The sequence below is a fragment of the Enterococcus sp. DIV0574 genome, from assembly GCF_051711125.1.
Taxonomy (GTDB): domain Bacteria; phylum Bacillota; class Bacilli; order Lactobacillales; family Enterococcaceae; genus Enterococcus_D; species Enterococcus_D gallinarum.
In genome coordinates this window covers 1041544-1097545 of sequence record NZ_JBIOMA010000001.1, presented here as the reverse complement: position 1 = coordinate 1097545, position 56002 = coordinate 1041544, and the positions used below count along the sequence as shown (strand labels likewise).

68 protein-coding genes (2 of these 68 running past the window's edge) are annotated in these 56002 nt (G+C 38.5%); 20 read left to right on the top strand and 48 right to left on the bottom strand.

Going from position 1 to position 56002, the window contains the following annotated elements:
- From IGJ45_RS05405 to IGJ45_RS05390, 4 genes are all read left to right on the top strand, one after another.
- Window positions 1-159 carry the 3' end of a threonine/serine exporter family protein gene (locus IGJ45_RS05405; protein ID WP_103301305.1) on the top strand. Its footprint begins 600 nt before the window's first position, so the window shows 159 of its 759 coding nt (coding positions 601-759); its start codon lies off the left edge, out of view; it ends in the stop codon at window positions 157-159.
- A complete protein-coding gene (locus IGJ45_RS05400) occupies window positions 156-629 on the top strand; it encodes a threonine/serine exporter family protein (RefSeq protein WP_003127845.1) in 474 nt (157 codons plus the stop codon). Before IGJ45_RS05405 ends, IGJ45_RS05400 begins: the two co-directional genes overlap by 4 nt.
- 249 nt (window positions 630-878) lie before the next feature.
- Window positions 879-1478: a TVP38/TMEM64 family protein gene (locus IGJ45_RS05395; RefSeq protein WP_003127844.1), complete on the top strand. Its 600-nt coding sequence runs from the start codon at window positions 879-881 to the stop codon at window positions 1476-1478.
- A gap of 126 nt (window positions 1479-1604) precedes the next feature.
- Complete coding sequence (locus IGJ45_RS05390; RefSeq protein ID WP_103301304.1) at window positions 1605-3407, top strand: glycerophosphoryl diester phosphodiesterase membrane domain-containing protein; 1803 nt, start codon at window positions 1605-1607, stop codon at window positions 3405-3407.
- A gap of 118 nt (window positions 3408-3525) precedes the next feature.
- Here IGJ45_RS05390 and IGJ45_RS05385 read toward each other — a convergent pair whose 3' ends face one another.
- Window positions 3526-3732: a hypothetical protein gene (locus IGJ45_RS05385; RefSeq protein WP_060815276.1), complete on the bottom strand. Its 207-nt coding sequence runs from the start codon at window positions 3730-3732 to the stop codon at window positions 3526-3528.
- A 745-nt stretch (window positions 3733-4477) separates the two neighbouring features.
- Between IGJ45_RS05385 and IGJ45_RS05380 the strand changes: the two genes are divergently transcribed.
- Together IGJ45_RS05380 and IGJ45_RS05375 are read left to right on the top strand one after the other, a co-directional pair.
- Window positions 4478-4837, top strand: a complete 360-nt coding sequence (locus IGJ45_RS05380) for a hypothetical protein (RefSeq protein WP_131732135.1) — start codon at window positions 4478-4480, stop codon at window positions 4835-4837.
- A 183-nt stretch (window positions 4838-5020) separates the two neighbouring features.
- Entirely contained in the window at window positions 5021-5290 is a 270-nt protein-coding gene (locus IGJ45_RS05375; RefSeq protein ID WP_423121682.1) for a hypothetical protein, read from the top strand.
- 118 nt (window positions 5291-5408) lie between these two features.
- Here the strand turns inward: IGJ45_RS05375 and IGJ45_RS05370 are convergent, their stop codons facing one another.
- Together IGJ45_RS05370 and IGJ45_RS05365 are read right to left on the bottom strand one after the other, a co-directional pair.
- The gene (locus tag IGJ45_RS05370) at window positions 5409-5831 is read right to left on the bottom strand and encodes a hypothetical protein (protein ID WP_219645571.1); all 423 of its coding nucleotides are present in this window, start codon (window positions 5829-5831) and stop codon (window positions 5409-5411) included.
- Window positions 5824-6471 carry a hypothetical protein gene (locus tag IGJ45_RS05365; protein WP_208787982.1) on the bottom strand — a complete coding sequence of 216 codons (648 nt, stop codon included), beginning with the start codon at window positions 6469-6471 and terminating at the stop codon, window positions 5824-5826. The genes IGJ45_RS05370 and IGJ45_RS05365 overlap by 8 nt, the downstream gene beginning before the upstream one ends.
- 581 nt (window positions 6472-7052) lie before the next feature.
- Here IGJ45_RS05365 and IGJ45_RS05360 point away from each other — a divergent pair.
- A complete protein-coding gene (locus IGJ45_RS05360) occupies window positions 7053-7370 on the top strand; it encodes a MazG nucleotide pyrophosphohydrolase domain-containing protein (RefSeq protein ID WP_219645570.1) in 318 nt (105 codons plus the stop codon).
- A gap of 374 nt (window positions 7371-7744) precedes the next feature.
- Here IGJ45_RS05360 and IGJ45_RS05355 read toward each other — a convergent pair whose 3' ends face one another.
- On the bottom strand, window positions 7745-8548 hold the full coding sequence (locus tag IGJ45_RS05355) for a peptidoglycan amidohydrolase family protein (RefSeq protein ID WP_219645569.1): 804 nt from the start codon (window positions 8546-8548) through the stop codon (window positions 7745-7747).
- A gap of 88 nt (window positions 8549-8636) precedes the next feature.
- Here IGJ45_RS05355 and IGJ45_RS05350 point away from each other — a divergent pair, with 88 nt between their 5' ends.
- Window positions 8637-9047 (top strand): hypothetical protein, encoded by a 411-nt coding sequence (locus IGJ45_RS05350; RefSeq protein ID WP_423121681.1) that lies wholly within the window; start codon window positions 8637-8639, stop codon window positions 9045-9047.
- Here IGJ45_RS05350 and IGJ45_RS05345 read toward each other — a convergent pair.
- The 24 genes from IGJ45_RS05345 to IGJ45_RS05230 form a co-directional block, all read right to left on the bottom strand.
- Window positions 8966-9250, bottom strand: coding sequence for a hypothetical protein (locus IGJ45_RS05345; RefSeq protein WP_219645577.1), 285 nt, complete (start codon window positions 9248-9250; stop codon window positions 8966-8968). The genes IGJ45_RS05350 and IGJ45_RS05345 overlap by 82 nt on opposite strands.
- Window positions 9251-9290: 40 nt before the next feature.
- Window positions 9291-9734 (bottom strand): phage holin family protein, encoded by a 444-nt coding sequence (locus IGJ45_RS05340; RefSeq protein ID WP_219645567.1) that lies wholly within the window; start codon window positions 9732-9734, stop codon window positions 9291-9293.
- Between the two features lie 72 nt (window positions 9735-9806).
- Window positions 9807-9947 (bottom strand): CD1375 family protein, encoded by a 141-nt coding sequence (locus IGJ45_RS05335; RefSeq protein ID WP_219645566.1) that lies wholly within the window; start codon window positions 9945-9947, stop codon window positions 9807-9809.
- A gap of 11 nt (window positions 9948-9958) precedes the next feature.
- Window positions 9959-10243: a hypothetical protein gene (locus tag IGJ45_RS05330; RefSeq protein ID WP_005472074.1), complete on the bottom strand. Its 285-nt coding sequence runs from the start codon at window positions 10241-10243 to the stop codon at window positions 9959-9961.
- Between the two features lie 10 nt (window positions 10244-10253).
- The gene (locus IGJ45_RS05325; RefSeq protein WP_409531921.1) at window positions 10254-13775 is read right to left on the bottom strand and encodes a phage tail spike protein; all 3522 of its coding nucleotides are present in this window, start codon (window positions 13773-13775) and stop codon (window positions 10254-10256) included.
- Window positions 13775-15835 carry a distal tail protein Dit gene (locus IGJ45_RS05320; RefSeq protein WP_438768660.1) on the bottom strand — a complete coding sequence of 687 codons (2061 nt, stop codon included), beginning with the start codon at window positions 15833-15835 and terminating at the stop codon, window positions 13775-13777. The genes IGJ45_RS05325 and IGJ45_RS05320 overlap by 1 nt, the downstream gene beginning before the upstream one ends.
- The gene (locus IGJ45_RS05315) at window positions 15832-19020 is read right to left on the bottom strand and encodes a phage tail protein (RefSeq protein ID WP_423121616.1); all 3189 of its coding nucleotides are present in this window, start codon (window positions 19018-19020) and stop codon (window positions 15832-15834) included. Before IGJ45_RS05315 ends, IGJ45_RS05320 begins: the two co-directional genes overlap by 4 nt.
- Window positions 19013-19708: a Gp15 family bacteriophage protein gene (locus tag IGJ45_RS05310; protein WP_005472069.1), complete on the bottom strand. Its 696-nt coding sequence runs from the start codon at window positions 19706-19708 to the stop codon at window positions 19013-19015. Before IGJ45_RS05310 ends, IGJ45_RS05315 begins: the two co-directional genes overlap by 8 nt.
- A gap of 12 nt (window positions 19709-19720) precedes the next feature.
- Window positions 19721-20122: a hypothetical protein gene (locus tag IGJ45_RS05305; RefSeq protein ID WP_423121617.1), complete on the bottom strand. Its 402-nt coding sequence runs from the start codon at window positions 20120-20122 to the stop codon at window positions 19721-19723.
- Between the two features lie 46 nt (window positions 20123-20168).
- The gene (locus IGJ45_RS05300; RefSeq protein WP_005472064.1) at window positions 20169-20657 is read right to left on the bottom strand and encodes a phage tail tube protein; all 489 of its coding nucleotides are present in this window, start codon (window positions 20655-20657) and stop codon (window positions 20169-20171) included.
- Window positions 20658-20668: 11 nt separating this feature from the next.
- Window positions 20669-21103 carry a phage tail terminator protein gene (locus tag IGJ45_RS05295; RefSeq protein WP_005472062.1) on the bottom strand — a complete coding sequence of 145 codons (435 nt, stop codon included), beginning with the start codon at window positions 21101-21103 and terminating at the stop codon, window positions 20669-20671.
- Window positions 21103-21432 carry a hypothetical protein gene (locus tag IGJ45_RS05290; RefSeq protein WP_005472060.1) on the bottom strand — a complete coding sequence of 110 codons (330 nt, stop codon included), beginning with the start codon at window positions 21430-21432 and terminating at the stop codon, window positions 21103-21105. Before IGJ45_RS05290 ends, IGJ45_RS05295 begins: the two co-directional genes overlap by 1 nt.
- On the bottom strand, window positions 21429-21773 hold the full coding sequence (locus tag IGJ45_RS05285; protein WP_005472059.1) for a putative minor capsid protein: 345 nt from the start codon (window positions 21771-21773) through the stop codon (window positions 21429-21431). Before IGJ45_RS05285 ends, IGJ45_RS05290 begins: the two co-directional genes overlap by 4 nt.
- Entirely contained in the window at window positions 21763-22170 is a 408-nt protein-coding gene (locus IGJ45_RS05280; protein ID WP_423121618.1) for a hypothetical protein, read from the bottom strand. The genes IGJ45_RS05285 and IGJ45_RS05280 overlap by 11 nt, the downstream gene beginning before the upstream one ends.
- Window positions 22171-22179: 9 nt before the next feature.
- Window positions 22180-22386 (bottom strand): hypothetical protein, encoded by a 207-nt coding sequence (locus IGJ45_RS05275; RefSeq protein WP_086332162.1) that lies wholly within the window; start codon window positions 22384-22386, stop codon window positions 22180-22182.
- A gap of 20 nt (window positions 22387-22406) precedes the next feature.
- Entirely contained in the window at window positions 22407-23345 is a 939-nt protein-coding gene (locus IGJ45_RS05270; RefSeq protein WP_275850318.1) for a phage capsid protein, read from the bottom strand.
- A gap of 14 nt (window positions 23346-23359) precedes the next feature.
- Window positions 23360-24409, bottom strand: a complete 1050-nt coding sequence (locus IGJ45_RS05265) for an XkdF-like putative serine protease domain-containing protein (RefSeq protein WP_121261435.1) — start codon at window positions 24407-24409, stop codon at window positions 23360-23362.
- A gap of 19 nt (window positions 24410-24428) precedes the next feature.
- Window positions 24429-25247, bottom strand: coding sequence for a phage minor head protein (locus IGJ45_RS05260; protein WP_423121619.1), 819 nt, complete (start codon window positions 25245-25247; stop codon window positions 24429-24431).
- The gene (locus IGJ45_RS05255; protein ID WP_423121620.1) at window positions 25240-26772 is read right to left on the bottom strand and encodes a phage portal protein; all 1533 of its coding nucleotides are present in this window, start codon (window positions 26770-26772) and stop codon (window positions 25240-25242) included. Before IGJ45_RS05255 ends, IGJ45_RS05260 begins: the two co-directional genes overlap by 8 nt.
- 11 nt (window positions 26773-26783) lie before the next feature.
- Window positions 26784-28079: a PBSX family phage terminase large subunit gene (locus IGJ45_RS05250; RefSeq protein WP_423121621.1), complete on the bottom strand. Its 1296-nt coding sequence runs from the start codon at window positions 28077-28079 to the stop codon at window positions 26784-26786.
- Window positions 28042-28494: a terminase small subunit gene (locus IGJ45_RS05245; RefSeq protein WP_148394756.1), complete on the bottom strand. Its 453-nt coding sequence runs from the start codon at window positions 28492-28494 to the stop codon at window positions 28042-28044. Before IGJ45_RS05245 ends, IGJ45_RS05250 begins: the two co-directional genes overlap by 38 nt.
- A 448-nt stretch (window positions 28495-28942) precedes the next feature.
- The gene (locus IGJ45_RS05240) at window positions 28943-29356 is read right to left on the bottom strand and encodes an ArpU family phage packaging/lysis transcriptional regulator (RefSeq protein WP_040013712.1); all 414 of its coding nucleotides are present in this window, start codon (window positions 29354-29356) and stop codon (window positions 28943-28945) included.
- Between the two features lie 192 nt (window positions 29357-29548).
- Window positions 29549-29740: a hypothetical protein gene (locus IGJ45_RS05235; protein ID WP_423121622.1), complete on the bottom strand. Its 192-nt coding sequence runs from the start codon at window positions 29738-29740 to the stop codon at window positions 29549-29551.
- Window positions 29730-30170 (bottom strand): YopX family protein, encoded by a 441-nt coding sequence (locus IGJ45_RS05230; protein WP_423121623.1) that lies wholly within the window; start codon window positions 30168-30170, stop codon window positions 29730-29732. Before IGJ45_RS05230 ends, IGJ45_RS05235 begins: the two co-directional genes overlap by 11 nt.
- A 67-nt stretch (window positions 30171-30237) precedes the next feature.
- On the opposite strand from IGJ45_RS05230, the gene IGJ45_RS05225 reads away from it, so the two are divergent.
- Window positions 30238-31113 (top strand): DUF4238 domain-containing protein, encoded by an 876-nt coding sequence (locus IGJ45_RS05225; RefSeq protein WP_155852677.1) that lies wholly within the window; start codon window positions 30238-30240, stop codon window positions 31111-31113.
- Window positions 31114-31242: 129 nt separating this feature from the next.
- Here the strand turns inward: IGJ45_RS05225 and IGJ45_RS05220 are convergent, their stop codons facing one another.
- The 11 genes from IGJ45_RS05220 to IGJ45_RS05170 form a co-directional block, all read right to left on the bottom strand.
- A complete protein-coding gene (locus IGJ45_RS05220; protein ID WP_423121624.1) occupies window positions 31243-32031 on the bottom strand; it encodes a DNA adenine methylase in 789 nt (262 codons plus the stop codon).
- Complete coding sequence (locus tag IGJ45_RS05215; protein WP_423121646.1) at window positions 32028-32780, bottom strand: DNA cytosine methyltransferase; 753 nt, start codon at window positions 32778-32780, stop codon at window positions 32028-32030. The genes IGJ45_RS05220 and IGJ45_RS05215 overlap by 4 nt, the downstream gene beginning before the upstream one ends.
- Before the next feature lie 310 nt (window positions 32781-33090).
- Window positions 33091-33369 (bottom strand): hypothetical protein, encoded by a 279-nt coding sequence (locus IGJ45_RS05210; RefSeq protein ID WP_270790862.1) that lies wholly within the window; start codon window positions 33367-33369, stop codon window positions 33091-33093.
- 11 nt (window positions 33370-33380) lie between these two features.
- On the bottom strand, window positions 33381-33788 hold the full coding sequence (locus IGJ45_RS05205; RefSeq protein WP_311831540.1) for a RusA family crossover junction endodeoxyribonuclease: 408 nt from the start codon (window positions 33786-33788) through the stop codon (window positions 33381-33383).
- On the bottom strand, window positions 33788-34708 hold the full coding sequence (locus tag IGJ45_RS05200; RefSeq protein ID WP_349706394.1) for a Lin1244/Lin1753 domain-containing protein: 921 nt from the start codon (window positions 34706-34708) through the stop codon (window positions 33788-33790). Before IGJ45_RS05200 ends, IGJ45_RS05205 begins: the two co-directional genes overlap by 1 nt.
- Window positions 34709-34746: 38 nt before the next feature.
- Entirely contained in the window at window positions 34747-35586 is an 840-nt protein-coding gene (locus tag IGJ45_RS05195) for a recombinase RecT (RefSeq protein ID WP_005472032.1), read from the bottom strand.
- 1 nt (window position 35587) lies between these two features.
- Complete coding sequence (locus IGJ45_RS05190; RefSeq protein WP_423121625.1) at window positions 35588-36529, bottom strand: YqaJ viral recombinase family protein; 942 nt, start codon at window positions 36527-36529, stop codon at window positions 35588-35590.
- A 152-nt stretch (window positions 36530-36681) separates the two neighbouring features.
- Entirely contained in the window at window positions 36682-36873 is a 192-nt protein-coding gene (locus IGJ45_RS05185) for a hypothetical protein (RefSeq protein WP_123836367.1), read from the bottom strand.
- 3 nt (window positions 36874-36876) lie between these two features.
- Window positions 36877-37125: a helix-turn-helix domain-containing protein gene (locus tag IGJ45_RS05180; protein WP_021149555.1), complete on the bottom strand. Its 249-nt coding sequence runs from the start codon at window positions 37123-37125 to the stop codon at window positions 36877-36879.
- A 6-nt stretch (window positions 37126-37131) separates the two neighbouring features.
- Window positions 37132-37680 (bottom strand): hypothetical protein, encoded by a 549-nt coding sequence (locus IGJ45_RS05175; RefSeq protein WP_123836368.1) that lies wholly within the window; start codon window positions 37678-37680, stop codon window positions 37132-37134.
- A gap of 64 nt (window positions 37681-37744) precedes the next feature.
- Window positions 37745-37999, bottom strand: a complete 255-nt coding sequence (locus IGJ45_RS05170) for a hypothetical protein (protein ID WP_123836369.1) — start codon at window positions 37997-37999, stop codon at window positions 37745-37747.
- A gap of 93 nt (window positions 38000-38092) precedes the next feature.
- On the opposite strand from IGJ45_RS05170, the gene IGJ45_RS05165 reads away from it, so the two are divergent.
- Window positions 38093-38299, top strand: a complete 207-nt coding sequence (locus IGJ45_RS05165; RefSeq protein ID WP_423121626.1) for a hypothetical protein — start codon at window positions 38093-38095, stop codon at window positions 38297-38299.
- A gap of 147 nt (window positions 38300-38446) precedes the next feature.
- On the opposite strand, the gene IGJ45_RS05160 is transcribed toward IGJ45_RS05165, so the two are convergent.
- Window positions 38447-38764, bottom strand: coding sequence for a hypothetical protein (locus IGJ45_RS05160; protein ID WP_423121627.1), 318 nt, complete (start codon window positions 38762-38764; stop codon window positions 38447-38449).
- Window positions 38758-38994 (bottom strand): helix-turn-helix transcriptional regulator, encoded by a 237-nt coding sequence (locus IGJ45_RS05155; RefSeq protein WP_123836372.1) that lies wholly within the window; start codon window positions 38992-38994, stop codon window positions 38758-38760. The genes IGJ45_RS05160 and IGJ45_RS05155 overlap by 7 nt, the downstream gene beginning before the upstream one ends.
- Before the next feature lie 153 nt (window positions 38995-39147).
- Between IGJ45_RS05155 and IGJ45_RS05150 the strand changes: the two genes are divergently transcribed.
- From IGJ45_RS05150 to IGJ45_RS05130, 5 genes are all read left to right on the top strand, one after another.
- Complete coding sequence (locus tag IGJ45_RS05150; protein ID WP_123836373.1) at window positions 39148-39465, top strand: helix-turn-helix domain-containing protein; 318 nt, start codon at window positions 39148-39150, stop codon at window positions 39463-39465.
- 31 nt (window positions 39466-39496) lie between these two features.
- Window positions 39497-39949 carry an ImmA/IrrE family metallo-endopeptidase gene (locus tag IGJ45_RS05145; protein ID WP_375360564.1) on the top strand — a complete coding sequence of 151 codons (453 nt, stop codon included), beginning with the start codon at window positions 39497-39499 and terminating at the stop codon, window positions 39947-39949.
- 11 nt (window positions 39950-39960) lie between these two features.
- On the top strand, window positions 39961-40575 hold the full coding sequence (locus IGJ45_RS05140; protein ID WP_423121628.1) for a DUF5067 domain-containing protein: 615 nt from the start codon (window positions 39961-39963) through the stop codon (window positions 40573-40575).
- 52 nt (window positions 40576-40627) lie between these two features.
- Window positions 40628-40828 (top strand): XRE family transcriptional regulator, encoded by a 201-nt coding sequence (locus tag IGJ45_RS05135; RefSeq protein ID WP_231437957.1) that lies wholly within the window; start codon window positions 40628-40630, stop codon window positions 40826-40828.
- 150 nt (window positions 40829-40978) lie between these two features.
- On the top strand, window positions 40979-42202 hold the full coding sequence (locus IGJ45_RS05130) for a tyrosine-type recombinase/integrase (protein ID WP_423121629.1): 1224 nt from the start codon (window positions 40979-40981) through the stop codon (window positions 42200-42202).
- Window positions 42203-42304: 102 nt separating this feature from the next.
- Here IGJ45_RS05130 and IGJ45_RS05125 read toward each other — a convergent pair whose 3' ends face one another.
- Window positions 42305-43651 (bottom strand): glucose-6-phosphate isomerase, encoded by a 1347-nt coding sequence (locus tag IGJ45_RS05125; RefSeq protein ID WP_156248124.1) that lies wholly within the window; start codon window positions 43649-43651, stop codon window positions 42305-42307.
- 104 nt (window positions 43652-43755) lie between these two features.
- Window positions 43756-45105 carry an NADP-specific glutamate dehydrogenase gene (gene gdhA, locus IGJ45_RS05120; protein WP_005472006.1) on the bottom strand — a complete coding sequence of 450 codons (1350 nt, stop codon included), beginning with the start codon at window positions 45103-45105 and terminating at the stop codon, window positions 43756-43758.
- A 162-nt stretch (window positions 45106-45267) separates the two neighbouring features.
- Here gdhA and IGJ45_RS05115 point away from each other — a divergent pair, with 162 nt between their 5' ends.
- Complete coding sequence (locus IGJ45_RS05115) at window positions 45268-46530, top strand: NAD(P)/FAD-dependent oxidoreductase (protein ID WP_103301302.1); 1263 nt, start codon at window positions 45268-45270, stop codon at window positions 46528-46530.
- Between the two features lie 222 nt (window positions 46531-46752).
- Window positions 46753-47790 carry a tagatose 1,6-diphosphate aldolase gene (locus tag IGJ45_RS05110; protein ID WP_003127836.1) on the top strand — a complete coding sequence of 346 codons (1038 nt, stop codon included), beginning with the start codon at window positions 46753-46755 and terminating at the stop codon, window positions 47788-47790.
- Between the two features lie 83 nt (window positions 47791-47873).
- Here IGJ45_RS05110 and ybaK read toward each other — a convergent pair whose 3' ends face one another.
- The 3 genes from ybaK to IGJ45_RS05095 all read right to left on the bottom strand — a co-directional run bounded on the left by ybaK (window position 47874) and on the right by IGJ45_RS05095 (window position 50431).
- On the bottom strand, window positions 47874-48365 hold the full coding sequence (gene ybaK / locus IGJ45_RS05105) for a Cys-tRNA(Pro) deacylase (protein ID WP_423121630.1): 492 nt from the start codon (window positions 48363-48365) through the stop codon (window positions 47874-47876).
- Window positions 48366-48494: 129 nt separating this feature from the next.
- Window positions 48495-49256 carry a type I 3-dehydroquinate dehydratase gene (aroD, locus tag IGJ45_RS05100; protein ID WP_086269429.1) on the bottom strand — a complete coding sequence of 254 codons (762 nt, stop codon included), beginning with the start codon at window positions 49254-49256 and terminating at the stop codon, window positions 48495-48497.
- Window positions 49257-49261: 5 nt separating this feature from the next.
- The gene (locus tag IGJ45_RS05095) at window positions 49262-50431 is read right to left on the bottom strand and encodes a class I SAM-dependent rRNA methyltransferase (RefSeq protein WP_423121631.1); all 1170 of its coding nucleotides are present in this window, start codon (window positions 50429-50431) and stop codon (window positions 49262-49264) included.
- A gap of 239 nt (window positions 50432-50670) precedes the next feature.
- On the opposite strand from IGJ45_RS05095, the gene IGJ45_RS05090 reads away from it, so the two are divergent.
- The 3 genes from IGJ45_RS05090 to IGJ45_RS05080 all read left to right on the top strand — a co-directional run bounded on the left by IGJ45_RS05090 (window position 50671) and on the right by IGJ45_RS05080 (window position 54098).
- Window positions 50671-52752 carry an LTA synthase family protein gene (locus tag IGJ45_RS05090; protein WP_081131302.1) on the top strand — a complete coding sequence of 694 codons (2082 nt, stop codon included), beginning with the start codon at window positions 50671-50673 and terminating at the stop codon, window positions 52750-52752.
- A gap of 156 nt (window positions 52753-52908) precedes the next feature.
- Window positions 52909-53649 carry a hypothetical protein gene (locus IGJ45_RS05085; protein WP_423121632.1) on the top strand — a complete coding sequence of 247 codons (741 nt, stop codon included), beginning with the start codon at window positions 52909-52911 and terminating at the stop codon, window positions 53647-53649.
- On the top strand, window positions 53625-54098 hold the full coding sequence (locus IGJ45_RS05080; protein WP_021149538.1) for a hypothetical protein: 474 nt from the start codon (window positions 53625-53627) through the stop codon (window positions 54096-54098). Before IGJ45_RS05085 ends, IGJ45_RS05080 begins: the two co-directional genes overlap by 25 nt.
- A gap of 98 nt (window positions 54099-54196) precedes the next feature.
- Here IGJ45_RS05080 and IGJ45_RS05075 read toward each other — a convergent pair whose 3' ends face one another.
- Both IGJ45_RS05075 and IGJ45_RS05070 read right to left on the bottom strand, forming a co-directional pair.
- Window positions 54197-55657 carry a sensor histidine kinase gene (locus tag IGJ45_RS05075; RefSeq protein ID WP_060815285.1) on the bottom strand — a complete coding sequence of 487 codons (1461 nt, stop codon included), beginning with the start codon at window positions 55655-55657 and terminating at the stop codon, window positions 54197-54199.
- On the bottom strand, window positions 55657-56002 hold the final stretch of the coding sequence (locus tag IGJ45_RS05070; protein WP_003127824.1) for a response regulator transcription factor. 368 nt of this gene lie beyond the right edge of the window; only the last 346 of its 714 coding nucleotides appear in the window; its start codon lies off the right edge, out of view; its stop codon occupies window positions 55657-55659. The genes IGJ45_RS05075 and IGJ45_RS05070 overlap by 1 nt, the downstream gene beginning before the upstream one ends.

Genomic DNA, 56002 nt, shown 5'->3' with positions numbered 1-56002 from the left:
CCGTTAGTTCCTGGAGTGGCCATCACAAATTCATTTCGTGATATTCTAGCTGGCCATCTGATCAGTGGAACTGCGCGAGGAACTGAAGCTATCTTTACTGCAGCCGCAATCGGCGTAGGAATCGCTACAGTCTTCACCTTGTTTGGGGGGTTATCATGACCATTTTGATTCATGTCTGTTTTAGTTTTTTAAGTACCGTCACCTTTGGCATATTAACAAATATACCGAAACGTGCATTGATTGCAACCGGGATCGCTGGAACTGTTGGATGGATGATTTATTGGCAGCTGCATGAAATGGGTCATGGCATTGGTAGTGCCAATTTTTATGCTGCCTTTGCGGTTGGCTGTGTCAGCATCTTTTTTTCACGACGCAAGAAAATGCCCATGATCATCTTCAATATTCCTAGTTTAGTTCCCTTGGTCCCCGGTGGTCCGGCTTATAAAGCTGTTCGTGAATTTGCCTTGGGAGATAACCTTTTGGGATTAGAGAACCTCATGATTGTTTTGATCACTGCAGGAGCAATCGCGGGCGGGTTTATGATGACGAGTGTCGTTGAAAAGACCATCGCAAGTTGGCAAAACAAACGAAGAGCACGACTTGATAAAGAGGAGACAACTAGGAAATAAATATAAAAAATGAAAGCAATAACTAGAGATGAAAACAACTTGCCTATCGATCACTCGTGATAATTTGTACATGAATTGCTAAATTTTTCTTATTTCAGACTTTAGTACAATGCCTTCTTGCTATTCTTCTTTTATAATAAGGGTATCAAATCTTACAAATTTGTTTGACGAATGTCATTTATTTTGCTGGATTTTTCTAATTACACCACGTATAGTGGAATTAGAAACGAATAAAGGAGATGAAAGTCTGTGAGTATCGCCACTTCTCGTCGTATCATTAATACGATATCAATTATAGGATTAGGGCTATCTATTGCCTTAACGATTTACTTCATTAATCTAGGTGTCTTTAAAGATATTAATGCACTGCGTGGTTTGGTAGGCAACTCTGTTATTTTGGGACCAATCATCTTCATGCTGCTACAAATTTTACAAGTTGTAATTCCGATCATTCCTGGTGGGATATCCAGTGCGGCTGGCGTCTTGATTTTTGGACCATATCTTGGATTTGTCTACAATTATGTTGGCATTAGTATTGGTTCAGTGATCATCTTCTTGCTTGGCAGAAGATATGGTAAACCATTTATCCTCAGTATGATCAGTGATAAAACATATGATAAATATATTGGCTGGTTGGATAACCAAAGTCGATTTGAAAAACTCTTTGCACTTGCTATCTTTTTACCGGTAGCCCCGGATGATGCCTTGTGTTTGATGGCTGGACTAACGAATATTTCAGTCAAGAAATTCACTTTGATCATTTTATTGGCAAAACCATTATCAATTTTCTTATATAGTATGGCATTGATTTATGGCGGTACGTTTTTAACAGGGCTATTAGGCGGCTAAGTGCCGGGCTTAATAGCAAAAATAAATACAGGAAATTCCCGAACTATAGATGGTGGTCATTCCTTTCATTACAGGAATCAAACACGATAGTTCGGTTTTTTATAGTCTAGAGTTAGGATGAACAACATGAAATATCTAAAAAATAGTTTGATCAACACTTGGGATTTTCTAAAGGCAAGCGATGCTTATTTTCGAGATGTTCTGCTAATGCATGGTTTCTTGCTTTTTTTGGTTATCCCACTGCTTTCTTCTTCAACAAAATTTATCCTGCGTCGTGGGGGATTAGCCTATTTATCTTTCGACAATATAGGTAGTATTTTTACAGAGCATCCAATGGTTCTATTCTCGCTCTCTCTAATCTTGTTGTTGATTTTATTAGCAGTTTTTTTTGAGTTTACATTCCTGCTTCTGAGTGTCTATTTCATCAAGAAAAAGCAGCCGGTCCGATTGCGACAGCTGTTGCGAATGACATTTTTACAAATTCGCAAATTACGCCCCATGACCTTTTTGTTTTTCTTGTTTTATTTCTTTTTGATTTTGCCAATTGGCGGGCTAAGTTTTAACTCAGATTTGCTCTCTAAAGTGAAAATCCCTGCTTTTATCATGGATTTCATCTTTACGAATCGTGTATTGATTATCGGAGCCGTGGTTCTTGGCTACTTACTTTTGATTTATCTAGGGATTCGTGTGATTTTTGCTTTACCAGAAATGATCTTACGTGACCTTCCTTTTCGACAGGCCATTCGAGAAAGTTTGCAGACAACGAAACGCCGTTTCTTTGCGATTGTTGGCCAATTTGTCTTTATTGGCGGCGCGATCTTATTCATTTCAACAGTAGGATTTACTTTTTTGATTATCCTGCAAGCGATCATTGAAGAACTTTTCGCTGATTATGCGCTGTATTCAGCAGTCTTCATTATGACGCTCCTTCAACTCGTTTTGTTGTTGAATATCATTTTGTCTACCGTTGCCATCTTCTATATCATTGTTGATTTTATGGACGATGAAGGTTTCTTACCTGAGATACCACAATGGTTCAGTGAAGAACCATTGCCAGCAAGAAATTTTCAACGACTAAAAGCCTCTTTGATTACTGTAGTAGCCGTCTTCTTCGGCGTAGGAGTAAGTTTATACAACATGAATTATCTGACCTCTGCCGCTAATACTCGACCATTGACGATCTCGCATCGCGGCGTCAGCAATGGTCAAGGCGTTCAAAATTCATTAGAAGCACTGCGCTTCACTAGTGAGAACTACCATCCTGATTACGTTGAAATGGATGTTCAACAAACTAGCGATGGTCATTTTATTGTTTATCACGATTTTTCATTTAAAGCGTTGACTGGCTTCAATCAGAAACCGGAGCAATCAACTTTGGCACAAGCACAAAAATTAACCGTCTCTGAAAATGGACAAACGGCTCCGATTGCTACATTTGATGACTATTTATCCTTAGCGAATTCGTTGAATCAGAAATTGCTAGTAGAAATCAAGACACAGCAAAAAGATACGACAGCATTAGTCCATTCATTTCTTGAACGCTACCGTGAAAATCTAGCCGAACATGAACATATTCTACAAAGCTTGACCTATAATGTAGTGGAAGAATTGAAACAAGAGGCTCCGGAACTAACTGCTGGGTATATCATGCCCTTCAACATCGTTGGCCCTCCATTAACAAGTGCTGATTTTTTAACGATGGAATATAGTACAATCAACCGCAACTTTGTTTCATCTGCCAAAACGGATCATAAAGATGTCTTTGTCTGGACTCCAAATGATGATGCTGAGATCAGTCGGATGCAGTTCTACGGTGTGGACGGCATCATTACCGATCGGATGGATATTTTGAACCAAACCCTCAGTGAGTCCACCGATGAAATGACTTACTCAGATAAGCTACTGAACTTTGTGATCGGCGTCGGCTAATTCACGCCAGCTAAAAAGACTGGACTCTAGTCAATAAAGATGAATCAGTGCCTACAAGCTGACTTTTCAGCATGCTGGCATAATACATTTTTATTAGCGAGTTCCAGTCTTGTTTTTATTAAGCCACAGCCACTGCGGTAATCTTATCAAATTTTACCAACATCCGCTGATTGCACTCCAATACAATGGATTGATCCTCCATCTCATAATCGGTCACTTTCACAAGAGCCGTATGCTCATACAGCTTCTCAATTACACCGACTAGCGATTTTTTTGCCCCAACAGGTTGACACACATAGGCATTTCCAATTTCAACATCTAGCATCTTACCACCTCAGAACTTCTTTTCTAAAAATATAATAACAAAAATACCGATTTATGCAAGCGCTTTTATGATAAATTTGGCACCTACTTATTTCCGCAGACAAGATGACAAAATCGTTCGCTTCTTATGACTGATGTGTTCGTGCATCTTCCAGAAAGTCCTAGTAACATAAAGGAAAGGAGATGAACAGAATGCCAGTAATCCAAACATGTATTTTTGGTCTCTTGACAGTCGCATTATTGATTGGTTTAAAGGAAAATCGTTGATGACTCCTTGATTGGTTAACTGTTCCTAAAGACCACAAATCAATGTCCTATTGTGACGGTCATTTTATGGTTAAATGAATAAGCGTCCTTATTCTGAACCATCCGCTTATGTAAATGAAAAACCAGCCCTCAGAAGAATGATCGGAGGACTGGTTCTTTTTAGTTAGAACGATAAATTATAGACGTTCGTTCAATTCTTTTGCAAGCTCTTCAAAGCCTGGTTTGCCAAGCAATGCGAACATGTTTTTCTTATACATTCTACCCTTTTTCTAGTATTTCTCTATTTTAAAAATACCATTATATCAACGTTTCCCCTCTAATTTTTCTTTTCTATCATTTCGATATTTTCTTTTCGCTATCACCGAAACTATCACCAAAAATTCTCATCTTTTCTACTCGTTCTCACGTTACAATTTAAAGAGTTGTTCGCTTTACAAAACGAACAAACGTTCGTATAATTTCCGTGAGGAGTGATAATTATGGGAATGATTAAACCTTACGAGGACCGGAAAAAATTAAAATGGATAGGATTCTTTTTATCGGAACATACAACAAGTGTAAATAAAGTTGAAGAGGAACGAGCTTACACTTATCCGCCTAAACCAGAAATGGAAATTGAAGAGATTGGAGAATTTCTACAAGAGGCTATTTTGAAAAATAAAAAGATTGCTGTTCAGCTTAACTACACCCAGAATGACAAATTCATGCCGGACATTGTAGGCCGCCTTTCCGGGCATAATGAAATAGGAATTTACGTTGATTCTACTCTCGTTGAATATGAGGAAATTCGAAATGTAGAATTTTTCCAAGGAGAACTGAAATGGTTTGATCTCTCATGAATGTAATTAGTCAATATGAGCAAGGGTACATCTCCTACTCCGAGTTTCTAGGAGAGTTTCCAGACAGCATTTCTGAGTCGCAAGAATGTTTATTTGGTACTAGATGCGTAGAGTTTTATGTAGGCATGACTTTAGGAAAAACAAATACTAGATATTTTATACAACCATATGGAGGCGATCATCATGAAGTCATTGAAAGGTGTAGTTTCTAAGATACGAGTGTTGAAAATGTCGAGGAACCCTTTAGTGCGTTTCTCGCTTGACGGTACGAGCTGTCTGATTGCAGCTCATAGTTTGAACTTCTTGGCAGATGTGGACGAAGGAATGCGGATAGTAGTTGCTGGTGAGTTTAACGATCGTAAGCAGTTTGTTGTGAAGAAGTATTCGGTGATTGGTAAGACGAAGATTATGATTGAATATGAGTCTTTAAATAGGACGTTAAATGTGCTATAATAATTACGATGTAGAAACATAGTTTCACTTGCGCAGTGTGTGTAAATACGCTGTGCTTTTTTGTACAAAAATAAAAATTATTAAGTATAAAAAGACCTTAGCTTCCGCTAGGGTCTTTTTAAGCCATTTTAGAAAGTAATGGATTGAGAGAGATTAGAGTTGTTCCATCAATTGGTTTCTGACAAAAAGACTGATGAGAAATTTTTGATTGCACTTCAGAAAAGGTTTCATCACATATATCTCTTCTTCTAGTAGTAAGCAAGGCTTTATCTACGTGAATATCATTCAAGTAAAAGCAATAATCACAAGCAATTAAGGTATCCTTAGAAAATGGATTTTTAGTGATATCTGCTTTACAATCAACATAACTAAAAGGTGGTTTATTTTTGTGTAGTAGCGATGGCTTTTTAGTTTGGCATGACAAAAGCTTTTTATTCTTACCATCCTGAATGCACAAATACATATGTGATTGAGTTGCCAGCTTTGCTGCTATATTTGGAAAAGGCATTTTAACTCTAATTACATCTTTTATCTTAGTCAATAATTAACTCTCCTTCTGAACCAATTTCCACATAAACAGGATTAATAAGGCTCTCTTCAAGCGCAATTAATTCTAACGTGTTTTTTTGTTCTTCGCTGAGTTTTCTGAAATCATTTTTAGAAAGAAGAAAATGCCTATTCCCGATAACCAAAACTTCCGAGTTTTCAATAATACTATCGTCATACATCTCATAAAGTTCACTAGCCAATTGACAATCTGACTCGCTAAAATCCGAATCCTTCATTTCAATATGCATTACATTTTTTTGGATTTCATCCTCATGAACTTTCCAAATATCAAATTGATGTGTTAAGTCAGAAAGTTCAACATTATCCATTATTCTAGTTAGAAAGTGTGCCTTTTTAGCAAGATTTTCATCAATAGAATTTGGAGTGATTTCTGATACAACATCTACTAATTCATCAAAACGATATTTATAATCACCATATACTTCGCTAAATACTGGACCATTCTTGTAAGCTTTTAATCTAGAAAAATCCGAATCCTTACCTTTAACTTTAGAAAAAGACTCAAAGAAAAATAAAAATTTCTGCGTTTTCAAAGCAGAATAAAACTCTTTCTTACCATTATCCATTAACCAAGAAATGAGTTCTTTTCTTCTATCATTAGACCATATCATTTTTATCACTCCTTTAAAAATCATTGGCTAATAATCTACAATGTATACTAATTTTTATCAATATCACTTAGATAATAGCATTTATGATTCACAATCGTCAATTGAATTAGCTAATTTTGTTAGCTAATTATTGGTTTATTAGTAATTCATATCAACTTAAAAAATCACAAGTAAAAAACACCCACTCTCGGGGGAGAGTGGGTTCACAGAAATAAAAATGAAAGGTTCTAGGTAAATAAAGTGTAATCGATTTCGATTGATAATTCAATAGCCTATCTTGAATATATATATATTGACGAAATTTCGTCGTAAGCATCTATTCAAGCACAACTATGTTACAATAGAAAACGAAGAGTGTTAGGCATACGTTAAGATAGTCTTCCCCAATCTTCTTAATCACCTAGCACTCTTCTTAGAGTAAATGCATGTTGTAATATAAACATATTAAAAAAGATTATTTTTTGCAAATGATTTGAATTTGAATTCTTTAAAGCCTGATATAGCGGTCTCTTTATATTATTTACAGACATATGCATTAACTACTAATGATAGAATAAAAATAAATCATTTGGAGGTTATCTATGAGAAACATAACTATTCAAGACATGCAAGACTATCTATACCAAAAATATAAAGGAGTAGTTACTTCAGAAGGATTGTTTATGAAACTTGTCGAAGAAATCGGTGAAGTAGCAGAGGCCTTTAATCAATTAAACGGAAGAAAAAGCGGTTCAAGCACTTCTCTCGAAAAAGAACTTGCAGATGTCATTCACTATGTACTTGCTATTGCTAGCGTTAATAATATAGATATGACATCCATTATTTTAGAAAAAGACAAAGAAGCTGCTATAAAATATGGACATAAAAAAAACTTAGAAGAATTCATAAGTAAAAAATAAAATACCCACTCTCTTAAGAGAGTGGGAACCTGTAAAGAAGGTTTTGAAAATGAAAAAGATTGTTTGCGGACACAAGTTCATTATATGCTTAATTTTCAGATAATTCAATTATAAAGGTTCCGTTCAATTCACCTTCATAAAATATAAAATCTCATATATATTTCAGTAAAAAATAATGATCATTAATAAAGAATGATGATAAGATATAGAAATAAGAGTATTAGGCCCACTTCCCCAAGTTTTACCCCGCCTAATACTCTTCATTGACGATTTAATATCGCCTTACAAAGTCTACAATAAAATAATTTTTAATTCAAATGAAAAGAATAACGTTCAATATTTCGTTTATAAGCCCGCCGAAGCGGGCTATTTGTTTACCACGGAAGTTTATTGTTGTTCAATGCTCGCTGCAATGCCCTAACCATATCGGATTTCGGACTGATAATACCGTCCACCGTCGTTCCTAATGCTTTTTGCATCCCTTTGATCGTTGCTTCACCACATAGACCATCAATTACACCAGAATAATATCCTCTTGCTTTGAGGCCCATCTGGATTGCACGGATCACGTCGGATCCGATCAAAGTAATATCAAATTCTGCGGAATAGATATTTTGATTGTACTTTTGTTTATATTGATGACTAATCACTTTATCTCTAGTTGTGTTGTAGTATTCTTGCAAACGTAGAGTGACGAGTGGTCCCCATTGGCCATCGATTGCTAATTTAATCATTTGAGCGCTGTTGTCAGTATTTACATCAGCACTACCACTTGCAACAATTCGATAGAAATGATGTGTAAGTCGGGTACTCATGTATGAATCATGGCTGTCTGTGTGAATTCCATTCCAATAATACGAACAGTGAATGAAACTCTTATTACTTAGGAAAATACCTGTATGCCCTTCTGATCCATGAGAAGCCCCAGGAGTTCCAGCGATAAAGATATCCCCTCTTCTCACTTCTGCACGACTAATTTTCTTGAGCACTGTTCCATTCATGGCAAATAGCGTTTCTGTATTTCCCATTGTTCCGGCCGGTAAGAATCCGCCTGCTATCATCGCAAAAAACACCGCAGATGAACAATCGTAGCTATTTGGGCCCAACCGATAGATCATAGAGTAATCGACTCGCCCTTCTTTACTTGTCATCCAAGCAATCATATTTTCGATACTCATTTTATTTTCTCCTTTTATTGCTAATTTTTGATATACTCTCCTTATCAGCAAGTGGTTTGCTGAAATAATTGATAAGGAGGTGTATAAGATGCTGTATAAAGACAATCAATATACTGAAATGTTAAGCTCGCTTCTTTCCAAGGTTGCAGTTTCATCAGAAACAACTTTTCGTCCAATGTTTCTTGTAGATGGCAACTTAATCCTTGGTACTGTAATTTCTCCAGATGATGATCGTCTGAATGAAACAGAATTGTCCAAAGATTCCTCGATTTTTTTGACATCTGCTGCTAATATCGTTGCTATTAGAGGAAAATATTTCGATTCGAATATTCCTGAAAATGAGCTAACGAGCTATGAGCCAGTATATCTTTATTTAGAAGATGTCATAATTTATTCAACTTCTGGGAATAAAACTATTCACATTCCAGAGTTTGCATTACGAATTTCTAGCATTGATGGAATATCTTTAGGAGATATTGAAAAATTTAAATCAGAATAACTTAGACTATCCAATTTTAGTTGTTGCTCCTTGTTGTTTCCTTCAACTTGGAGCAATTCTTTAACCTCAATCTCAAATTCCGTATTAGCCAATTCTTCTGCTAATGTTTTGGCTTCTTTTACTAACTTCATATACTTTTCAACTTTTTCAGTAGCTTCTTCGATACCTATTATTTTCGCTTCTAAACTGATCGTCTTTTTCATGTTTATCATCCTTTCAAATTAAAAAGAGCAGCCTTTTGGGCTACTCCTTCTTTTCTGTGAACTCCTGTCCATCGCCATAATCTTTCTCTGAATTAGTATTCTTAACACTTGGATTAGTATTTGTATCTTGTAACTTCGACAATCTTTCTTTGACCCAATTTGGAATCGGTACACCTAATTGACCTAAGTTCTCAGTAATTGAAATCCCATAGACTGCGATATAAAAAAAGACGAATGCAGTCGCAAACGTCTCAAGACTCATAATCTTTAAATACGGGTAAGCAATAATTACTAAGCAGACAACTAACATGTGTTTAACAATTCCTAACAACCCTTTTGTGCTATTTGCCTCTTTCACAAAAATCCCTTTACACAGACCTGTAACAATATCACCTACTACAACCCACAAAAAAAGTTGAATATATCCATTTGTTAACAATCCACGAAATTCGTTCAGTAACATTCCATTATTAATAATCACCATATTAACCACCTTTTCTTTTATTAAAAAAGCAACCGGCTAGAAAGCCGATCGCTCCTGTTAATTCCGATCCGATTATTTTGTTTCTTCTTCCTGTTTTGCATTGGCCACAATTTCTGCGACATTTTTACGAATGGAAGCTGGTACGCTATCAATGGTGCGTTTCCCCTCAATGACATGTGTTGCGTATAACATTTCTAATGCTGAATAATTCATTTTTATCCTCCTTATCTACTAAAATACATATCTGACAGAGTCAGCAGCGCTTCCTCTGCCATTTCCTGCCGTTGTTTCAACTCTTCGTTTTCTTGTCTCAATAAATCTAACTCTGAGGGTTGGCTCTCGGTGTTTTCAGCTACAATAGACTGAATAAATTCGCTCATTTTTTCTGAATCATCATCGAATTCTTCTAAAACAATAGAAAAGAGCTCATCCATTTCCTCTGTGGTTGAACTCTTTTCTTTAATAACATGCTTGATATACAATTCTTTATATTTTTCTTTAGCTGTCATCGTCTGCCTCCTACACGTCTGCCGCTGAAAAGACTCCAGCTATATTGAAAATATCATTTGCATTATTTGTTAAATATCCGAAGCTACTTCCCGTCCAGCCTAATCGATAGCTAATTGATATTTCACCATTCGTATCAATAGTGACCATGAATATTGTCGTTCCGGCTCCTTTTCCTAAATACTTTACTTGCACTTGAGGTCTAAATCCTACCGGAAGTACACCTACAACATAAGTATTGTTTGTATTTGGTAGTGTACTATTATTTTTAAAGGCTCCACTCACTTGGACCATACGTCCTAATCTGGTTGCGCTAGGAAAATTGCCGCTCGATGGACTTGTTGAATATTGGGACCAACCGCTTGCTGCAGGAATTCCTGTTTTTCCTATACTATATAAATCTTGAAAAGTTAGGTTCCCACCTCGACCCTGGCTATCTATCATGTTTATCCTAAATGGTGTTATCTGCAAATATCTATCAGCTGTAGTAGTTTGCGTCCCATTAAAGCTTGCCATGGTGAGTGCCTCATGAATAAACTCTGAAAATCCGTTACGTGATACGGCTCCGCTTGACTTCGTGTATTCCTTGAAATCGTTTCTAAATTTACCGTCAGACATCGATAGTGTGCCTTTGGTCCAAACAGTTGCACCACTAACATTTGCTCTATCGTAATCCGAATAAATTCCCGACCCTTTGATCGATACACCAGCAATTGAACCCGCTGTTATATCACCTAGATTTGCACTAATTGCCTCTAAAGATTCAACTGATAATGTTGCACTAGCATACTTTTTTTGTTGCCATCCGCTTTTATACGTATATACACCAATAATTTTATCACTTGTTGACGATTCAGTTTGAAACCATGTGGCTCCTTCTGTGGTATCGCTAGGCTGAGTAGGTTGCATATAGGCAACGCCCATAATGCCACGATCGCCTTTCGGTCCTGTTGGTCCCTGCGGTCCTTGAGGTCCAGTTGGCCCTGTATCACCTTTATCTCCTTTAATCAAAGACCAGGAGTAATCAGCAGCGTTGGTGCTTTCATTAGCAGTTGTTTTGTTGTAGGCTAATCCAATGTAAGTCTTGCCTGTTGGACTATCCGACATTCCTGCGCCGGTAGCTGATGTAGCATACTTAATCCACGTATAAAGCGTTTGTCCATTATCCCCTTTTGGGCCTTGCGCTCCATCTGATCCTTTTATCAATGACCAGGTATAATCAGCATAGTTTGTCGATTCGGTAGCTGTTGCTTTGTTGTATGCAAGTCCGATATAGGTCTTTCCAGTTGGGCTGTCAGACATTCCACTTGTTGGCGTATCTGCATACTTCAACCAAGTGTAATAAGTTTGACCGTTGTCCCCTTTTGGGCCTGGTACACCTTGTGGACCTTGTTCCCCATCCTTCCCATCTTCGCCTGATAAACCTAGCATTCGTTGCCAGGTATAATCAGCAGGATTTGTTGATTGGACATCGTCAAATGTTGTGTAAGTTCCTACATAGGAAGGATATGCATTGATGAAATCTTCACTAGGTGCTGGTGTCCATATAGTTCGATTGCTACCCTCTTCAATTTTTGGATAATGCCAGTAAACGTTTGGATTTGTAGGAGAATTAGTTAGTAAGTATAGATTAGTATTGCTCGTATCTTGTGGCACTGTAATTTGTAACTTTACTATACCTATTTGACCAGGCTGCAAATCTAAAGTACCTATTTGATTGGGCGTAGTTGAGTATCCTATTCTTGCGGTTGTCATAGTAGTATTAGGATTGTAAACCTCACAAGATACCGTATATTTTGTATTTGCTTTAAATGACGGTACATAATTAAATCCCCAACCATAGCCATAAGGGGCATATACCTTGCCGTCCTTAGTTATTTTACCATCTTGCTTATCAACAAATTCTGTACTTTTTATCCATAAATTTTCGTTGGGGTATTGAAGTGTAAATCGATCGGTACCTTCTTGACTCCATGAGTATGCTTGATAAATATGTGCATCTTGTCCATCTTCACCTTTGACAAGTTGCCATTTATAATCTTTAGGATCGTTCGATTCAGTTGCGGTCAGCTTATTTGTAGCTAGTCCAATATAATATTTTCCGGTTGGATCATCGGTCATATTAGTGCCTTGATAATCATCTGCATACTTTAGCCATGTGTATGTTGGCTGACCATTCTCACCCGGCGGACCAGGAACACCTTCCCCCACAAATTTTACCCAGAGCCCCCGATAATCTGCCGGATCGTCACTGGCTGTTGGGACACCTAGTACTTGCTTAATCGCAATATAGGTTTTTCCAGCTGGTAAAGCACTGATTCCATTCCCTTCCTCATCATCGGCATAACGGATCCAAACATAAGTAGTTGCTTGCTTTAATTGATCTGCTAACTCTTTGAGCGATTGACTAACTCCGCCATCTTGAATAAGGTAGTCTCCTAATGTAGCTTTGTATTCATTAGTAGAATAACATCTCGTAAGTTCAAGAACTCGAGCACTCAAGAACAGTTTTTCATTCTCGTCTACTAAATAAATCGTATCGCCCATCTTTACGTTGTCAGGTAAATTTGCGATGTCAGTTTCATAATTGATCGCTGGTTGACTCGCTTTTTCTAGTTCACGTATGACATTATCACAAAGTGTTTTTTGATCAGTCGTTTCGTAGGTTTTGACACGTTGGATATGTCCGGCATTTGGATTTGGATTATTGTTTGATAGTAATCGACTCCAAATCTTCACTGACTCCATGTCCTGCATAACACCAGTTGTCTTGTTTAACACGAATCTTCCATTTGGATCTTTGTAGTTATACCCTTTTAGATTAATTGGTTCATTCTTACCTTCTGGCGTACCACCAGTTGCCACAATAGCTGTACATAGATCATAAATATTGGCTTTGGTCACAATATTATTGATATCTTTATCCATATACAAAGTAATTCGTTTATCTGCTCCTCTTTTTTTATGAACATCCACGAATCGCTTAACAACTTGTGTCCCTGTAATTTCAAATGAAAAACTCAGTTCTGCATTATCAAACTGTGTAGCTAACGAGAGTAAACGAGCGAGAATCGTTTGACTCTCACTCTCCCATTTCAACGTGCGACTGAGATTACTGATTTCATTGATACCAATTTCAAAACCAGTATCTCCGGCAAACAGTTTGAAATATTCTGCAAATGTCATCGCTTTGGTTGCACTATATGCATCGACCAATCCATTGATCAGATCCATTCCTGCATCTTCTGCTCGAATGAAATGTTCGCCCACTTTCGGATCATGTTCAATTTCCATGATTGTCATAAAAATTGATTGACCATTTTCATCTTTATACAAAATATAGTTCCCATAGTTGGCCATTGATTTGACTTGATCTCGTTCTTTAGCCGAAAAAATAAGCGTCCCCTCAAACGTTCGAGAGGCAGCGCTTATACTAAGAATATCTTGATCATTGAAAATTGAAATTGGTGCATCAGAACTGGTAGAGGCGATTCCCAATAAATTAAATTTTCGATCTGTAAAGTAAAAATCCATTAGATATATGCCCCCCTTAGTTCTACTTCAAAATCAAAAATGTTTGCCCAACTACTAGCAACGGGTAAAAATGTTGTTGTCCCTGGCTCCACCGCAAATCGTTCCCAGGTATTGCCCAATGCATGAAGTTTAAAGTTTTCAAATCCGTTCAAAAATACCTTGCGATTTAAAACATCAATTTCCAAAACATCCCCATCATCAAATAGATTGGGTATATTAGTAAACGTTGTTTCGTTATCCCAATAAAATTTACAATCAGTCCATGTCATATATAGGGCATGCTCATTAGTCGGATCATCGCCCCATTTCTGAAACCAAGTGCAAAGTCCATCAATACCCACACCAGAAATTTCAGGTAAAGTTGCTGAAAAAACCTCCGCTTTTGAGGCAATAATTCCTTCACCGCTAAAAGCCTTCCACTTGGAAAATTTCCATTCCACGGTTGTATCACTCGTTCTTTGAATCTGAATCTCCCAGAAGCGACCAGTCCATTCTTTTCGGTCAAGTGTCAAACGTTTCTGAACTTTATCAAAACAACTGAATTCTACGATAAGCTCTTCTCTGACTCTTGAACTATCACGTATAACACAAGAAACAATACTTCCCAATGAACTATTCTGCAGAGTAAATGTCAAACGTCCGGAAGTAGTCTTAGTAGGTTCGAAGTCAAATCGACTTCTATATGTGAAGTTCCCGGTATCTAGATTGCTTGTATTTTTGGGAATGTCAGTATATAAGGTTGGTCCTGCCCAAACACCATCATGATTCTCTGGCCAGATTGGCATCACAACATCGGCTCTTGTTGTCCAATCAACGTCCCCACCGATTTTGTTTGGCGTATCTGGATTTCCTCCATAGTTTGGGTAATCCGGTTTTGCCTTAGGACTGTTCAACTCAAATTTACTAGCATTATTCCTCATTGGAATACTGATGACTTTATCTGTTCGTTGCCCTTCAATCACATCAAGCTCTTCTGCATTACCAAATTGCAGAATACCGTCGTCTGGATTGACAACACTCACAAGACCATTTTCACCGTTCATAGTTGCCCTGAGAATTGGCCAAGCTTTATATGTTCCGTGATTTGTCACAGCAACATAATCTGCCAATTGAGCGGTTGGTTCGGCAAAATCTGCGAGCTTTTCCCCTAAGTTAAACTGCGGCTTTGAATAAGAAACTGCACTTCCTAATGCTAAACAGGTGATCAGATTTAGTGCCTTGGTATTTGGATTTGAAATAGTAAAATGAATATCTAGATTTTGGAAATTGCCCAAATTTAAAGCGGCAGGTTTCGCTTCATGAGAAGCAAGAACCTTACCGCCTGCATAATCTAATTCTTGAATCACCGCAACCGCACTTTTTGATCCGTTTGTATCTCCTTGCAATGCCTTATCTATTCTTAGTGCTACACGTCCCCAAACCTTGTCTCCTTGTTTCAGCTCAGATAAATTCCGCGCTGTACTGTTGCTATTTTGCATGATATAAAAGCCGTTGTACTTTACTTCACCTTTATCAGCAATAGTGTTTGTATCACTTAGATCAGCACCCAAGATATTATGAGCACCGTTCGTTTCATTTAATCGAGCGGTCCATTGTTTGTAATACTTATCTTTCTTTCGAAATTCCGGATCTAAAACTTGATTCTCTGCACTATCAATCGAGATATTAGAAAATATCCGAGGATTAACATCATAAGAAACGCCATCTGGTACAATCCAATTAATCTCTCCGGATCCCAGAAAATTATTCTCTGCAACACTAATATCTCCTGTAGATATTGCATACCAACATTTATCTGGCTCATCGCTAAAAATCAATGGCTTTGGATCTTTTTGAGCTAGTATCTCGGCAAGCGCTCTCCGCTTTTTTATAAGGTCATAACGTAACTTGAATCCCATTGGTATCGTTTTACGACCAATTGAGCGATCTACGTATTTCTCACCATCTGACCGCCCAACTTTTTTTGTGTTGTATTCGATTCCTGGTAGCAATCCCCGATCAAGAGAGGTTACTATCATATACTTTGTAATATCATATCCTGCATAAGTTACTGTAATCAAGTTATCCCCTCCTGACTTCGTTTCTGCCTACGCTGTATTCGCAAAATTTCTTGGTTTACTGGTTGAGCAATGGCTTTTACTATTTCTCTTTCGCTTATTTTAAAGCTTGCTTCAACAGGCCTGTTAGCAAGTTTATCAATTGCATCGGTCAAGCTAGTTAGAAAGCTAGTGCTATCAGCGAAATTACGAGCAACTTTCGCTTGATTAACTGGTTTATTTAGATTTGCTATTATAGCTGAATTTTGCTCCGGCTTTAAACTACCACTCATTAACGCCTTCATCGCTGGTATCTCTGTTGGAATATTGCCAATTAAATCATTGAAATAATTAGAATCAAATTCAGATTCAATACCTCTTTGAAGTTCAGTTGCCCATGTAGAAACATCCGACTTAACATCAGAGAACCCGTCTGTAAGTCCTGTTTTCAAGCCAGCTACTAATGCCAGTCCGTTTTCAATCAAAACTTTCTTGTCATAAGGGATTGGCCCTTTCAAACTTGCGATAGTATCAGCCCAGCCAGAAACAGTTCTCTTAACCGATTCAAATCCTGATGTCAATCCACTCAGCAAACCGTTTACCAAAGCAATACCGTTATTAATCAATGCACCACCTGGCAGAGCACCAACTAACGCACTTAACAGATTTGCTCCAGCCTCTTTCATAGCTGCCTGATTATTACGAATATTATTCGCAAGTCCATTAACAAGAGTTATCCCTGCTTTGAAAAGACGATCTTGCGCTCTCAAAACACCTCTTACTGCAGCATCAACAATATCCATGCCTGCTTCAACAATGCGATTTATATTATTCGCAATTCCACGTAAGATTTGAACAATTAAATTAACACCAGCTGTCACCACTGCACTAGCTTTTGACGCCATTCCATTAATAAACTGAACAACAAGATTTAAAGCTGCCGAAACTAAAGCAGGCATTTTTGAAGCTAGTCCATTCAGTAGTTTGACAATAAGGTTTGCTCCTGCAACAACAACTTTAGGCAGTTGCGAGGAGAGCGCATTTAAAAATGTCACTATCAAAGTTCCTACAGCCGTTACTAAATCTGGAAGCTTTCGAGTTATTCCGTTAATAACAGCAATTAGTAATGACATACCTGCAACAATGATATCTGGTATATACGCTGTTAATGCAGTAATCCATGTCAGAATTAATGAAGCAGCAGATTCTATCAAAGCTGGAATCTGTTGTGTGATTCCGTCTAATAAAGCCAAAATCAATGCTCCACCTGCAACAATAATCTGAGGTAATCCAGCGGTTAGTGATGCAAGTAACGCGACAATAATCGCTGTTGCTGATAAAGCTATTTGCGGAATCAAAAGCATCATTGAGCCAGTAAATGCAAGAATTAGTTGACTAGCTGATAAAGCGATTGAAGGTAGACCTTGAGCAATTCCAGAGACTATTGCAGCTACTATTCTTAAACCGCCTGCAATAATGCCTGGAAGTGCACTCGCTATTGCTGTTAGAATCCCCTCAATCGCTTTCCCGGCTGAACTTCCAATTCTCGGCGCATTATCTGCTAGTCCAGTAGCTAGAGAGTCAAAACCACTAATTATTTGATCTATTCCTTTTGAAACATCCCCACCGCCAAGAGCTTTTGCTATCAATTCAAATGCCTTTATAAATAGTCCAATAGGACCTAATAATCCAAGAAATACTGCTTTCAAGACTTTAAGAGCAATTCCAAAAGGATCGATTGATTTTTTACCACTCTTAAATCCAGTTATTAAGGAACGGATTCCTGAAGCTATTTTGGTCATTCCGTTCCATAAACTTTCAGGAAATACTTCTAAAAAATCCGCTTTTAAATCTGCTATGCTTACGGATAAGTCATTAAAAGCTATTGCTTTAAAAGCTTTTGCCAAAGTTAAAATCCCTTGTACTATTCCTTTAGTGCTTTGAGCAAAAGTCGTCATTCCTTTCCATAATGATTCCGGAAATAGTTTGACAAATTGATCATGAAGATCAGATACACTAACACTGAAGTCGTTGAATACGATCGTTTTAAATGCTTGAGCAAGTAATTTAAAACCTTTAACGACATCTCCAATAGGTGCCATAAAGGTTTTTAAAGTCTTTACAACACCGTCTACTTTAGATCTAAACGTATCGCTCGTTTTATAAAAGTACACAAAGGCAGTAACTAAAGCTCCAATTGCAGCTACAACTAGAAATGCTGGATTTGTTAAAATAGCTAATCCAGCTTTAACACCTTCGAATATTTTTCTCAAATTTTGGAATTTATTTGCTGCCAGATAAGCTGTTCCGAAAGCTGCAGCCAATGTTGTTACTGCTCCAACCACTACATAAACAAGTGCCGGGTTCTCTCGAAATACTTGAGCAAGTTTGGACATGGCTCCACTAACTTTTTGAACAATATCCAAAAATGGTTGAAGTAGAGGAGCACCAAAAGCAGCGCCTAAATCTGTAATAGCTTGCTTCATGTTCCCCATAACATTTTCGAGTCCGCCACCTTCACGTGCTGCTTGACCTAATGCTCCGGACAACTTATTTCCATCTTCGACCATCTGCAAAAGAGTTAACTGCTTCTGGGCTTCGGATAAATCATTAAATGACTTGCCATAAAGCTTGTTGGCAGCTGCATTTCGTGTTGTTTCCGTTGAAGAAATACCTAGCGCCGCATCATTTTCATAATTACCTTTTAAGTATGACTGCAAGCTTTCGGAGACTTCATCGATTGATTTATCGTAAAAAGCTGCACTATCAGCCGCTGCTTTTGTTGCTCGACTCGTTAAATCCAATGCATCGGCTGTGTCCATTCCTGTTGTTTTGGCAAATGCAGCCATCGAAGTAAATGCCGGTTTTAAACGATTAGGAAGTATATTCGTCTCTTTTGAAATTGAATCAATACTACCTTGAGCATTTTTTTCTAAATTTCCAAAAACTTGAGAAAACTGTGCATCCATCGCTTGCATATCGGCCGCTGACTTAATTGAAAAACCAGCAACTGCAGATCCAACGGCAAGAATGCTTAAACTAGCCTTTTTTGCAAATTCTACTGATTGTTCAGAAAGTGAGTTGAAGGCTTTGGATTTCCCGATTGTATTATCTAATTGCTGAGCCGCTTCATTCCCAAATTCCTGATACTGTTTTCGAGCTTTGGCAGTATTAAATTCGACATCAATAATTACCGAGCCATCATTCATCCTCCACCTCACCTCTCTTTTCTTGTTGGTTCAACATATATTCACGTTTTTGTTTGAGATCCATCATTTCAAATTCAATGTTTGAACGATCTTCCTTTAAAGCCACAGCAAGCTTCGCTTTTCTAATTTCTTCAATCTCACTTGGTGTAGCTTTTTCCGGATAGTCCATCATTCGAATCTTGATGACATTTTTAAATTTGGTGTTCTCTGATAGCCCAGCTAATAAATGGTTGAACTTATCCCAATGAAGTGATCCCTTTTCTCTTTCTTCCATCAGATCCATGCCATAGTCCATCAAAAAAGAGGAATAGATGTAGCCGGAATCCTGTTCGAATTCGTACCACTTCTTTTCCTCGTCTTCTAAAATGTTTCCTTTTAAATCACGTTTTACTGTTGTACTTTCCACTTGCTCGCCCGCAATCCGTTTAATAATTGCATTAGATAACGGTACTAAGTCATCTTGTGGAATTATTGATACCAGATTTTCAATGCTTGTTGGTGGATCATCTGACCATGGAATTGATACAATTAAAATAATAGAATAAAGAACTTTGTCCATCTCGGATAAATCCGGATCTTTCCACATCTCATACCATCGAAGAACACGAGAAAACTCGAGATTTAGTTCATATTTGTTGTTATTGATGATAATCGAATCATCAATTCCCCAAGCAAGAGATAATGCCATAAAGCATCACCTCTATTTCTTTTTACCGTCGATATAGGATTGTGCTTTTTGTTTTGTTTGAAGCTTTTTATACCGTTCAGCAACTTCAAGGAATGCCACAACTACCAAATCTATATCTTCATCGGCAGCATACATCAACTTTTCAAATGCCCCTTCTCCTAAAACTAGATCAATAACATTTTTTACAACTAGCTCAACCTTCTTGTTTGCTTCAACAATAGCTCCATAGTCACCAGACTTGGATGCTTCATTAATTGCCTTCTCTTGTTCTTGAATACCTTCAAGCATCTTAGGTAAAGCTGCTAAATACTGATCACGATACTTCTTGCCTGTCTTGATTTCAAAATCTAATCCAGCAATTCGTACCGGTTGGACTTGTTTTTTAAAACCAACTTCAATTAATTTATTTGTCATGAATGATTCCTCCTAAAATTTTTATGTAGAAAAAGGCTAGCAAACGCTAGCCCTCAGGGACCGTTCCTGGTTTTGTATCTTTTGGCAATCCGTTAAATGTCACTGTACATTCAAAATTTCCACGAGTATTTGCATCTCCACCCGTATGAACAATACCAGATAAAGTTGCCTCGCCTTCGCGAATACGTCCGTCCGGTTCAGTGTGTCGGAAATAAACAACACGATCAACACCAGTTTTAGTTAAACGATCACGTACAAATTCCTGAGCTGGATCATCAGCGTATTTTCGATGTCCAGTAAATGCGTAAGCACTAGATAATCCAGTAACTTCGGTTTGCTTACCACCTTTGTCGCCATAATAAGAATATTCTTCCGTATCCTCATCGTTACTAGGATCTACTGTCTGGATTCCATCCGCTAACTCAAACAAGGTTGGTTCTGCGTCCCCAACAGGAACTGCCCCAATTTCGTATTTGTTCATCCAGTTCGACAGAAAACCAGTCTTATCGGCAAAAAATTGTAAATTCATTTTCATGAGTTTTCCTCCTACTTAGTAATATTTACTCGAACAGTAAGCACATAGATATACGCATCATGTTCTTGTATTCCTAGATTTCTAGGTTGTGTATAGACTTCGCTCGACTCAAATAAAAATGAGCCATCACTCGAGCGGAGTGTGACCCATTCCTCATTTTCTTTTCTTGGCAATTTATCAAAGCTATCTGCAATCTTCCATGCATCATTAAATGCTTGGGTTTGATCAGTGTTCTTGATAGTAATTTGAACCATAAAAGGGATCTGTCTATTTCTAGCTAGGTCTTTCTGACCTTGGCCAGTAGCAATCCCTTGAATAGCCAAATCTCGTTCATTATCTTGCGGAGGTTTATCTTCCTGAATGATCTGCTTGCCATCACCTGTTAATCTTGGCGTACTTAATCCCAAGGATCTCAAATGATCAGCAATTTTCGTAAACAAATCCATCACAACGCCTCCTTGATTGATTTCTCAGCCACAGCTAATACCTCATCCATATCCTGAGCTTTAGCAACCTCAGCCCATCGTATGGATGCTTGAGGATTGTGGTTTTTAGATGGAGTTCCCCTATAATATGCGTACCCAGCATACTCTGTACCCCATACCAGTTTTCCTTTTGGGAAATCACTATCAACCCAAACACTAGCTTCGGTTGCCCCAGTGTCTTTCTTAACATACTGATTAGCCGCTTTAGCAAATGCGATTGCGGTCGGATTCAGAGCGGATTCGATAGCTCTCTCAATACGATCGAAATTACCTTCAAATCTTCCGCTCATTGCAACATCACCTCAATATGATGTGGATTTAATTGGTCAGTGAACACCTCGTAGCATTCAACGATTTTTAGTTTGCGGTTTTGAAATGTGATTGTTCCGTCTTCGCTTGGATTAACAAAAGGTTTTGAATTAACAGCATCTATATATAAAACACCGTTAGTCAAAACCTCTGTATTATCCATTTTTACAATTCTTTTTCGCTTAGGAGTAAACCTTACATGTTCAATCTTTTGTGGTTTAGGCAGTTCACCACTTCCCATTGAGCCATCATCATCAGGCTTTGGAGCCTGATAGATAACCTCATGAATCAACAAGTGTTTAGGTATTGGCTTAAATGACACCGATCCTCACACTCCTTTTTCTCAAAAGACCGGTTCCCTCTAGATATGAAAGACAATTTGGAGCGACCCGATTGGCTTGCTTACTCGTTGACGTTGTTGCGCTAGAATAGCTAAACCCACCAATAGAAGCGCTTTGGCCGCTCAAAGTATTTCCTGTAACATCAAGATCTATACCTTCAACTTGATAGTATTCAATTTGAGCACAACATGCTTTTTTAATCAGCAGCTGTACATGTTCTGAAAATTTATCCAAACCAATTTTAGGCACTTGATAGCTTGTCAAAGAATCAATAATGTCCGAAGCCCTTTTGGATAGACGAGAAAAGGCCTTATCATCAACAGGGGTTCCCTCGTAATCATCCTTATAAAAGACTTCATCAACATAAGGTTCAGACATGATCTTCACCTACTTTTCTTTTTTGTCTTCCTTCTGGTCGTCTTTGCCGGCTTTCTTGTCATCTTTCTTTTCTTCAGCACGTTCTAAGAAAGAATCATCTAGATTTACAGCAACTTCTTCAGCACGTTTAACGGTCATATCAATGACCGTCCCTGCTTCATAAACTTCTTTAGTTTCTTTATCACGGAATTTTTTTAAAACGTTGTATTTTGCCATGTTTTTCACCGTTCCCTTTCTTATCCTTCTGGAGTAGCGTCAATACCGAAGTAAGCTAGTGCTTTAGGTTCACGAATGATGAAGTCAATATCATCAAGCATGAAGTGATATGTTGCCTGTTTTGCAACGGCACGACTGTCTTGAGCAGCAGTTGTCAATGTAACAGTTAAACCAGAAACTACAGCTAGGTTTTCATATGGAGTAAACAGAATTACATTGTTTTCCATAGACTCGACAACTTCGACGCCAAATCCGCCGATATTGCGTAGAGCACCATCCACGAGCACTGCATCACCCAAAGCAGTATTTCGATTTTGTAATTCAACAACATAGTTTGTTGCTGTCGCTTGAGACATAAAGAACTTAAATGTTCCTTGACGCAAATATTTTGGGTCAATTCTAGCAGTTGCAGCTGTTAGCTCTTGAATCGTTGGCAATTTTGCACCTTCTACTTTAACTTCAGCAGATGCTTTAGCCATTTTGATGTAACCATCATTTAACTTCACGAATGCATCAGATGAAGATTCATCCCCATTAAATGCTAGATCTTGCAAATCCGCTGCATACTGAGCTTGCATTAGTGAAAGTAACGCTTGACGGACATCTTGCCCACGAGTACGAGCGGTATAAAATGTATTGCTGTTCTCGATCCATGTATCCAAGTAAACCGGAACAAGAGAGAATGGTACTGTGTCTTCTTCTTTGATATCCGTGCCAGTATCTTCAGTGTTAATACCTAGATGTTTTTTCAATGTACGCTTTTTAACACCTAATTTATCCAAAGATCCTGTACCTGATTTGGCAAAATGGACAAATAATTTCCCGATAGTTCCTGCAGTTGCAACTGCATCTAAGAAGAACGCTCGAGCATTGTCTTCACGTAAGGTAACGTTGTTACCAGCTTTCAAGATTGCGTTCATTTGTTTGATCAATGTTTCGTTCGATAAAACGTTTGTCATTTGTGTTTCCCCCTTTATTCAGAAATTGGGAAAGCAGCGTCCACATAAGATGGTACAACCGATTTCTCAACTGTTTCTGTGTAATTTTGTTCTGCATTGTTGCTGATTCGAGATTTTTCTAGATTCTCGATCTTCGCATTCAAAGGTGCTACAGCTTCTGAAACAGCCTTAGCAATAGCATCAGCATCTAATTCAACGCTGGCTTCTGAATTCGCTGTTTCTGGTTTTTCATCTGATTTATCGCCTTTTTCCAAAGCTGATAAACGATCGTTTACTGGTTTCAGCGCTTCGCCGAGTGCTTTTTTTAACTGTTCTTCTGTCATTTCCTCATCCTCCTCGGATTTGTTTGTACTAAAAAAGGACTTAACCGTTTCGATTAGTCCTTGTTTGGTAATTGATTTAGTTGTATTTATTGTGCCGATAAGTGTGGATAACTCGCCGATTTCCGACTGAATGCTGGCGACTTTATCCGCATCGCTGTCTGTGTAGTTGTCCAAGATTGACCAAGTGGCCGATCTGAAAGCATCGATCGCCGCATTAACATCCCGATAGGTTTTACCTCTTTCAAAGTTATCGGCAGTCTGCTTCTGAACTTCTTCGACCTGAGCTGTACCGGCCAAGGAATATCCTGTAAAATCACCTTTCTGTATTGACTCCCACATTTCATCAGTAGCTTTAGTGACAAGTACCCACGTTCCTTTTGTGATTGTGGTTTCGCCGATAGTCATATCAACAGGGGCAACGTAACTCTCTACTACTTTTCCAGCATTCGTAGTGAAATCGTGCTGTTTGTCAATCTGTTGATAATCCGCCATGAATCCATGTGCAGCCTTCTCGATTGTGTCAGCATCCATGAAATCTCCATGAACATCTTCAACATCAGGCTCATAAACAACACCATATACAAGTTTTTGTGGATCATCTGATTTAGTAACCAACTTAACTTCGGTTTCAAAATTTGGTTTTAGGTCTTCGGCAGACTTAGTAAGAAAGAATGATTTCTTATTGGCTGCCTTATCCACATATGAAACATGTGTTACAAGAACGTTTTCTAGTTTTCGCATTTTCTCACCACCTTTCAAATTATTTTTTTATTTCTGGCACCACGAAACAGTGACAATGAATCGACTCTTTAGCAGATAGCATCGGATCACGAGGATAGCGGCAACTTTCACCATTAACGATGAAGTACTCGCCTTTAGCAATTGTTTGACCGTCCATCGCCTCGTGGCCCTTTCTCGGTTCTTTGATGCCATGAGTGTGGCGCCAAGTCATACCAATAACAGCATCATTTTGCATGAACGCTTCATACTGGCTGCCAGAGTACATCCTCAATCCCTCAGTGATTGCAGTTGTCCTGGCACGATTGCGAGAAAATTCAGGGAGTGAAGACAGCTTACTTTCTAACCATCGGAATCCTTTGCCTTCATCGAAGGATTCTTGAATCACTCCTACAAGAGCGTTCTCTGTAGTGACATCCATTAACTTTGGCAGTTTCCTAAGCCATTTTTCGATGTCTCTGTAGTGTTTGGTCTGATAATCAAAGTCTTCAGATCCGTCATACTTGGCATTAAACTCATCAAACAAGCCAAAAAAAGCTTTTCTCAGTTCTGGAATAACACTTTCTTCCATGTTTGATTTGAATGATCGTCCACGGAGCATAATTTTTATAGATAATTTGGTCGGTTTCTTTTTTCGATTCTCTACGAATTTCTTTACCTTTTCCCATACTTCCTCGTAATCAATCTGCAAGGTATCATCCATCTTATCCTCTGAATTTAAGATGAACGTAAGCAATATTGGGACAAATAAAAAGCCTACTTTTTCTAAAAGCTTAGCCAGTTCATCATCTTCTTCTTTTTTTAGCTGTAAAGCGGCTTTGATTAACTCTTCATCATTCATTAACCTTCACACTCCGGATCATACGACGAATACCTGCTGCAACTTCACTTACTTCTCCTTCACCATATGCCTTAGCCACGTCCAATTCACCAAGATTAAACGCTGATAACGATGATTGTCTATTAAGCGGATAATTGTACTCTTCTCCATCAAAAGCTTCTAGAGGCTTGTTAAGGGCTTTTGAAAGGATGTCCCTCAAATCATTAGGAGCGACAGCATTTGCTTGGATAGCTGGTGTGAGGATTGCTTTCACATCCTCCATGTTTACAAGATTGGATGATTTCAGAAATACTTCAACATACTTGAATTCATATTCCCTAAAAAGCGAATTAATACGCCAGTCGTAAGATTCTCGCATGGGTTGAAATACTTGTTCTTCCGTCAGCTCCTTTGCCGTTTCTGCAGTAGCCCTCGTGTAATCACTAGACCGAGCAACATAGATTGGCGGCAATCTGAACGCCCCAAGAACTGATTCAATGACGTTTTCATCATACTCAAGAAACAAAGCATCTTTTTGTAATATGTCTGCTAACTTCTCAATGTTAATTGCTGGCTTGAATTTATCTTCCCCATATCCTAATCCTTCTTCTGCAGGACTTACTTTTTCAGCTTCTAGCAATAAAAACTTATGCTGATTCTCTTCTCCGCCAATTGCATTCGCATATTCTTGTAATGTAGCTTCTGATTCTTCGGTTAATTGGGCATTTTCCAGAGTGATAGCGAGTGGGATATGCCGTCCTTGTGTGAAGTACCTATAATTCAGTTCATCAGCCTTACGATTTCCCAGAATCTTAATTAAAGGACCAATCCAACGAGGTTTACCATACGGATCCTGAAAGTCACCATTTTTCAGATGAATAATTTCTGTTGCAGTTCCTTCTCCCTCTGCTCCAATACTACCGTTTGTGTTTAAGGGTGTTGGATCGCCAAAAGTTTTAAACCATGTACCAGATTCTGTTGCAGAATCATCCATAGAGTCACGGAATACAAAATAGCGGACCTTAATCTCTGATCCGTCCGCATTTATCACTCTATTTAGTTTGGTCACAGTCATGTACTCAGGTTTGACGGAATCAATTCCTACAACATCACCTTTAAGATTACGAATAACTTCAATATAGCCATTCCCACATTCTTCAACATGTCGAATGACCTCCTCAATCACTTCTTTCGGCGGACGTTCAAATGATAACTCCTTAAGAAGAATATCCAATTGATTCCATTCTGCCTTCATTTCTGCTGTTTCTTCGGTATCATCTACTTTATACCGTAAACCAAAACCAAATCCAGCCACGTTCGTTACATAAGCTTCAATAGATTGATTTAGAATGTCGGAAATATCGGTAATTGATCGTAGAGTAGCAATATCATAAGGCGGAGACAATTGCGTCAAATCTCTTCTTTGATCAAGTCCGCCTTCCGATTTAAATCTTAATGATCGTTTTTTCTTGATGCTAACGTCCTTTTTGATGTACTTATCTGGAACAGATCCTTTTGTTCCACCGCTAATGATTTTTGATGTCAAGAAACCACCTCCTAAAATGCTGTTTTTCTATTTGTACGTCTTTTCTTGACTTGCTGACCTTTCCGTCTCTCTAACTCAATAGAGTATCGTAGCATAGCCATTGCATCATCAAAGAAATTCACTGGTTCATCTGTAAAGGTATTGGATTTCTCATCCTTTCTCCATTTCCATTGCTGAATTTCCTTGATTGTATTTGTACAACTTGGATGTATATGAATGCGCATCTGCTTTAAATAATCAATCTGAGCTGACACACTTCCAGGCTCTTTTACAACTGGTTCAGCATAATATCCGGCTTTACGCCACATTTTAATTCGGTCCGGCTCAGCTGAATCACACCACATAACTAGCTTCTTATTGATTCTTTTTTCATTGGCAATTGCAATGAGTTCACTTGTATCTTTTTCAAACTCATAGATTTCACGGCACAAAAAAAGCTCACCATCTTTAAATCCAATCTCACCAATAGCATTAGCATGATTGAATCCAAAGTCTTGAGCGTTAACCATGTAGTCAAAACGTTCTGGATCTGTGTTAAAGTTTTCTACAATGTAATTTGTAAGGATAAGTCCGCCAGACTCACCCCATTCGCCGAGTCCGTATATTTGATATCCATCAGGATCGCGCTCTTTCCGCATCATCATCCGCCGATGATAGGCTTCATCAATGAATCGATTCTGTAGATATGTGGATTGATGAGTAAAAATGTCTGGATGTGTTACATCAAAATACTTTGCCTTAATCCAGTGAGTAGCAGATACAGGGTTAAAAGTAAAAGTCATTTGATAGTAAAGATATGGGTTAAAATCCAAATTACCACGTAAACGGTCATCAAGAATGTCAACATCGGCTTCATAAAGTTCTGTCGCTTCCTCGATCCATATCCAAGTAAGTTTGCCACGATCAAAAGTAATAGATTTTACTTTTTCCCGCTGGCCATCATCTTTCATTCCTCGGAAAATCACTTGGTTTCCGGTAACCTTTGACTCAAGCATCATAGGTGATGACTTAATGGACCAATATTTGTGATAGTCAGCTCCATAAATTTTGTAAATCGCTGATTTTAATTCAGCATAGGTACTATCTTTGTTCGATTCTGCTACTTTACGAACACAAAGAAGATTTGCTCCTTTATATTTTGGATCTCCAAGTTTTATGATATAGTCTTGCGCTGTATTTACTGACTTTCCAGAACCAGCTGACCCTTTAGCTAATCGATATCTTTTCCTAGTGGTGTTATAGGTTTGGAAATTTCGGTTAAATTGTACTTTAACTATCATCTGGCGTTTCGTTTTCGCCATCACCATAGTCAACCACCACCTTCAAATCCATGTTGCCATCTAGCTCCACTTTATCAGTCCAAAGACTGTACCGCTTGCCAAGAAGTTCGGCGGCTCTTATGCGGTCCTTGTTAGCCACTTGCACATCTTCTATCGTTGATCCATATTCAGATCCTTGAAAGACTACCGTCTGATCAGTTTCTTCTCCTCGCATAACCTTACTCAAATATTCCAGGACCTCTTCTTGACTAGCAATCTTTTCTGACTGCAATTGTTCAAGTCTTTCGTCAATATATTGCCTAATGTCAGGTTTTGTCAGGTTCTCACTACCTACGGACTTTGCTGTCCTTTTACTATACCCAGCAGAAATAGCGGCTTGAGTAGCATTACCGCTAATAATGTACTCATCCGCAAATCTACGTTGTTTTTCAGTTAACTTCACTACTCTCACCTCGCAATCTGTGTTTGTTTTGTAATTCTATGTAAAAAAACAGCCCCGAAAGGCTGTTAAGTAGGAAGTATCAAAGATCATGTGAGTAATCCAATCGACGACTCCCAAAGTCACTGGCAAGGATTTGCACCCTGCATAGCACCTAAGTCCCTAAAATCGGAATGCCTTTCTGAAGCGTCTACCTATTCCGCCACAGTGACATAATACAAAAAAGACGGCTAGCGAATGAAGAAAAGGAGTGAATTCAACTCCATTCTATTGTAGATTTTTTTTTCGCCGTCTTAGTTTAAATACAGGGCGCTGAAAATGAAATTCAGAAAGGAGGTCTGCCAACAATCATAAAGGAGTGCGCCCTGTTATTTACAATAATTGATAATACAATAATACTACGTAAAATCATTTAAAAACCGCAGTATTTCCACATAAAAACCACATCGATTCAGCAATATTCTATTAATTTTCCTTTTCGATAGGCTTCAGCGAATTCAATCAAGGCAGTTGCCTTGTAGTCTTCGATTGTCCTGACCGAGTAACCCATTTGCTGAGCAATTCCAACATTTGAGTATCGATCAACAGTGCAATACGAATAATACAAAACTTGGCGACTATCTATTCCCAACGCCAAAAGAGCTACTACAATAGCATCCCTTTCTGCCTCCGCATCCATCATCTGGATGATCGCATCTTCTGACTTGTTGCCGTTACTTGGTGTTTTAGGCATATCAGTGATGATCGGTGAGCGGACATCAATCTTAGATCGACCAGCAATCCGCTCCAACCGACGATAATTTCTCAAAATGCTTTTTGCATTCTGCCTAGTCCTACGAAAATCTATCTCTCTTAATAGCATCATTGCTCAATCGCCCCTTTATTTGGTATAATGAAATTACCTTGGCGGGTACAAAATCATTATTTTGTAGGGCATTGGGCGACTGCTTAATGCTTTTTTATTTGCCTTCTCTTTCGTCCATCTTCTTTCCTACAACGACTGCAGCAATCATTAATAACACGAATCCTGTAAACCCTAACACTGCAACTGTCATTCTTATCCTCCACTCTCGATTGCTTTTTTTACCATTGGATCACGATATAACATTTTGTATTTGAATTGCTCGTGTAGCAGTTGTTCTTGAAGTTGTTCAATCTGCTTCTGCTGGTCAATTATTGTATAGGATAGCCAACTTAGACCAGCGATCATCAGTAGCAGTATTATGATGATAGAATAACTAGTTTTCATAGGTTTGCTCCAGTAGGTTTGGGTTCTCCCAAATATTGCCGATAACTTCGATTGTCTCGTAATCTCCCCCCATAATTGTAGACAAAACGTTGCTTTCGTAATACCACGAGCTGGGAGCTTCAATATCAAAGGCTGGGTAACCCTCGTCCGCATAATTCTTAACCACACTGGTGTAGCTGTCTTCTTCGTTGCCCCCGTCAGATACTTTTACAACGTCCGCCTCAAAAATCTCCACACCGTTCTTGTCTTTCAAGCCAGTGGATTGCATGAGGACTGAATCAATTGCTGGAAAAGCATGATCTTCTGGATAATCTCCGCTTACATCAAGTATGTTGATACCATCCTCATCTAACTCAAAACAAACGCCTTCTGTACTTGGATAAATCATTCTGTCATTTTCTTTATCCCACGCTCTAAATTTTGGTACCATCTTATACCTCCATTCGTGATATAATCGCCATGTGCTATTATTAAAAAAATATATTAGGACTGATTTTATGAATAAGCCAATTAAACAGCACTATGTTCCACAAGCATATTTAAATTTTTTTACGGATGAATCAAACTATTTTCATGTATATTTGAACAAGGAGAAAAAAATAATTAGGCAGTCTCCGAAAAGCACCGCTTTTCAACGTAACTTCTATACATTGGAAAAAGATGGTAATAAAAATTATGAAATTGAGAAATTTTTTGCTGAAAACGTTGATAATTTATACAGACCTGTTATCCAAAAAATCGAAAACAATGAACCGTTATCAGAAAATGATAAAATTAATTTGACAACATTCATAGCTTTCCAGTATTTGAGGACCCCCGATCAAAGAGACAGCATTAATGAAAATTTCGTCAAATCCTACAAGACCCGAGCAAATTTAATTGCTAATTCAATGAATGCAAACATTCACTCGAAACATCTCCCCCAATCTGAAAGCGAAACTTCGGATATTTTTATTGAAGATGATGAGATTAGGAATAATATCCCTAAAGAAATAAGTTTAAAACATATGTTTGCCTTTAAAGATGAACTTATTAGCATATTGATGAAGCATGATTTCAAAATTCTGGTAGCTCCTGAAAAAGGTGAATTTATAACTAGTGATAATCCTTATTGTATGATTCCTGAAAGAGGGTCAATAGGTTTTGGTGCCATAAACACAGTAAAGCTATTCCCATTAACTCCAAAATTTCTTCTGATACTCAGAACCCCAAAAAATTTATCACTTGGTGGTGGGCACGTTCATAAATTCAAAACTAACAGAAAAGATATTAGAAGATTCAATCAAACAATTGCCCATTGGTCTTATAACTTTATTTACTCTAAGAATAAATATATTCTAAACTCCATCATCCAAAAGATCATTCGTGACTAGTTATATCCGTTTGCTAGCCATAACATTGTTCAAACCCTCCCATTTATTCTTTTAACTAATCTAAAAATCAAAAAAGAACGTTTATATCTTTCAACATTTTCGGAGATTCGTTTCCAAGCGGATAGCTGACTAACCAAATAATGACAGCTGACCGCTTGGTTCATAGTTGCACCAAATTGTTTCAATTCTTCTCTCTCCTGCTTCAGCATTACTTTGAAATTGCAACTTCCACCAATCAGACAGCTGATCATTGTATAGTTCATTTTCATAACCGGAAAGCATCACTTTTCCCTCAAAACTTTTCAGGATCTCAAGTAATTTAGGCTGCCGCTCATCTTCTAATTCAGTTTGATAATATCTACCTTTCCTCGTACTCATCAGGTAAGGAGGATCAACATAAGCAAAGACTTCTCTTCTGTTATAACGTTCTAACAGCTGGAGTGCATCTTGATTTTCAATTTGTGCCATTTTCAAGCGATGAGCCACTTCAATAATTAAGTCTGGTAAAGCGGACCATTCGTTAATCGTCTTTGAGCCATACGTCGTAATGTTTGATCTCCATCCAGTTAGATGCCGCTGTATACCCCCAATTGATTGCCAACTAAGGACTAAGAAACGTCTTGCATCTTCCAATGGATCCGGATGAATCTCAAGCGCTTCTCGTTGTTCCCAACGGCTGATTGGTGTCATATAAACAGCTTCTGCCAATGCCCTTGGCTGATTTCTACATACAGTAAAGAAATTTATAACTCGACAGTCTAAGTCATTTATTGTTTCTATTTTAGAAGGTGCTTTAGTGAAAAACATTGCACCTGAACCAAAGAACGGCTCAACATATGTCACGTGTTCTGGAAACAAATCTACTGTCTTTTCAGCCAAAGTCCATTTACTACCAGGATAATTTAATATTCTTTTCAACTTTCTATCATCCTCTCTATCTCCATAATCGCTTTGAAAATTGGATAGATTTGTTGTGGAACTACTGCGTTTCCGAGTGATTTAACTCGGTCCACTTGATCGGGAATCCCATTATAAGCTCGGCATAATCTGGGTTGATATACTGCGGATCTTCGATTGATTTCCTCAAAGCTTCTTGCGTGAAACTCCCGCGATAATTCTCCCCCCCAAGGTATCTGGATCTCGCTGTACCTTTCCACATCGATGCCGTAGGAGTTGGCAACAACGAATGTTCTAAGCCTTTGATGTTCGGCACCGACGGCCAAAGCTGGAAGTACAAACGTTGTTGTTTGGTAATCGAAGTTTTCCAGGTCAGATATCGTACGGTCGAGTTCCATATTGGCGAAGTTAGCAACATTTTCTCCAACAACCCAATTGGGCCTGAGTTCTTCGACAACTCTAGACATTTCTGGCCAGAGATCACGGTCATCTTCTTTGCCTTTTTGCTCCCCGGATACACTGTAAGGTTGGCAAGGGAATCCTCCGTGAATAAGTTTAATTGTCTTGTCTCGATCGATAACACCTGCTTTCTCTAATGCTGCTTTATCAAGATTCTTTACATCTTTAAAGATTGGCACATTTGGCCAATGCTTATTTAAAACTTTCCTAGGGAAATCAGCGTATTCGCAGAATGCTACTGTTTCAATTCCGGCCCATTCTGCTGCTAAATCCATGCCGCCAATCCCCGAAAAAAGCGATAATGCTCTCACCGACTTCCCTCCTTTAGTTGGTAATATTGGTGGATTGCTGACCATGTAATTAAGAGCCTGGTCTACGTAGTGCATGACTTGAATACTATCAACGTTCACGCCTTTATCTCTCAATGCATTTAACATATTGGTTAAATATTCTGCTCGTGTGGTTAGTGCATACCAATAGTCTTCGGCAGTTAGATCAGCCCATTCTTCGATTATTTCTCTTTCAACAGTGCATAAAACCGAATCAACTAATAGTTTTTGACGTTTTATTTCTGTCATTAAAATTCCTCGCATTCCGTAATATCTTCCGATTACAAACTCCTTATCTAGCCAAAACCATATTTTTCAGCTTAACAACAGTTTGATCACCAAGAACTTTCTGACGCCACTCGTCTCTTTCTTTATGACAGACAATAATTCTCACATGTGCGGATTTCTCATAAATTTTCAGACATTCCGCTCTAACCATTCCCGAAAATCCTTCAATGGCACAGTTGTAAATTTTGCCGACTTTTACTTTTGTTTTTGCTGGTCTGACCTTCGGTTGAATCTCAAAGCGACGTCCCTCCGGATGAATGACAAAAGTGTCTTGTATTCTCATGGTTTTTCCTCCTAAAGTGGTTGAATTTCAATTTCTGTGCGTGGGTTCAAGCTGTATACCTTGCGGCTTACATTCACAGCAATCTGTCCATCATCCTTATACAAAATGCCGTTTACTGCATCAGCTACAGCTTTAAAGTAATTGTCAATATCTGGCTTCTTATCGCAGTACATGGTCTCATTATCAAGCAAAGTCCTGTTTTTCTTTACTTTCGAGATATAAGCCGGTGGATAGATAAAAAAGCAGACATCAATCATTACAGGCCCTTTCTCAATCAGCATCGGCTTTGTGGCCATAGCGTGATACTTAACCGCATTTTTGTATGATTTCATTGCTGTTTCCTCGTAAGGAGTCTTACGATGCTTGGTGAACCGTGGTCTCGACTGTGGTTTAGGCGCAATAGGAATAATGATTTTCACTAGTCTAGCTCCTTTCGCTGATTCTTTTCGCTTAAATAGGCAGCTAGCTTGGCATCGATTTCAGCCTGTCTCTCTGGAGAAATCTGAGGTTCTTCAACCGGATTTTCTGCCCAATCAGGAAGCTGTTCTTCACGAATCGGCTTTTGATTATAGCTTTGCTTTTTAGCACCTCTTGTCCGTTGGTACTCCCTTGCCTGTTCAATGGTTTTTACGTTAGCATCTGCCCATTCCTGTAGAGAAGCTGTTAAAAAACTAATGGCTCGATTCTTAGGAACGTCCTTACTACCAGCAAGTTTAATTGCAGCATTTACAAGTTCATCGCCATAAATATCCACCAGATTAAGTAGATCATCGACCTGTACAACATTCGGAAAGAGCCATAACTTTTGAAAAGTTTCAAGAGACGCACTCTCGCTCGCAGTAGCATCTTCTTTTATTTCCTTTTCTTTACTTTCCTTTTCTTTACTTTGTTGATTATTCCCCTGATTAACCGAGTTATTCCGCCCATTAATCGAGATATTCGATCGATTAACTTCATTTGTCAGCAAATACTTATAATCAAGCTCAACTTTTTTGCGTTCCTTAGTGGCCAGAATGTATCTGCTTTGAATACCTTTAGAAGTTAATACGGAGTATTTATCAAAAATATCTTTATCAAAGAATCTTACTTGCACGGCTTTTTTCACCAGTTCTTCAACTGTGCCCTCCTTCGTACCAACTTCGTCAGCCACTAAGAACGCAAGGTCGTCATCCCACAAAACGTAATACCCCTCATCTCGATAAATATTAGCCAGCAGGGCGACCAGTATATGAACGGCTTCTTTACCGCATGCTTTAATAATTCTTCGAACTTTTAGATCTGATAAAAAATCGACATCTAGAGGAAAATAATCAAGACCTTTCTTAGTCGGTCTTGCCACGTTTATTCCTCCTAATCAGAGGGAGATAAACTCCCTCATTATTTGTTTAACGGTGGATTTGATGAATCAAACAGACTTTCAATGTTTTCGTTAGTTTCTGTGTCATTAATTGGTTCAGCCTCTTTTCGCTGATTGGTCTCATCGTTTTCAGATATGATAAAGCCGTCTTCTTGAACTTCATTCACCACAGTTTCATCGCTGATTGAAGCTCTCTGCATATCGATAGACAAGATTCCCCACTTACTCAACATATTCCTTAGAACAGTTTTTTTAGCCATAGCATCATAATCTTTTTTCCAGCCAAAATCTGATTTACTGAATTTCCGTTTGTGAGCTTCGATTTCTTGTTTGGTCCAATACACTGTTTTCTTGAAACCGTTTAATAACTCAAAATATCCCACATATCCGATCACTTCATCTGATTGCTTTCCGTTCTGATCAAATTCAAATTCTTCGGTTAATCGATTCCAACCTTTTAATTCACCTTCATACACTTCAATCACGTTCAGTGCTTTGTATTGACCCGATCGCTGAGCTAATTGAATATACCCCTTATAACCAAGTTGAAATTGTGCCTTCCCTTTGTAAGGTACTATCCATGCGTAACCAAGATTTTTATCAACTGGTAAATCAAGTGAAGCCGCAACCATGGCGCTTGTTACGATAGTCATAGGCTCTGTGCTACTCAAATACGAATCATTACTAACTAGATTCAGGACACTGGCCATAAATCCATCTGATTTATCTTTGAGTACATCCTCAAACTTTTTCCTCATTGTTGGTGTATTCATCAATGCTTTAAGCCCTAACTGACCAGCAGCAACTTGTTTTTGTGGTTTCTCAGCGAGCTGACTCTTTAATGCATCATTTGTGGCCATATTATTTAATCTCCTTTTCTGTGAGTCTTCGTGATTCAGTAACGTTGTAGATTTCCTCGTCTTTAGCTACTTCTGGATATTTTTCAGCAAGCTTTTTGCTGTTCATACGTTTCGTAGAAACCAATTTCCATGAAATGATGTTCCTTGGTGCAATACCAATGCATGCTTTGCGTTTTCCAAGCTCATTGATAATCTCGTTATCAATCTGACGGATAGCCGTTTCGATCTCTTTCCTTGCTTTCTTCAGCTCACGCTTTTGATCAATTAAGTCATCAAAAGAAGCAGGTAACGTTGTTTCGTCTTCCTTAGTGTTCGAATATTTTTCTTTTAAAAACTCTGATGTGGCTTCGCTGCCATCTATAACTGGCTCTTGTCCATCCAGGACATTTGTTTCCCAAAACTCAACAAGTCGTTCAGTAATCATGTCAATTAGCTCTTGATCACGATCAACTCGCTTCCAGATGAATTTCTGTCCTCCGATTAGAACAGCGATATAGCAATATTTTTTATTTAAAACGTTCATGTAGTGCTGTACTTGGCACAAATAACTTAAAGGAACCTCTTCGCCTTCCCACTCTTTACCAAGAAATGCATTAGCTGTTTTACATTCCAAAATGGCGTCTTCTCCAACTACGTCCCGATCGATGTTCGCTCGTAGAAAAGGATGTAGTGGATGTTCAAACACTTGATTCCTTCGACGAACCTTTTTACCAGTACGTTCTTGAAATTCTTTTGCTACAATTTCCTCTAGGACATTTCCCCAATAAGCTGGCTCGCTCTCAGTGTGTTCTAAATCGATTTGACCAGTTTTTTCTAGCCATAACTGATATGGAGATTTCCATTTATTTAGTCCTAAGATAGTAGCAACATCTGAACCGCCTATACCTTTTCGGCGGTCCAACAACCACTCGTCATGAGTCATTTCAAGAGTTAATTTACTCATCGTTTTCTGGCTCCTCTCTTTGAGTCGGTTGTCCCCAACCCGGTGTTGTTAGATACTGATCTAATGCGTTCTCGAAAGAATTCATTGTCATTTCCCCTGTTCTGTTTTAAAATGGAGACAAAGATATTTTCAAAAGAATTTCTTGTGACTTGCTATTGCTTTGGTCGGCTAGCAAGTCTTTTTTCTTTGTCTTGATAATCTTTTGCAGCCATGTCATAGACAATATTTGCGAAAGACCATAGAAATACTAAAACTAATCCTGCTATTACATGAATTGCTGTAAAAGCTACTACAAAAAGCAATAGTGCTGTGACTATAAATGTATTTTTAACTGACCGTTTCATGATTTATGCCTCCTTGTAATTGTATGTTCGATTACGTTCTTCCCATTCCTTCACTTTTTGCAGATCATATTGGAGCATCCCACTAAGTTTTGAAAAAGGAATTGGATCTACTTTCCGATGTGTTAGTTTCGATAATGTTGGTCTTGAGATGCCTAGATAATCAGCAATTTCTTTGGCTTTTTTCCACTCAACTTCGGTAATTTCTTTTTTTCTCTCAAGCGGTAAAACATTCTTCATTTGAGAAATTTTCACTTTAGGTCATCCCCTCATATATCTTTTCTTAATCCAGTGAGGCATACGCTCCTTAATTGCCTCTTGAATAGTGATGTTCAGAATCTTTAGGATGGAGAATACAATCGCCATTTCAACAATGATTTCATCAAGAAACTCGTCTGTGTAACTCCTAAGCTCTGTTTTTTCAACATCAGTTAGCATCCTGACTTGAGATTCAGCAACAATTCTCTGAACTACTTTTTTCCGTTCTTTCCTTTCGTTCGACTCGATTTCTTGAAAGATTTCAAGATCATTCGTTGATTTAACATCTGCTAATTGGCCATCCATTGATTTGAAAAATCCTAAGTATTGGTAACTGATGTCTCCTGTTAATTCATCAGTTGCTTGATACCCATTTTCTTTCATTGCCTCTAGATACTCGATTGCCTTATCGATAGGGACATTGGCTCCGTTAAAATGATCACTGATTGTTGCATTTGGTGTTTTGGCGTCGATGGCTAATTCTTTCTGACGTTTACTCGAAAGAAATAATGCTAGCTTTAAAGATCGCCCAATTTTTGCTGTTTTCGGCACGTTATCACTCCTTATATTCGTTATTGTTATTGGTCCAAACGGTCAATAATTGTTTAAAATTAATTTAAGCTAAAAGCTTTGGTGTTGAGGCGAACTGCCATTTCTCATCGATATATGAATAAATGTCCTGCGCTACTTCATCAGTAGCCAAGAAACGAATAATGATTTCTTCAACACCGCCAGTGTTTGTAAACAGTTCGCCTTCAATACCAATAGAGATATTAAATTTGCGTTTGATTGCTGGAACAATCATTTCAACGTACCGTTTAAGAAATCCAGAATCAATATTTGCTTTGATTGTTTGTGGTTTGTCTTTCATTTGGAGACCTCCTTGTGTTGTAATTTGACATTAAATTTGCGGTTTAACACCAATATAATTTGCTATAATTTCACTATGAAAGGTGGTGAAATTATGAAAGCAAATATTATAAGTGCTATTAAATCCGGTCAAAAGGTTAGAATTAAGTCAGTAGACGAAAACTGGACAACTTTTGACGGAAAACTTTCAACCCAGCCAAGTGATGAAAACATCGTAGGGCTGACAATATCGACGTCTCCCCAAAGTAGTTTTTACGTTAACTTAGCAAACGTAATTTTCGTCGAGATTGTAGGTTCTTAGTTACATTTAATAGCTTCGCAATGGCTGCAACCATTTCGGGGCTATTCTTTGTTTCAGGCATTTCACACAGCTCAATAATTAATTTTTCGCATGCATTCAACGCTTTGTTTTTATCTAACACGATAATCACTCCTTTCAATTTTTAAGCTAATAAAGCGGAAGTGTGTTTTCTGGTACACCTTCAATTTTCACATTAACCGTTACCGTACCGTCTGTAGTATCTTCCCATTCAGAATCATCTAAGCCCCACGCTTTTTTGACTTCATCTGAAATAAGTGGAGGTGTTCCGATAATGATCACTTTAGGAACTTTATCAGCTACTAAATCTAATTTGACTGCTTTGATACCTTTGCCAGCTTTTATTACGTTAATCACAATTGGATTCGTATAGCACTTATCTGACCCGTTAGCGTTAAGCTCGATGGATTTGATATTTTCTGGTTTTAATACTTGTTGCTTTAGCAATGTGTCGCCTCCTTTCTTTTTAACTCATTTTTGTAGTTAAAAGCTGTAAAAAAAATTTTCTCTTTAGGTACCTTAAAGAAATCCTCAATTTGTTGCATTTGACTTGGCTTCGGAGTAGTACGACCAACTTCCCAAGAACTAACAGTTTTTTGGGATACTGAAAGTTTTTGAGCCAGTTTTTCTTGAGAAATACCTTTGACAGTTCTAACGTTTTTCAACTCGTTTTCCATTGTTATCACCTCTCTTTAACTACCTTATGTAGTAATCATATACTACCTTTTGTAGTAAGTCAACGTTTTTTACTACATTTTATTGTAATACTCGTTTTTTCCTTTTTCTACTACATTATGTAGTATATAATCACAGTGAAGGAGGAGCTGCCCATGCTGAAAAATAGAATAAAAGCTTTAAGATCTTCAAAGAAATGGACCCAAGCTGAACTTGCTAAAAAGTTAAATGTTTCTCAGCAAACTATTGGGAGTTGGGAAGTAGGCAGAGCCGAACCTAATTCAGAAGCATTAGTTAGCCTTGCCAAACTTTTTGGTGTTACTACCGATTACTTATTAAATGGTACCGAATCTAACACAGACCCTAACCTCCTTGTTGCAACTCACGTAGATGATGACTTGACTGAAAAACAGAAAAAAGAAGTTCAAGATTTCATCAAATTTATAAAAATGAGAGATCATAACAAAGAGTAGGTGCTTGGATTTGAATGTTTCTGAAGAATTGATGGCCAAATATGATGAACTTACATACAAGTTTGAAAAAAAAATGCCGGATCATCAAAATGGTCTAATTATTGGGAAAACAATATATCTGAGGCCAGGTCAATCTGCAATTGAGCTGGCAACTACTATTTCAGAAGAGATTGCTCACTATTTAACTTCTGTGGGCGATATATCAGACTTAAATAATCCGTTTAATAGGAAGCAAGAAAGAAGAGCTCGTGATATCGGTGCCGTGATGCTAGTATCGCCTTTTGACATAATAGATTGTTTTGAGGCGGGTTGTGTTTCGGTTTGGGAATGTGCTGAACATTTGCAAGTATCTGAAGTCACATTTAAGGATGCAGTAAAATGGTATGCAAGAAAATGGAACGGCATTAAAACAGAAAACAACTACACTCTCCTATTCCAACCGAATGGGACTGTAGCAGTTTTAAAATCATTTAATAATTTTTAGGAGATGTATTAATGAAAAAATTTGCAAGTTTAGGGTTAGTTCTTTTTGCCACAGTATCTTTGGCGGCGTGTGGAGAAACGAAAGATAATTCAAGTAGTAGTTCTTCATCAACAAAGGTTGCAGAAACAACTGTTTCGAGTTCACTAATTGAAAGTTCTTCTGCTACTGAAAAATCTGATAGTAATTTTGTTGACACTGCAGATCAGGCATCATTTGATGGTTCTACCTTAAAAGGAAATGCGTATTCAATAAAGATTACCGATCATAAAGTTATCCAACCTGGAGAAAAAGGGAATGAATACGGGGAGTCCCCTGTCATTGCTTTTTGGTATGATACTATGGTTGCAGAAGACTATGATAATTCCACAGCGATTGATCCTACAAGCGCATGGATTATGAATTTTAAAGCTGTGCAAGATAATGATCCTAATATGGTTAATGAGTTAAGCATCGCTAGCCTTCCAGATCAACAATTCTTAAAATCTCAAACTGCGGCGATAAAACCCGGCGGAACAGTTTCAAACGCAGTTGCCTATACTTTAACTGATACCGAAACACCAGTGACTTTAGAAGCAAGTAGTATTATGGGTGATTCGTTCGGATCTAAAGAGTTTTCAATTAAATAAAAAGAATTTGTCTGCGAGATTTTCTTTTTGCGTTAATAAGGAGGCGTCTTTTTTGGATTGGTCAAACAAAGTTTATGAAGAATTAAGTGAGTTTGAAAAATTTAAAGCTGATAAACTAATCGATCTTGCGTTAGATAGCGCGAGTGACTATAAAGGAAATCCTCCTACTGAACACGATAGAATAGTTATTCGTGATTATTTTAGAGAGAACTTATCAACACTAAATAGAGCAAATGGACACAAAAAAGATTAGCCTCCGGGCTTTTCTTTTTAAAGCAAAAAAAGAACGTATGTTCGGATAATTAACAAAAAACTTCGAATTCTTTAATATTCAAGTGATTATTCGATTGAAAGCACTCGATTATTCGAATTTATTATGCGAAATTACGAAAGGAGAATTCTAGTGGCTTCTATAAAGAAATACTATTTGAAGAAAACAAAACAATATAGATATGAAGTTTTCGTTTCTAATGGAATTAATCCCGGAACTGGTAAACAAAACAAGATACACAAAAAAGGATTTAAGTCATATGAAGAAGCAAATAGTTATGCCAAAATTATTGAAGGAAAAATAGCATCCAACGAATATTTCAAAGAAAATCCTCGGAATTTAACTATAGAAGAATTTCTTGAGGATTGGGTAACTAATTACAAGCAGGCTGTAAAAGAAGGAACCCGTGTGGTACACAGAGCGAATATACGAATGTATATTAAACCCTATATAGGAAAATATTCTTTAAACAAATATACACGAGCCAACCATCAAAAGTTCATTAATTTGCTGCTAAATAAGAAAGGACTAGGTCGAAGTGGCCAAGGTTTGTCCATAACTACCGCTAAAAGCGTAAATGCTACTCTCAGCAACGCTTTTAAAAAAGCAATTCAATTAGGATATATAAAAGAGAATCCTACTCAGTTTGTTGAGTTTCCAAGAATGATTGAGAAAAAGGAATCTGTCAGATACTACGATTTGCAGCAAGCAGATAGATTTCTGGAATTCGCAAAAAAGGAATCTGAGGTCTTATGGTACCCTTTCTTCCTATTAATATTCGATCAAGGATTGAGAAAATCAGAAGTAATGGGACTACAGTGGCAAGATATTGACTTTGGCGGAAACACGATAAGCATTGAAAGAGAACGTTTAGGAGCAATTGAAAAAGGCGAAAACGTCAATGCAATTATTACAGACGATCCGAAAACACCGGCGGGAGTCAGAAGCATGCCAATGACCAAAAGAAGTAAACAAGCCCTGCTTGCCTTCAGAAATCATATCTTAAACATCTTTGGTACCTTCCCTTCCACTGAAGATGGCGAACAATTTATCTTCTTGCAAACAAGCAAGAGATATAAAGGGAAAATCGTCCGTGATCGATCAGTAAATGGCGCATTTAACCGTATTGCTGAAAAAGCTGAATTGCCGAAAATTAGAGTCCACGATGGTCGGCATACATTTGCAGTAAGGTCTAGACAAGCTGGTCTATCTTTAGAAGATATAAAAGACTTTCTTGGCCACAAGGACATTTCAACAACTCAAATCTATGCCCATATTTCACCAGAGGTTAAAAAAAGGTCTATGGAACAGTTCGAAAACTACATCGAAAATGAAAGAAAAAAGCACTCGCAATGAGTGCTTTTAATCTGTCACTATCACCAAAACTATCACCAGTTATGAATCAAAGCGAACATGTTTCGTTCACCACCAATTTATAAAAGTGGTAAAAGCATTGATTTATAGACGTTCGTTCAATTCTTTTGCAAGATCTTCAAAACCTGGTTTGCCAAGTAAGGCGAACATGTTTTTCTTATAAGCTTCCACGCCAGGTTGGTCAAATGGATTCACACCATTCAAGTAACCAGAAATGCCTACAGCGATTTCGAAGAAATACATTGTATAACCTAATGTGTAGGCATCCATCGTTGGGATCTTAACCAATAAGTTTGGTACATCGCCATCTGTGTGAGCCAATAACGTTCCTTCGAAGGCTTTGGTATTTACAAAATCAACTTCTTTTCCTTGTAAGTAGCCAAGTCCATCAAGGTCAGCTTCTTGCGTAGGAATTGTGATTGATTTACGTGGTTTTTCAACTTTAACAACAGTTTCAAAGATGTTGCGGCGGCCTTCTTGGATATATTGACCCAATGAATGCAAATCAGTTGAGAAGTTAGCACTTGAAGGGTAGATTCCCTTTTGGTCTTTTCCTTCTGATTCTCCAAATAATTGTTTCCACCATTCAGAGAAGTATTGCATTCCTGGTTCATAATTGATCAGCAATTCGGTTACTTTTCCTTTGCGGTAAAGGATGTTACGCATTGCTGCATATTGATACGCTTCATTTTTTTCAAGGTCATCACTGGCATATGCTTCACTAGCGTCTGCTGCACCTTGCATCAAAGCATCGATATCCGCACCGCTAGCAGCGATTGGCAATAGACCTACAGCTGTCAAGACAGAGAAACGTCCGCCAACATCATCAGGAATTACGAATGTTTCCCAATTTTCAGCATCTGCTTCAACTTTAACGGCACCTTTTGCTTTATCTGTCGTTGCATAGATACGTTTGTTTGCTTCTTCTTTGCCATATTTTTCGATCAAGCGTTCTTTGAAGACACGGAATGCGATCGCAGGTTCTGTCGTCGTTCCTGACTTAGAAATGACATTGACAGAGAAATCACGATCACCGATGATTTCGATCAAATCAGCTAAATAAGTCGAAGAAATTGAGTTTCCGGCAAAAAAGATTTGTGGTGCTTTCCGTTCATCTGATGAAAGCAAGTTATAGAATGAATGGTTTAAGAAATCAATCGCAGCTTTTGCCCCTAAATAAGAACCACCGATACCGATAACAACTAATACTTCTGAGTCCGATTGGATTTTTTCTGCTGCTTTTTTGATTCGTGCAAATTCTTCTTTATCATAATTTTTAGGCAAGTCGATCCAGCCTAAAAAGTCGTTACCTGCACCAGTACCTTCGCGTAAGAGTTTATCTGCTGCTGTAACTTGACTTTGCATGTAGCTTAATTCGTATTCATTCACGAATGGTGCTACTTTTGAATAGTCAAATTTGATGTGTGACATGATTTGTCCTCCTTGAAAAAATTAGTTTTTCATACAAGTACTACTTTACGTTTTTTTTGAACTTTTTTCAAGTAATTCCTTATTATATCGCCTATCTGGCAGAGTTAGACAAGTCCTTGAGAAAACATTGCTTTAGCAACTTTTTCAAATCCAGCCACATTTGCTCCTAGCATGAAATTATTTTTTTGATCAAATTCTTCTGCAGTGTCACGGCAAGCATCATAAATATTCTTCATGATCTCATCCAATTTTTGATCGACTTCTGCCTGCTCCCACTGCAAACGTTGTGAGTTTTGACTCATTTCTAAAGCAGAAACCGCTACGCCACCCGCATTAGCCGCTTTCCCAGGACAATAGTAGATTCCTTGCGCAATAAAATATTCTGCCGCTTCAAGAGAGCTTGGCATATTGGCACCTTCAGAAACAATCCGGACACCATTCGCTTTTGCCCGTTTGGCTTGTTCTAGATTGATTTCATTTTGAGTCGCACAAGGGAAGGCTAATTCCGCTTGAACATCGAAGTCCCAGACAGAAGCGCCTTCATGGTACTCTGCTGAGGGGCGTGCGTTGGCATATGCTGTCAAACGTTCCCGTTTCACTTCTTTGATTTCTTTCAATAATGCCAGATCGATACCTTCTTTGTCATAAATGAAGCCAGAAGAATCAGAGCAAGTGATGGCTTTTGCGCCCAACTCATGCAATTTTTCAATCGCATAAATGGCTACATTGCCGCTTCCAGATACAATTGCCTGTTTCCCTTGGAAGTTTTCCTTTAAATCTTTCAACAGATGCTTAACAAAATAGACTGCCCCGTAACCGGTAGCTTCCGTCCGATTTTTACTTCCCCAAAAGTCCAATGGTTTTCCTGTAAGGACACCAGCATCATATTGTTTCAGACGTTTGTAAGCCCCAAAGAGATAGCCAATTTCACGGCCACCAACACCAATGTCCCCCGCAGGCACATCTAAGTCAGGGCCGATATGTTTTGCTAATTCCGTCATGAAACTTTGACAAAAACGCATGACTTCTCCATCTGATTTCCCTTTTGGATCAAAGTCACTTCCGCCTTTGCCGCCACCAATCGGTAATCCAGTCAAACTGTTCTTGAAAATCTGCTCAAAAGCCAAAAATTTCAAGATACTTAAGTTGACGCTGGGATGAAAACGCAGGCCGCCTTTGTAAGGCCCTAATGCAGAATTAAATTGGATCCGATAACCGCGGTTGACTTGCCAATTGCCTTGGTCATCTTGCCATGGCACACGAAATTGAATAAATCGCTCTGGTTCTGTTAATAAATCAACCAAATTCGATTCAATGTATTCTGGATGTTTTTCTAAGAAAGGAATGATTGTTGGTAAAAATTCATCTATCGCTTGTAAAAATTCCGTTTGGTTCTGATCTTTTTCGTGCAGTTTCTCTTGGATCGCTTTTACATACTCTGAAGCATTTGTCATCAGGCATTACCTCCTTTAGTTAAATTCTATTTTATAGAAAATTTCAGAAATTGCATCTATTTTTTACGAAATTGTCAGAATTTTTTTTCGATTCATTGAACAAACAGCTTTCTCCCCGCTTGTTCCTGCAATATGGTACAATCCACAAAGAGGTGAAGGAAGATGAAGAAATCCTATGATGTGATCGTGATTGGTGCTGGGACCAGTGGCATGATGGCCGCTATTTCAGCAGCCGAAAACGGTGCAGACGTATTACTTATAGAAAAAAATAAAAAAGTTGGCAAAAAATTGCTTATGACCGGCGGCGGTCGTTGTAACGTGACCAATCATCGCTCTGTCGATGATTTGATCGCCCATATTCCCGGCAACGGAAAATTTTTATATAGTACATTCTCGCAATTCAATAATTTCGATGTGATGACCTTTTTTGAATCCCATGGTGTCCCTCTGAAAGAAGAAGATCACGGACGGATGTTTCCTGTCACAGACAAATCGAAAACAATCGTTGAAGGCTTATTACAGGCGCTCCATGAGAAACAAGTCACTCTATTGACCAATACAGTCGTCACTAAATTACTTCATGATGGGACTCAGATCCAAGGCGTTCGAACAGAATTCGAAGAATTTACTGCGCCCTGTGTGATCCTGACGACTGGTGGTCGAACTTACCCTTCGACTGGAGCAACTGGAGACGGCTACAAAATGGCCAAAAAAGTAGGGCATACCATCACACCGCTTTATCCTACCGAGTCTCCCCTCATATCAGAGGAGACATTTATCAAAGAACGCACACTGCAAGGCATCTCTTTACAAGATATTGCTTTATCTGTTTTGGATTCTACAGGAAAAACCGTTGTCTCTCATACCATGGATCTCTTGTTCACGCATTTCGGGCTTTCGGGTCCAGCTGCACTGCGATGCTCTTCTTTTGTCAATCAAGAATTGAAAAGTCATACACCTGTCACAGTGATGCTGGATTGTTTTCCAGAAAAAACAGCGAGTGAATTGGTGAATGAGCTAACAGTGGCAGCCCATTCGAAGAAAAAATTAGTCAATGCACTGAGCGGCATCTTGCCGGAACGTCTGCTAGAGTTCTTTATCCATCGACTGGCACTTTCTGATCTGGTGGCTGAGCAAACAACTGAAGACCAGCTACAGGCTTTAGCAGCTATCATGAAAGGCTTTTCTGTCACAATTTCTAAAACATTTCCGCTGGAAAAATCTTTTGTGACGGGTGGAGGGATTCATTTAAAAGAAGTGAATCCCAAGACAATGGAAAGTAAGTGCATCAATGGCCTTTATTTCGGCGGCGAATTACTCGATATCAACGGTTATACCGGTGGATTCAATATCACTGCTGCCTTTTGTACTGGTCATGTCGCCGGCAAGCATGCGGCAGAAATGGCGAGCTATTTCCACTATTAACAAGGATAGTCTTTATTCTCTTAACGATCTGACACAATGAAATACAAGAAATTTCGAATCTTTCGCAGACTTGCATTTGAGTAAAGTTGCTGTCACATCCCATTGCTAGCGGGGTAGTGACAAAGATTCGTTTTTTTGTTTGCATTTCTAGAAATTGCTTATTAGTTGGCGATTTTTGTGAGAAGGCGTAGACTGAAAGAGAACTTAAAGGAGGCTGGACAAATGAAACGTATTTCAAGAGGCAAATTTGAAAAAATGCAGAAACTTTCAAATGAAGATGGGGTGATTGCGGCATTGGCCATTGATCAGCGAGGATCAATGAAAAAAATGATGAAAGCTGCCACAGGGCCCGATAATTTTAAAATGGAACAAATTTATGACTTCAAACGGTTGGTTTCACAAGAATTGACGAAGTATGTCAGCAGCATTTTATTGGATGAAGAATATGGATTTCAAGGTATCGAAGCGAAAAATCCTAATGCTGGTTTGATTCTGTCTTATGAAAAAACCGGTTATGATGTCAATACTCCAGGACGATTGCCGGAGCTGTTGCCAAATGAATCTCTGCAACGTCTAGTCCAAAAAGGAGCTGACGCAGCTAAAGTGCTGGTTTATTACAATCCTGATGAACCGCAAGAGATTCTTGATACGAAACATGCTTTTCTAGAACGTTTAGGTACGGAAGCACAAGCAGCCGATATCCCAATTTTTGTCGAACCAATCGTCTACGACGATGAAATCACCGACGATAAATCACCGGCTTTCGCTAAAATCAAACCTGGAAAAGTCATTCGTACGATTCAAGAATTGACCAAAGACAAATACCATATCGATATTTTAAAAGTTGAAGTACCCGTACAATTTGATTTGGTTGAAGGGTTTCAAAAAGAAGGCTTAGAAGCTGTGTATACCCAAGAAGAAGCTGCCAACTACTTTAGAGAAGCTAGCGATGCCGCTACTCGTCCTTTCATTTACTTAAGTGCAGGGGTTCCCGCAAACATCTTCCGAGAAGAATTACGCTTTGCCGGCGAACATGGGGCAAAGTTCTCTGGTATTCTTGGCGGACGTGCAACTTGGCGAGACAGCGTGGAAATCTATGGAAAACAAGGGGAAAAAGCACTGCTTGATTGGTTAGATACGCAAGGCCGGGAAAATGTCGAAGAACTGAATGCTATTCTAAAAGAATATGCTACACCATGGTATGAATTTTATGGTGGATTAGATAACATTGAAGTCTTTGATATTTCCGTTATGGAATAATTGTCCATAGAACAAACAACAGAGCCGCTGCATTGAAGTATCCTACTTCAATGCAGCGGCTCTGTTGTTTTGTCTGTTCCTGTTTAATCAACTTCAGAAATAGCAGTCAGCGAGACAAACTGTCCGCGGACTAATTTGCTCAAATCTGTTGGAGACAGTCCGATTTGTAAACCACGCTTTCCTGCTGAGATGATGATTTCTTCCAAATGTTGCGCACTTTCATCAATATAGGTTGGAAAGAGCTTCTTCATGCCGATCGGTGAACATCCACCGCGAATATACCCTGTGGTCTCTTCTAGGTCTCTTAAGTGCAACATTTCTACTTTTTTGTTGCCGCTGGCTTTAGCAATTTTCTTCAAATCTAATTCGTGATCTCCAGGGATGACTGCGACGATGGGACCCGTTTTATTGCCAACTGCTACTAGCGTTTTATAGATAGCTTCTGGATGAGCGATTTGCTGAGCAACAGACCCTGCATCCAAATGATCTTCCGACCATTCGTACGTATATTCCTGATAGGAGAGTTTCTTTTGTTGTACCATCCGAATCGCATTTGTTTTTTTTACTTTTGCCATGACGCATTCCTCATTTATCCAAACTTCTGGTTCTTTCTTTACGACTTCAATTTTAAGAGTCTCATTTAAGACTGCTCGAAACTATAGGACTAGTCTGCCCCATTTTTTTCTGTTTACGTTCCCGATTGTTTAATTTTTCATTGTCTCGATTGAAAACTCAGCTAAATAATCTTTCATCCGCTCCACTGGAATCTGACCAGGGGCAGAAGCTTGATCCAGCGCAGCAAAAGTCATGACTGAATCGATCAGACTACCACTGATGCGGCTGATTTTGCCTAGATTTCCCATTGACATGACTGCTAAAGGTAATTGATTGAATCCCCGCGCTTTATTGATAATGCCCATCAAACGCAAAACGTCCTGCACATTGTGAGGCATCATTGCTAGTTTTCCGATATCAGCGCCAAATTGATTCATAATCCCGATTTTTAAGATCAACACAGCATCTTCTGGTGTTTTGTCGAAATCGTGACTGCTTAACACCAATTTCACTTGATGTTCTTTAATTTTCTGAATAAAGTTTCTGCCTAAAAACTCAGCTTTTTCCAGTTCCACATCAATCATATCGATTAATCCAGACTCTGCAACGCCTAGACATAAATGTTTATATTGTGTCAAAGTGAAAGGGATTTGTCCCCCTTCTTCGATGGTTCGAAACGTAAACAGAAAAACTTTTGATTTTAGAGTGGTCCGAACATGAGAAAGTACATCCAGAACATCAGATAAACTATCGACTTTTTTATAATAATCAGCCCGCCACTCAATGATCTCTGCATCCGAAGTTTCTGCGGCTAGGGCTTGCTTGATAATCTCCTCATTAGTTGTTCCGGTCAGCGGCACACAAATGCGCGGGTGCTTGCCATCCAACTCGATTGACTTTACTTGAACCATCCGTCTCACTCCTTTTTGATTTGGTAAAAGAATACTTTTAAGTAATTCCCTTCTAAAAAGTTAGGATCAACTGCAAAATCACTTGGTAGTCGATATTCTTGTATACATTGATATGTGACTTGTGCCTGATCCATTGCTTCTTCGATCATTTGTTGAAACTTCTTTTGGGAAAGGTTGGCAGCATTCGTTGAAGCAATCAACAAACCTTCCTCGTTCATAATCGCCAAACTATCCGTAACCAGTTCACCATAATTTTTTGCAACAGAAAAGACTTTTTTCTTGTTGCGGGCAAAACTAGGCGGATCTAAAATGATCATATCAAAGGTCAGCTCTTTTTTCTTAGCATACTTAAAATAGCCAAAAACATCCATCACATGAATCTTCTGTTTTTCTGGATCAAAGCCATTGATTGCAAACTGCTCTTTGGTCTTCTCCAAACTGCGCTTGGCAAGATCAACACTCGTTGTCTTTGTCGCACCGCCCATCGCAGCCGCAACAGAAAAAGCACCGGTATAACTAAACATATTGAGCACTGTCATGCCTGCTGACAGCCCTTCGGCGAGTTGTCCGCGTACTTCCTTTTGATCAAGGAAAATCCCGGTCATCAGTCCCTCATTAAGATAGGTAGCATAGTGAACGCCATTTTCTTTCACAATCAGCGGTTCGGGCGCCTCCTCTCCATAGACGGCTGCTGATTCTGGCAGATCAGAGTCAAAGCGGTTTTTTTCAACCGCTCCTTTGACTTCTGGAAAAACTTGTTGGAACGCTTGGATCAATAGAGATTTATTTTGGTACAATGTTTCGTTATACCAAGAAAATACGGCAAATTCTCGATAGAGATCAATCGTTAATCCACCTAAGTGGTCGCCTTCTCCATTAACGATACGAAAAGCATCTGTTTCTTCACTGGCATAGTAAGCACTTCTTTTGGCTTTGGCTTTTGCAAAAGCTGCTTCAAAAAAGTCCTTGTTGATCGGACAATCTTCAAAAGCCAATACCCAGCCGATGCCTTTATTCTGTTTCCCTAAATAGCCGGTTCCGACAATTTTCCCTTGCGAATCGACAAAAGAGACCCAATCCTGTGTGTCTTTGACTTGCAGGAGATCATCTTCTTGGATCAATGGGTTTTTTTTATGGAATTTTTTGATTCCTTTTTTGCTTAAATTCATTTTCATCGTTTATCTGCTCCATTCATTCTATTGATAAGTATAGCAAAAACCTGTTTCTTTGTCTGTATTCTTGAAAGTAAAGAAATACTTAATTCCGCACCACGACAGGGAATTCGATTGACACTGTTTCGATGGACTAGTAGAATATAGGATGAGGTAAATTCGAATCTTATTCGTTTAAGCTGGAAAGAGAGAGGAAGATTCCTTTGAAAAAAAATAGAGTATCCACTTTTGTGAATACAAGAATGGGCTTTTTTTTCATATTGGCCCTATTATTTTGGTTAAAAAATATCTTTGCTTATTTGGTGGACTTCCACCTTGGGATTGAAAGCACTGTGCAATACTTCATCTTATTTATCAATCCAATCGCAACAACTTTATTTTTACTTTCGATCGCACTGTATGTGAGACGAACAAAAGCAGCCTATATCACCATGATCGCCATCTATTTCTTGATGACACTGCTACTGTTCTCAAATGTCAGTTATTATCGAGAGTTCACGGATTTCATTACCATCAATACGATGCTTGGTGCCGGAAAAGTTGCTAGTGGTCTGGGAGAAAGTGCGATTCGTCTTTTCAGACCTTACGATTTATTGTACTTCGTGGACTTCGTCATTTTGATTGCCGCTCTCGTTATGAAGAAAATCAAAATGGATCAGCGTCCCGTTAAAGCTCGGATGGCTTTTGCCATTTCAACATTAGCAGTAATGATCTTCTCAGGAAATTTATTCTTAGCCGAAGCAGATCGTCCAGAATTATTGACTAGAACTTTTTCTCGTGATTACTTGGTCAAATATTTAGGGATCAATGCATTTACTGTTTATGATGGTGTGCAGACGTATCAAGCTTCTCAAGTTCGAGCAGAAGCTAGTCCCAATGATATGAACGAAGTCGAAAGTTATGTCAAGCAGCATTATGCAGAACCTAATGACGACATGTTCGGGATCGCTAAAGGAAAAAATGTCATTTATGTCCATTTAGAAAGTACACAACAATTTCTGATCGATTATAAATTAAAAGATGAGAATGGCGTAGAACATGAAGTGATGCCATTCATTAATAGTTTGTATCATAGTAAAAGCACATTTAGCTTTGATAATTTCTTCCATCAAGTCAAAGCTGGAAAAACCAGTGACGCGGAAACACTTTTTGAGAATTCACTCTTTGGTTTGAATCAAGGGGCTCTCTTCACGCAACTTGGCGGGAAGAATACCTTTGAAGCAGCACCAGATATTTTAGGACAAACACAAGGCTACACATCAGCCGTTTTTCATGGAAACACTGGTACCTTCTGGAACCGAAACGAGACTTATAAACGCTTTGGCTATGATTACTTCTTTGATGCTTCTTACTATGATGTCAACGAAGATAACTCATTCCAATATGGGTTGCATGACAAACCATTTTTTGAACAATCAGCGCAATACTTGGAACGGTTGCAACAACCATTTTACGCCAAATTTATCGCTGTCTCTAATCACTACCCATACTCTGAATTTACCAATGATGAAGGTGGCTTCCCGTTAGCAACAACTTCTGATGAAACGATCAACGGGTACTTTGCTACTGCCAACTACTTGGATCGAGCAGTTGAAGAATTCTTCAACTACTTGAAAGAATCTGGTCTGTATGATAATTCTGTGATCGTCTTATACGGTGACCACTACGGTATTTCAAATTCGCGAAACAAAAACTTAGCAGAATTGCTTGGTAAAGACAGCGCTAGCTGGTCTAATTTTGATAATGCAGCCTTACAGCGTGTCCCTTACATGATCCATATTCCTGGACAATCGAAGGGCGGAATCAATCATACGTACGGTGGTCAAGTGGATGCTTTACCAACCTTACTTCATCTGTTAGGTGTAGATACTTCGAAATATATCCAATTAGGACAAGATTTGTTCTCGAAACAAAACGAACAGCTCGTTGCATTTAGAGACGGTGACTTTGTTACACCAGAGTATACTTATTACGGAGGCGTCCTTTACAGTAACAGTACTGGCATGGCGATCCCAAGTCCTTCAGCAAGCTTACAAAAGCAAGTAGATGAATGGAAAGCCAAAGTCGATAAGCAACTGTCGGTCTCTGATCAAATCAATAATGGAGATCTGTTGCGCTTCTATGCGAAAAGCGGATTGAAAGAAGTCGATCCAGATAACTATGATTACAAAAATGCCTTACAAAAACTGAGTGCCAAAGAAAAAGAACTCGGTGCCGATTCAACGAGTGTCTTCTCAAAAAATGGTGAGAAATCGACCGTCGATTTGTATCATACGAAGACCTATAAAGAATACGAAGAAATGGTCAAAGAGACCGATAAATAAGCTTCAATCAAAAGTACCGCTAGCGTTTGATCGCTCGCGGTACTTTTTTGCACAAAAAATCAAGAAGTCTCCGCTGACTTTCTTTTTTTTGTACAAGAACTTCATACTTTATTCAAACTCCCCTTTTATACTAGATAGTAGAATGAGGTGAATTGAATGAAAACTTTTCGTTTTGCTGTAGCCAGCATTCATTATCATAAAAAAGCATTGATCCTCTATGGATTGTTGACCTTTTTTGCCGTGATTGGTTTAATCATTAGTGATACTCTGCTCCACTCATTGAACCAATTATTTACGCAAGCCAAAGATTATTTGATTGGTGAAGAAATGCCGGCAAAAATCGCACAAGAGATCCAACCGATTGCATCTATTTATCAGAATCTTTTTCTGTTGATTTTCATCAGTTTCCTATTGGTTTTCACAGGTTTCATTATTTTTTATCAACGAATGAAAAGAAAGGAATTTCAGGCATGGCTGATGAGCGGAGCTTCCTCGCGGCAATGGGTAGGAATGCAGCTCTTGGAAGTCCTCCTGCCACTGCTTGCAATCATCGTCCTCGTCTTTGCATTGCTGATTCTATTTCAGCCTTTCTTTCAACGAGAAATGATTACCAGTCATATCACAACTTTCGACAGAGAAGATGCCTCCTTGCAGATTTGGCAGTCGGTCAATAGCCAAACAACAGCGGATTTCGGCATTACGGTTCCACAAACAAGCCAAGCATTCATTCAGAATGTTGAATTGAACAGCAATGAATGGTTGTCAATGATTCTAAAAAGTTTACGCCAAACCTTTGTCCTACTCGTTGGTTCAGTCTCAATCATTACGTTAGTCGTCGTCACCAGCCACTGTTTTTATTGGAGGAATCAGCAATGGAAAAACCAAAAAATCAACTAAACATCCCAGGTCTTTTCTATCTTGCAGCCAATGACCTTGCTGCGAAAGAGACGTTGGCACACTTTCTGCAAACTAACCAAGCGGTTACCATCGAGCCAAAATGGCAGTATGTCCCCTTTCTATCATTGAAAGATAATCTTTCCTTAGCCAATAAAAAAGAAAAACCTTTGGAAGAGCTGTTAACTGCCGTTCATTTAGAACCGACTTTTTTGAAAAGATCCTTAGATGAACTCACTTCTTTAGAAGAAGTTAAAGTACAATTGTTACTGGCACTTTTATTGGAAAAACCGGTCATAGTTTTAGAGACTCTTTCAAAAAATTTACATACCGCCGACATCCAAGCCCTTCTGCCTTTATGCAGTCAACTAGCAAAACAATTTCAGCTATCGATCTATTTAATGAATGAAGATGAACGCTTGGCTCATACTCCCTATATCACAAAACAATGAGACTTTTCTATTTTATAGGTACACAAAAAGGAAACCATCGATGACGATGGTTTCCTTTTTGTCTATCACTGCAAAAAAGCATACTGTATGTTTCTAGCTTATTCTTCTATTTCGATATCGGGAAAAGTCACTTTGAAGGTCGTTCCTTGCCCCAATTCGCTATCGACTTCGATTTTACCTTTGTGAAGGCGAACCAACTGTTCCACTATCGATAACCCTAATCCCGATTCACCAAATTGTCGATTTTTTCGAGAAGGATCAACTTTATAGTAGCGATCCCAAATATTTTTGACTTGTTCTTCGGACATACCGATTCCTGTATCAGAAATCTCAATGATCGTTTCTAGATAGCCTTTTTCGATTCGCACGCGGATCTCACCATCTTGTGTGAATTGAATCGCATTTTGGAGTATGTTAACCATAATTTGAACAAACCGGTCATAGTCGGCATAGACGTCGATCGACTCCTCTGTTTCCAGAATCAAACGATCGTTTGCGACTTCTGCTTTGCTTTCCAATTGCGTCAACAAATTGGTCATTGTCTTGGTCGCATCAAACTTCTTAATGACCATAGAAATCTGATTGGTTCTGATTTTTTCATAATCCAGATTTTCATTCACTAAACGAATCAAACGATTGGTCTCATTTTTCATCAAGCGGATCGCATTGTCTCGCTGATTCTCTGGAATTGCATGGTATTCTAATCCTTCTAGCAACCCATTGATAGTGGTTAAAGGCGTACGCATTTCATGGGAAGCATCAGCCATAAATTGCCGTCGTCGTTCTTCCTGACGCTCAATTTCTTCATGCGACTCTTTCAATGACTGGGACATTTGGTTAAAGTCTTCTGCCAATTCATCAAATTCATCGCGATTATGAACAGGTAATGAGATGTCAAAATTCCCATTCGTAATTTCTTTGGTTGCCCGCTTCATCCGATTGATCCGCCGAACTTGGAAAGTCGCGAATAGATAACTGATCAATAGCGAAACAATGATCGAAATCAAGAAGACTTTGAATAAGTTCTGATTAAAAGCACTGACTAGATTCAAAATATTGCTGGCAGATTGTGAAACCACCATCACACCATAAAAATCCGTCCGATTAACAGAAAAAGGGATCAACACATAGGAAGTCAACTCTCGTTCGCCGAATAAATTGGTATTCGAAGTCATTTGTAATCGACCACCATTTTGCAATGACTGCCAATCTGATTCTGAAATGCTAAAGTCGACCGCTCGTCCCGCCGTATCTAATGGATAGATTTGTTCTTTCGGACTTTTAAAAAAAGCAAAAGAAATATCTTGATTACTCAGAATATTTTCAGCAAGATGTAGTGAATACTGCAAATATTCATCTCGCGTCATGTTCTGCTGAAAAAATTCTGAGTCACTGATCTGGGAAATTTTTGCTACGGAAGAGGCATACCCCATCAATTGCTCGTAATTGCGCTCTTGCAACGTCTGTCTGGTCATTTGGGTAAACGCTACTCCAATCGTCATCAAAATGACTAGAATCACAGCAAAAAACGCAATCAATTGTTGATAAAGATACCGCATTAGGCAGCACCTGCATCATCAAATTTGTAGCCAACTCCCCAAACAGTCTGAATCACTTGCGGTCCCACTTTTTCAATTTTTTGCCGCAACTTTTTGATATGCGCATCGACGGTACGCTCGTCACCAAAATATTGATAATCCCAAACCAACTCTAGTAATTGTTCCCGGGAAAAGACTTGTCGCGGTTTTTTCGCTAATGTATAAAGCAAATCAAATTCTTTGGGCGTCAGACCATCGATCAATTTGCCGTTCAAATAAGCCTCCCGAGTCTTGGTATTCATTTTAAAGTGATCGGTAACGATATCAAATGTCGTGTCTGAAGTCTCAGAACTTGCCTTCTCAGCA

Excerpts from the sequence above, each read along its gene's own strand:
- IGJ45_RS05400 (WP_003127845.1), top strand. The coding sequence starts at position 156 with ATGACCATTTTGATTCATGTCTGTTTTAGTTTTTTAAGTACCGTCACC.
- IGJ45_RS05390 (WP_103301304.1), top strand. The coding sequence starts at position 1,605 with ATGAAATATCTAAAAAATAGTTTGATCAACACTTGGGATTTTCTAAAG.
- IGJ45_RS05385 (WP_060815276.1), bottom strand. The coding sequence starts at position 3,732 with ATGCTAGATGTTGAAATTGGAAATGCCTATGTGTGTCAACCTGTTGGG.
- IGJ45_RS05380 (WP_131732135.1), top strand. The coding sequence starts at position 4,478 with ATGGGAATGATTAAACCTTACGAGGACCGGAAAAAATTAAAATGGATA.
- IGJ45_RS05375 (WP_423121682.1), top strand. The coding sequence starts at position 5,021 with ATGAAGTCATTGAAAGGTGTAGTTTCTAAGATACGAGTGTTGAAAATG.
- IGJ45_RS05365 (WP_208787982.1), bottom strand. The coding sequence starts at position 6,471 with ATGATATGGTCTAATGATAGAAGAAAAGAACTCATTTCTTGGTTAATG.
- IGJ45_RS05360 (WP_219645570.1), top strand. The coding sequence starts at position 7,053 with ATGAGAAACATAACTATTCAAGACATGCAAGACTATCTATACCAAAAA.
- IGJ45_RS05355 (WP_219645569.1), bottom strand. The coding sequence starts at position 8,548 with ATGAGTATCGAAAATATGATTGCTTGGATGACAAGTAAAGAAGGGCGA.
- IGJ45_RS05350 (WP_423121681.1), top strand. The coding sequence starts at position 8,637 with ATGCTGTATAAAGACAATCAATATACTGAAATGTTAAGCTCGCTTCTT.
- IGJ45_RS05345 (WP_219645577.1), bottom strand. The coding sequence starts at position 9,250 with ATGAAAAAGACGATCAGTTTAGAAGCGAAAATAATAGGTATCGAAGAA.
- IGJ45_RS05340 (WP_219645567.1), bottom strand. The coding sequence starts at position 9,734 with ATGGTGATTATTAATAATGGAATGTTACTGAACGAATTTCGTGGATTG.
- IGJ45_RS05335 (WP_219645566.1), bottom strand. The coding sequence starts at position 9,947 with ATGAATTATTCAGCATTAGAAATGTTATACGCAACACATGTCATTGAG.
- IGJ45_RS05330 (WP_005472074.1), bottom strand. The coding sequence starts at position 10,243 with ATGACAGCTAAAGAAAAATATAAAGAATTGTATATCAAGCATGTTATT.
- IGJ45_RS05325 (WP_409531921.1), bottom strand. The coding sequence starts at position 13,775 with ATGGATTTTTACTTTACAGATCGAAAATTTAATTTATTGGGAATCGCC.
- IGJ45_RS05315 (WP_423121616.1), bottom strand. The coding sequence starts at position 19,020 with ATGAATGATGGCTCGGTAATTATTGATGTCGAATTTAATACTGCCAAA.
- IGJ45_RS05310 (WP_005472069.1), bottom strand. The coding sequence starts at position 19,708 with ATGGCATTATCTCTTGCTTGGGGAATTGATGATTCGATTATCATCAAT.
- IGJ45_RS05305 (WP_423121617.1), bottom strand. The coding sequence starts at position 20,122 with ATGACAAATAAATTAATTGAAGTTGGTTTTAAAAAACAAGTCCAACCG.
- IGJ45_RS05300 (WP_005472064.1), bottom strand. The coding sequence starts at position 20,657 with ATGAAAATGAATTTACAATTTTTTGCCGATAAGACTGGTTTTCTGTCG.
- IGJ45_RS05295 (WP_005472062.1), bottom strand. The coding sequence starts at position 21,103 with ATGGATTTGTTTACGAAAATTGCTGATCATTTGAGATCCTTGGGATTA.
- IGJ45_RS05290 (WP_005472060.1), bottom strand. The coding sequence starts at position 21,432 with ATGAGCGGAAGATTTGAAGGTAATTTCGATCGTATTGAGAGAGCTATC.
- IGJ45_RS05280 (WP_423121618.1), bottom strand. The coding sequence starts at position 22,170 with ATGTCTGAACCTTATGTTGATGAAGTCTTTTATAAGGATGATTACGAG.
- IGJ45_RS05275 (WP_086332162.1), bottom strand. The coding sequence starts at position 22,386 with ATGGCAAAATACAACGTTTTAAAAAAATTCCGTGATAAAGAAACTAAA.
- IGJ45_RS05270 (WP_275850318.1), bottom strand. The coding sequence starts at position 23,345 with ATGACAAACGTTTTATCGAACGAAACATTGATCAAACAAATGAACGCA.
- IGJ45_RS05265 (WP_121261435.1), bottom strand. The coding sequence starts at position 24,409 with ATGCGAAAACTAGAAAACGTTCTTGTAACACATGTTTCATATGTGGAT.
- IGJ45_RS05260 (WP_423121619.1), bottom strand. The coding sequence starts at position 25,247 with ATGAATGATGAAGAGTTAATCAAAGCCGCTTTACAGCTAAAAAAAGAA.
- IGJ45_RS05250 (WP_423121621.1), bottom strand. The coding sequence starts at position 28,079 with ATGGTGATGGCGAAAACGAAACGCCAGATGATAGTTAAAGTACAATTT.
- IGJ45_RS05240 (WP_040013712.1), bottom strand. The coding sequence starts at position 29,356 with ATGATGCTATTAAGAGAGATAGATTTTCGTAGGACTAGGCAGAATGCA.
- IGJ45_RS05235 (WP_423121622.1), bottom strand. The coding sequence starts at position 29,740 with ATGAAAACTAGTTATTCTATCATCATAATACTGCTACTGATGATCGCT.
- IGJ45_RS05230 (WP_423121623.1), bottom strand. The coding sequence starts at position 30,170 with ATGGTACCAAAATTTAGAGCGTGGGATAAAGAAAATGACAGAATGATT.
- IGJ45_RS05225 (WP_155852677.1), top strand. The coding sequence starts at position 30,238 with ATGAATAAGCCAATTAAACAGCACTATGTTCCACAAGCATATTTAAAT.
- IGJ45_RS05210 (WP_270790862.1), bottom strand. The coding sequence starts at position 33,369 with ATGAGAATACAAGACACTTTTGTCATTCATCCGGAGGGACGTCGCTTT.
- IGJ45_RS05195 (WP_005472032.1), bottom strand. The coding sequence starts at position 35,586 with ATGGCCACAAATGATGCATTAAAGAGTCAGCTCGCTGAGAAACCACAA.
- IGJ45_RS05190 (WP_423121625.1), bottom strand. The coding sequence starts at position 36,529 with ATGAGTAAATTAACTCTTGAAATGACTCATGACGAGTGGTTGTTGGAC.
- IGJ45_RS05185 (WP_123836367.1), bottom strand. The coding sequence starts at position 36,873 with ATGAAACGGTCAGTTAAAAATACATTTATAGTCACAGCACTATTGCTT.
- IGJ45_RS05170 (WP_123836369.1), bottom strand. The coding sequence starts at position 37,999 with ATGAAAGACAAACCACAAACAATCAAAGCAAATATTGATTCTGGATTT.
- IGJ45_RS05165 (WP_423121626.1), top strand. The coding sequence starts at position 38,093 with ATGAAAGCAAATATTATAAGTGCTATTAAATCCGGTCAAAAGGTTAGA.
- IGJ45_RS05155 (WP_123836372.1), bottom strand. The coding sequence starts at position 38,994 with ATGGAAAACGAGTTGAAAAACGTTAGAACTGTCAAAGGTATTTCTCAA.
- IGJ45_RS05150 (WP_123836373.1), top strand. The coding sequence starts at position 39,148 with ATGCTGAAAAATAGAATAAAAGCTTTAAGATCTTCAAAGAAATGGACC.
- IGJ45_RS05145 (WP_375360564.1), top strand. The coding sequence starts at position 39,497 with ATGGCCAAATATGATGAACTTACATACAAGTTTGAAAAAAAAATGCCG.
- IGJ45_RS05140 (WP_423121628.1), top strand. The coding sequence starts at position 39,961 with ATGAAAAAATTTGCAAGTTTAGGGTTAGTTCTTTTTGCCACAGTATCT.
- IGJ45_RS05125 (WP_156248124.1), bottom strand. The coding sequence starts at position 43,651 with ATGTCACACATCAAATTTGACTATTCAAAAGTAGCACCATTCGTGAAT.
- gdhA (WP_005472006.1), bottom strand. The coding sequence starts at position 45,105 with ATGACAAATGCTTCAGAGTATGTAAAAGCGATCCAAGAGAAACTGCAC.
- IGJ45_RS05115 (WP_103301302.1), top strand. The coding sequence starts at position 45,268 with ATGAAGAAATCCTATGATGTGATCGTGATTGGTGCTGGGACCAGTGGC.
- IGJ45_RS05110 (WP_003127836.1), top strand. The coding sequence starts at position 46,753 with ATGAAACGTATTTCAAGAGGCAAATTTGAAAAAATGCAGAAACTTTCA.
- ybaK (WP_423121630.1), bottom strand. The coding sequence starts at position 48,365 with ATGGCAAAAGTAAAAAAAACAAATGCGATTCGGATGGTACAACAAAAG.
- aroD (WP_086269429.1), bottom strand. The coding sequence starts at position 49,256 with ATGGTTCAAGTAAAGTCAATCGAGTTGGATGGCAAGCACCCGCGCATT.
- IGJ45_RS05095 (WP_423121631.1), bottom strand. The coding sequence starts at position 50,431 with ATGAAAATGAATTTAAGCAAAAAAGGAATCAAAAAATTCCATAAAAAA.
- IGJ45_RS05090 (WP_081131302.1), top strand. The coding sequence starts at position 50,671 with ATGGGCTTTTTTTTCATATTGGCCCTATTATTTTGGTTAAAAAATATC.
- IGJ45_RS05085 (WP_423121632.1), top strand. The coding sequence starts at position 52,909 with ATGAAAACTTTTCGTTTTGCTGTAGCCAGCATTCATTATCATAAAAAA.
- IGJ45_RS05080 (WP_021149538.1), top strand. The coding sequence starts at position 53,625 with ATGGAAAAACCAAAAAATCAACTAAACATCCCAGGTCTTTTCTATCTT.
- IGJ45_RS05075 (WP_060815285.1), bottom strand. The coding sequence starts at position 55,657 with ATGCGGTATCTTTATCAACAATTGATTGCGTTTTTTGCTGTGATTCTA.